The sequence below is a fragment of the Gordonia jacobaea genome (genome assembly GCF_965344965.1).
GTDB classification, from domain to species: domain Bacteria; phylum Actinomycetota; class Actinomycetes; order Mycobacteriales; family Mycobacteriaceae; genus Gordonia; species Gordonia jacobaea.
Genome location: NZ_CBDRLS010000002.1, coordinates 114,251 through 171,243, shown reverse-complemented (window position 1 = coordinate 171,243; position 56,993 = coordinate 114,251). Strand labels below are relative to the sequence as shown.

The following is a 56,993-nucleotide window of genomic DNA, read 5'->3' as shown; positions in this document are numbered from 1 at the left end:
TGGTCGCAGCTCGCCATGCGGGACTGGCTCATCGAGTGCGAGAGCCAGTTGCCGGCAGCGTCGGAACTCGTAGTACCCAGCCGCACAGTGCATCTGCCGTTGTCGTGGGACGACCCGGCCACGCGCGAAGCGATCGAGCGGTACATGCTCGGCGTGCGCTCCGACGCTCCCTGGTGTCCGTGGAACATCGAGTTCATCCGACGGATGAACGGACTCGACTCGGTCGACGACGTGCACCGGATCGTGTTCGACGCCGACTATCTCGTCCTCGGTCTTGGAGACGTGTATCTCGGTGCGCCCGTGGCAGTTCCGCTCGATCCGCGGCATCGACTGGTCACGACAAAGTACAACCCTGCACGCACCTGGACTCCCGAGAACGCCGTCGGCATCGGCGGCGCCTACCTCTGCATCTACGGGATGGAGGGGCCTGGCGGCTACCAGTTCGTCGGCCGCACCACGCAGGTCTGGAACCATCGCTATCCGCAGCAGGCTCCAGGGTTCGATCCCGAACATCCCTGGCTGCTCCGCTTCTTCGACCGCATCAAGTGGTACCCGGTCGGCGCCGACGAACTGCAGGACATGCGGGCCGACGTCGCGGCCGGCCGCGGCGACAGCGTGAAAATCACCGAGGGCACCTTCTCGCTGGCAGAACACGAGCGCTTCCTCGCCGACAACGCCGACGCCATTGCCGCATCCCGCACGACGATGGAGTACGCGCGCGCCGAAGAGCGTGAACGATGGTCCTTGGCCGGAGAGTTCACGACGACCGAGCAGAATGAGACCGACAGCTCCGATCCGAAGGGGAAGGTCGCATGACCAAGATCGACGACATCTACACCGCGATCCGCGACGCCGACCGGCCCGAGGTGTTCATCACCCTTCGCCCGAAGGCCGACGTCGCACGCGACTACCAGCAATCCGTGGCGAGCGATGGACCGCTGGCCGGAGTGATCCTCGCCGTGAAAGACAACGTCGACGTCGCAGGATTGCCCACGACCGCAGCGTGTCCCGGGTATGTCTACGTGCCCGACGCAGATGCGCCCACGGTTGCCGCGCTGCGCAAGGCCGGCGCGGTCGTCATCGGAAAGACCAACCTCGACCAGTTCGCCACCGGTCTCGTCGGAACCCGTAGTCCCTATGGCGCCGTGCGTGATTCACGGCGTACTGATCGAATCTCCGGCGGGTCGAGTTCCGGTTCTGCGGTTGCCGTCGCACTCGGTTTCGCCGACATCGCGATCGGTACCGACACCGCAGGGTCGGGCCGTGTTCCGGCAGGTCTGCAGGGGATCGTCGGCGTGAAGCCGACCGTTGGCGCGATCTCCACCGACGGGGTCGTGCCCGCGTGTGCCGACTACGACGTCCCGACGATCTTTGCCGCCGACCTCGAGCTTGCGAACCTGGCCACCGCAGCGATGGCGGAGGCAATGGGCGAGCGACCATTCGACAGCGAGAGTCGGTTTGCAGCGCCCGAGGCCCCGATCATTGCGGTGCCCGCCGACCTCCCCGAGCTCGACGACCGCTGGCGCGACGCCTTCCGTGAGGCTGTGGCCGCGGCCGAGGCTGCGGGCTTCACGATCAAGACCGTCGATCTGACGCCCTTCCTCGCCGCAGCACGACTGCTCTACGACGACGCCCTCGTCTCGCAACGTTACGACGCCGTCGGTGAGTTCATCGACAGCGCAGCGGACTCCGACGATGTCGGACTCGATCCCGTTGTGGCACAAATCGTGTCGAAGGCATCCGGCTACACCGCCGTCGATCTGCTCCGTGCGCGACGTCGACTCGCCGAGCTCAGGGCGTTGGCGATGGAGCAATGGGGTGACGCGACGGCACTGATGGTGCCGACCGCGCCGTTCCACCCACGGATCGACGAGGTCGCCGCCGACCCGATCAGCGTCAACAGCCGGATGGGCACGTACACGAACTTTTGCAATCTGTTCGACCTCTGCGGATTGGCGGTCCCGGCAGGCGTCGTCGACGAGGCCGACGGAACCCGATCCCAGTTCGGTATCACGCTCCTCGCGGGTGCACACGAGGACGCGGTCCTCATCGATCTTGCTCGGCGACTGCGGGTTTCGGCAGCCGATTCCCGGCACGGCGCGTCGGCACCCACGTGGCCCGAGCGGGTCGCGCCATCGGTCGAGCTCGCCGTGTTCGGCGCGCACATGGCTGGTGGCCCGCTGACGCACGAGCTCAGCGACCGCGGCGCGCGCTGGGGTAGGGAAGTACGCACAGCGCCGTCGTATCGTCTTGTGGCACTGGATACGACGCCGCCCAAGCCGGGTTTGATCCGCGACCTCGATGCGGGTCGTGTCATCGAAGGGGAGAGCTGGGTCCTGTCGCCCGCGGCGCTGGGAGAGTTCCTCGCCGCGCTGCCGCAACCGATGATGCTCGGCAAGGTCGAGCTCGCCGATGGCGACTGGGTGGTCGGATTCGGATGCGACGCGCGGGCCGGCGAGTCGGGGCGTCCGCTCGACCGCACGCGGTGGTGAGGCACTTTTCTTGAAACCGTCCGTTCTCGCCGAATCGTGGTGATTGAATCCTCCTAGCTCGGGGACGGTACTCGAGCCGATGTCTCGGAGGGGGCAAGCCACATGGCTCAATCGGCGGTGAACGGTGCGCGGCGCGGTGGAGTTCGTCGAGCGGAGAAGCAGGATCGACGCCGCAAGCGCAAGGCCGGTCAGCGAGCCGCCGCCGGTGCCGTGGCGGTGGCCGCCGCAACCACGCTGAGCTTCGGGCAGTCGGTCGGGGCGGGGCACGCTGAGGCCGGGGTCGCCGACGACATCGTCAATTCGATTGTCGATGGGGCCGGGACGGTCGCGGGCGTGTGGAACATCGACGTCTGCGCCACCGGCGAGACGAAAGGAAACGCCAACTGCGACGCCGCGACAAAGCTCGGGGTCGCGGTGGTCCTGCCGGACGAGATCTCCGTCATCCCGAGCGGCAACAACACGGCGCATGGATCGGCCGTCGTCAAGGGGTCGGGTTACGAGTTCGCTTTGGCGGGTCGCGAGGGCACGGCGACGGCGATCGCTTACCTGCCGGTGAGTCTCGCGACCGCGGGGGCGACGGATGGACGTACTGCCTGGTCGTTCGCCGTGCTCGGAATGGCGAACGCATGGACGACGGATGCCACAGATGTCACGGCCTGGCACGACGGACCGCGCTTGACCAGCGTGCCGGGCGTGAAGTCGGTTGGCTGCTACGGAGGGTTGACCGCAGGCTATGCCGAAGGCGTCGGCGCATGCAGCAATGTCCTGGGGACATTCGACTTTCGCTACTCCGAGCTCGACGAGACCAAGCACAACCTGACGATTCCGGAGGTTCAGTTCGCACTCACCGACCCGACCGCGGTGCTCTCGGATCCGGCGGGCGTTTTCGCGGACGTGATCAGCGACCTGCTGCAGGGTAGAACTCCTACTCTCAGCAAGGACTTCACCAGGCTCACCGTCGGAGGTGATCGGACGGATGCTTACGGTCTGCCCGTCTTGCTCACCCTCACAAGCGATTACGGCACGCAGGCGCCCATCGTGGTGCACTGGCTCGGCTCGTCGGTGACGTTCAATCCGACGGTGACGGTCAACGGCAAGGTCAAGCCGAATCATCTGGGACTTCCCGTGATCACCCTCGGCGACGTCGACACGGCACAGTTGTTGCCGACAGTCGACATCCCCGAGATCGCGTTCCCGTTCGGGGTGCCGTCGGTGGGCCCGTTCGGCGGGTCGAGCAGCGCCGCCAGCACGTCGAAGATCACCGCCCTGCGTGCCAGCAGCACGAGCGAGGCCACTGCTCCCACAGAGACCGACACCGAGACCCCGGCGGCGTCGAGCGCACCGATCGTCGCCAACGAAAAAAGCACGGCAACAAAGCAATTCGACGCTCCTTCGGTACCGGAATCGACAGCTGATGCCGCGCAGAGGGATTCGTCGGGTCTCGGCGCTTCGGGGTACGTGGGCAAGCATCGCTCGCTCGACGACTACGTGGGCAAACACCGTTCGACCGACGGCACAGGCGACCGGGCCGACGCGTCGTCGAACAGCTCCCCGAGTGCCGAAGCCACGACCGACTCTTCTGACACCAAGGCTCTCGACACCCAAGCCCCCGACGCGAAAGCCCCCGACGCGAATGCCTCCGAAGCCGCATCGGGGTCAGCGCACTCGGCCAGTAGCGCCGCGGGCGGACAGTAGCCTTCCACGCGATCTGACTGTTTGTTACAACGGAAGAGGCCGATCACTCGACACGAGGAGACGACGATGAGCGGACCGATCTCAGGCGAAGACCTGCCCGAAGGCGTCGTCGACCCCGAAGCGCCACTCGACGACGAGCCCGGCGAATCGCTTGCCGACGATGCGCCGCTCGACGAGTTCGTCGACCCCCTTGCGGGAGTCGAACCGCCACAAGCCGACGACGTTCCGAGCGCCGATTATGTCGAACAACACCTCGACGTCGACGAGGTGGAACCACCCCGGCGCGACGACTGACCGCAGAACCCCATTTGACCCTGAAACGTCGGCAGGCTCGAGAACCCCGTTGGCTACAGTGGAGCCACCGAAGCAGGTTCGGCCCCGATGTGTCGCCGACCGCTCGCTCAGCGGAGTCAAGCGGTCGACGGTGGCGCACGCTAGGAGGAAGTCATGGCGATCGATCCCGCAAAGAGCAAGGCAGTCTCGCAAGTGGTGCGCGAGCATCCCGGAATGAGCCTTGTGGCGATCTCACCCGGCATCGTGGTCTTTCTCCTGGTAGGAATCTTCGCCAATTGGTTCCTGGCGATCGTGCTCGGCGTCGCAATGGTCGCAGGCGGGTACTACGTGCTGACGCGACAGAAGTGAGCAGGGCATAACCGGTGCGAGTACGACCGCGGACGGGTGACGTGCACTCGTGGGCAACGAGGCCCCGACGGTGAGCGCACGCGTCGACGCCTACATCTGGGCCATCCGGCTCACAAAAACACGTTCGGCTGCAGGTGACGCATGCCGAGGTGGTCATGTCCGGGTCAACGGGGCGACCGCGAAGCCCGCGCAGCACGTCAGTATCGGCGACGAGGTGCGGCTCCGGCTGGGTGGTCGTGAGCGCATCGTCGAGGTGACCCAGGTGATCACCAAGCGAGTGTCGCCCGCGGCGGCGTCGGCCTGCTACATCGACAAGAGCCCACCCCCGCCTGCCAAGGAGATCCTGGCGAGTCAGCCACGACGCGATCGCGGTGCCGGCCGGCCGACGAAACGCGAGCGACGCGAGATCGACAAGCTGATGCGCGGTGGCTTCCTCGTGTCGTTGGCGGTACTGATCGCGCTGATCGGCAGTGCCTGCTCGTCCGACTCCGACGATTCGGGAGGCAACAGCAACGGCAACGCTGCGGCGCCGCCGGCGAAGGCGGGGTCGGGTCCGTTCTTCGGTGAATGCGGAGGCGTCACCACAGAGGAGGTCAACAACCTCACAAAACTCGGCACGCTGACCAACACGGTGAACAATCCGTCGGTGTGTGAGTGGTCGTCGAGCGCTGATCGCACAGGACCGGTGGCATCGTTCAACTGGTATCGCGGCTCACCGATCGGACGTGAGCGCGCCACCGAGCAACTCTCCCGCGAGTCGACCAAAGACATAGAAATCAACGGACACAAGGGATTCATCGCATCCGACACAGGCATCTGCGAGATCGGAATCGCCTTCGGTGCCGACTTCTTCGAGTGGTCGGTGAGCGCCGGTACCTCATCACTGAGCGCGCAGGCCCCCGACACCCAACAGATCTGCGACGCCACGCGTGAGCTCTCCGCGATGTCGATCGAGCGTGCGTCATGAGGCGCGTGAGACGCGTCGTCGTGCCGTTGCTTGTCGCTCTGGCCGTGCTTGTCGCCGCGCTTTCGGGCTGCACCGTCGACGGCCAGGCAGTCTCGTCCGAACAGGCCAACGCCGATCAGCCCGGCAACGTCGACACCGACCGATTCGACAAGTTGACCCTCGAATGCCAGGTGCTCTCGACAGCTCAGATCGCCAAAGCGGTCGGCGGAACGACGGCTCGGGGCACCTTCAACGGCGCGATCTGCCGATGGATCGTCGACGGGCCGGTCGCCGCGAACGTCACCTTCAACTGGTTCGAATGGGGCGACTTCAACGTCGAGAAGGACACCGCCAAGCGGCTCGGCTACACAACCGAAAACGTCCGGATCGTGAGTCAGGCTGCGTTCACGCAACGCGACCCCAAGCGCCCAGGGGTGTGCGGCGTGACCAGTCGCGCGCCCACGCGTGGCGTCTACACGTTCTGGGTCGAACCGATCGGCGGAGCAGCAGCTGCCGACCCGTGCGCCGCCCCGACGAAGCTGATGGAGCTACTCCTCAACGGTGGTCAATAGTCGCTGCCGCGACGGTGGTCAATGGTCGCTGCCGCGACGGGTGGTCAATGGTCGCTGCCGCGACGGCAGCCAGTACTGACCGACCGGCACCGCCGCGCTCGCCGAGGCATGATCTATGCCCATGGGAGACTCCGGGTTTCGATTTTTGCGTGCGCTACTCGTACCGGCGCTGGCGGCACTTGCGATCGTGAGCGTCGGATCGGTCGCCGACGCGGCCCCGGGCACCCGGTGTGCCGGCGCGACGGTCACCACCAGGACTGCCTCGCCGTCCGCGACGGGTTGGGCAGAGAACCTCACGTTCGATCCCTCGGGCAACCTGTGGGTCTCACGTCTCTACGGGAATTCGGTGGAACGCTACGACCGCTCCGGACGGCGCACCGCAACCGTCCCGGTGTGGGCGCCCGGCGCGTTGCGCGTCGGTCCAGGCGGTGATCTGTACGTGAACTCGGGCGACCAGTTGTCGTTCGGCGCGGAGCGCAACGGCGTCGTCGTAAAGCTTGATCCGCTTGCGGCTCAACCTAATCCGACGGTCTATGCACGCGGGTTCGCGATGCCCAACGGGCTGGCGTTCGACGCGGACGGGTTCGGATACGTCGTCGACAGTTCGCTCGGAGTTGTCCGGGTCGCGCCCGGTGGCGCCATCGACCGACGATGGACGGATACGGCGCGCGCGGCGTTCGCCACGTCGCCGGCCGTCAACGGGTTCAGCCCCAATGGCGCGACGCTCATCGGCAACGACCTCTACCTGACTTTCACGGCAAGCCGAACGGGACGGGTCGTCGCGGTACCGCTCGACGATCCCGGCTCGATGCGTGTCGTCGCCGACCTCACGGCTCCGCTGCCCGGCCTGTTCGACGACCTCACCGCGCTGGACCCGCACACCATCGCTGTCACGTCGACGCTCGGCTCGCTCATCCTCGTCGACGTACGCACGGGCGCACACTGCAGCATTCCACTCGGCCGACCGGCGACGGCCGTCGCCGTGCAACCCGCGGATTCGCGTGCCCTGGTGGTTGCGTCGGAGACCGGTGACCTGCTCGACGTACGGCTCGCCAAATGAACAAGAAGCAAACATATGTTCGACTAATACGCCGATCGTGATTAAGGTGAGTCCATGACTCTCTCGGTTGCCATGATCACTGTCGACACGCTCGAGCCGATTTCGCTCGCCACCTGGTGGGCCACCAATCTCGGCGGCACGATCGTCGCGGAAAATGACGGATTCTTCGTCGTCGTCGCGCTCCGTGACGGCGGACCCGCGATCGGCTTCCAGAAAGTCGACGACCCGACGCCGGGGAAGAACCGCATCCACCTCGACCTCGCGTCGCCGGACTATCCGGCCATCGTCGACACTCTCGTCGCGAACGGGGCCACCAAGCACGGCGACCGGGAGATCCCTGGTGGTGGCTTCGGATGGACCACGCTGACCGACCCCGCCGGCAACGAGTTCTGCGTGTCAGGCGGTCACTGACCGATCCGCCGCAGCCCGATCGCCGGCCTCCCGATCGACAGCCTCTTGATCAACGGTCTCCCGATCGCCGGCCGCCTGGTCGGCTGAGCGCTTCGTCACCGACACGGTGGCTGCGACCTGGTCCTCGCCGTCGTCGTCGGGAATGAGCATCCACAGGAGGAGCCGTTCGGGTTCCCGGACGCGCCGCAACGTGATCGGCGTGCCGGGGACGATCGGACGCAGGTACTCGATCACCAGCCGGTGCGGTCCGTCGATCAGGTCGAGATGATCGACGAGTTCGTCCTCGACCGCCTCGAGGTACGCGGCGTTGTTGAGGTGCTTGAACGGGTCGAAGTCGGTGCTGCGCAACACATGTTCGCGGTCGTCGGCCGACGCACCCTCGGCGTCGGGAGCCTTCTCCGGATTCAGCGACTTCCAGCGCAGGCGGTGCTCGTCGGTCATCGATGAGAGCAGCTCGAACGCGTCGTCGGAGATTCGCGACGGCATGCCCTGGTCGTTGACGTTGATCCAGAACGCCTCTGTCTCGATCAATCCGGACTCGCGTGGTTCGGGGTTGAACCGATTGGTCTCGTGCTCGGCTGTCAGCCGGACGCGCATGTTGGTCCACCGGGTCGAGAGCGACCCGCACCACCGCTGTGCGGTGACGGTCGCAGGCCAGGAGATGGGCTTGATGACGTCGACGACGGTCCGTCGCACAATCCAGAACGGATCCGAATCGCCGAGTTCGGTTGCCTCGATGTTGTCGTTGGCGACGTCCTGCAGATACCTGGCGACGGCGTCGAGCCGTACGCGCATGTCTTGGTCGACGTCGCCGGTCCGTACGCGGTACGTCGCCTCGAAGAAGCGCGCGCCGTCCTTGCGGTCGGGGAGTGCTGCGCCGGTGGCCTGGCTGTTGTCGCGGGTCAATAGATGTCCTCTGTCGGCTGTGTCGGCTGGCTCACACGCCACGGTTACGATCGGGTAGCTCACGGTGTGGTCGTTAAGATACAGTCACCACAAAAATAGAACACGTTCTACGTGTTGACTTCGAGGACAGCACAGATGGCCCATGTGATCACACGCCCCTGTTGTAACGATGCGAGCTGCGTCGCGGTGTGCCCGGTCAACTGTATCCACCCGACGCCGGATGAGCCCACATTCTTCACCGCGGAGAGCCTCTACATCGATCCGGACACCTGCATCGACTGTGGGGCATGTATCGACGAGTGCCCCGTCGAGGCGATCATTCCCGACGACCAGCTCGACGAGCGTGACGAGCCCTACCTGCAGATCAACGCCGACTACTACAAGGATCACGACGTCGACGGTGGCTTGGTTCCCCCGAAGAAGGCCCCCAAGCTCCCCGAGGGAGATGTCCGCGTCGCCATCGTCGGCGCCGGGCCTGCCGCGTTCTATGCCGCGGAGGAACTGGTCCGTAAACCGCAGATCTCTGTCGACATGTTCGACCGTCTACCCACGCCGTACGGGCTGGTGCGCGCGGGAGTCGCCCCCGACCACGCTGCCACCAAGGGCGTCGAGTCGACCTTCGCGGCGACCTCGGCCAAGCGCAATTTCCGCTACTTCCTCAACGTCGAGGTCGGTAAACACATCAGCCACGACGAACTCACCGCCCGCTACAACGCCGTCATCTATGCGGTCGGCGCCCCAACCGACAAGCGGCTCGGCATCGCCGGCGAGGACCTGTCGGGTTCGGTGTCGGCGACCGAGTTCGTCGCCTGGTACAACGGGCACCCCGATTTCGCCGACCTCACCTTCGATCTGTCCGGCGAGCGCGCGGTCGTCGTGGGCAACGGCAACGTCGCGCTCGACGTCGCACGCATTCTGGTCACCGATCCCGACGACCTCGCCAAGACCGATATCGCCGATCACGCCCTCGCCGCGCTCCGCGAGTCGAACATCCGCGAGGTGGTGCTCCTCGGCCGACGCGGAATCGCGCAGGCCGCCTACACCAACAGTGAGTTCCTTGCGCTGGGTGAGGTCGACGGTGTCGACGTGATCATCGATCCCGCCGAGCTCACACTCGACCCGGTGTCGGAGGCCGCGCACTCCGACGACCACCTGGATTCGACGATCGCGACCAAGCTGCGACTCGCGGAGGAGTTCGCGCAGCGCCCCACCACCGACGGAAACAAGCGAATCGTCTTCCGCTTCCTGACGTCGCCGACGGAACTGACGGGCGACGGCAAGGTCGGAGTACTTCACGCCGTGCGCAACGTCTACACCGAGGCCGGTGAGAACGTCGCGATCATGCCGACCGACAACAGCATCGACTTCGAGACCGGACTCGTGCTGCGCGCGATCGGCTATCGCGGCGTACCCATCAACGACGTCCCATTCGACGAGTTGCGCTGCGTGGTACCCAACGTCGAGGGCAGGGTGCAATCGAGCGTCGACGGCGAGGTCGTCCGAGGTCTGTACGTGACCGGATGGATCAAGCGCGGCGCCACCGGCGGTATCGGACGCAACCGCCTGTGCGGGCAGGAGACAGCGGAATCGGTGATCGCCGACTTTGTCGACGGCGTACTGCCGCAGGCGTCTACCTCGGCAGACGACGTCGCCGACCTGGTGGCCGACCACGGCGCCCATCGCATCGACCTCCCCGGTTGGAAGAACATCGACGCCACCGAACGCAGTGCTGGCAAGTCGGCGGGGCGGCGTCGTGTGAAACTGGTGCATATCGAAGAACTCGAGTCGGCGTCCCGAGAGGCAGCCGAATCGAGATCGTGACAGCGGCGTCGTCGAGCGAGCCGGGTCAGTCGTCGAATGGGCCGGCGAGCCGTAGCAGCGTCGGGCCGTAGACGGTCCGTGAATGGAGAGGTGGAAACACAAGGTGCGCGTGGCATTTCTGTCGTATCGCAGCAAGCCGCATTGCGGTGGGCAAGGCGTCTACGTACGCCACCTCAGCAGAGAATTGGCGCTGCTGGGGCATCAGGTCGAGATCTTTTCGGGACAGCCGTATCCCGAGCTCGACCAGTCGGCGATAGACGCGGGCGTCACGCTCACCAAGGTCCCGAGCCTCGGTCTCTACGATGAACCCGACCCGTTCCGTACTCCGCGGCCCAGTGAATTCCGTGATTGGATCGACGCCCTCGAGGTGGGTGCGATGTGGACGGCGAGCTTCGGCGAGCCGCTGACGTTCAGTCTTCGTGTCGCGCGGCTGCTCGCCGACCGTCGCGACGACTTCGACATCGTGCACGACAACCAGTGCCTCGGCTACGGCCTGCTGCAGATCCAGAAGCAGGGCTATCCGTTGATCGCGACGATCCACCACCCGATTACGCGTGATCGGTCGTTGGCGGTGAAGGCGGCCAAGGGGTGGCGCAAGGTCAGCGCGTGGCGGTGGCATTCGTTCCTGCGGATGCAGGGTCGGGTCTCGCGTCGCATTCCGGAGTTGTTGACGGTGTCGCGGAGCAGCGAGGTCGACATCCGCAAGGCCTTCGACATCGAGGCCGGTCGGATCACGACCATCCCGCTCGGCGTCGACACCGCAATCTTCCGCCCCGAGGCCGCTGCGGCGCGTGTGCCCGGTCGCGTGGTCTGCGTTGCCAGCGCCGACGCCCCTCTCAAGGGTGTGTCGTATCTGCTGGAGGCGATCGCCAAGTTGAGCGCCGAGCGCGACGTCGAACTGACGTTGGTCTCCAAGCTCGACCCCGACGGACCGTCGGCGAAGATGATCGACGACCTCGCCATCTCCTCGCGGGTGCGCGTGGTGTCCGGGCTCGAGGATTCGGAGATGGCGGAGCTACTCGCGTCGGCCGAGGTCGCCTGCGTGCCGTCGCTGTACGAGGGGTTCTCCCTGCCGGCAGTGGAGGCCATGAGCTGCGGCACACCACTTGTCGCCACGCACGCGGGCGCGATCCCCGAGGTCGTCGGCACCGACGGCCGGTCGGCTACGCTGGTGCCTCCGCGTGATTCCGAACGACTCGCGCAGGCGATCGGAACGCTGCTCGACGACGAATCCGCGCGTGCCGCAATGGGTGTGGCCGCGCGTGAGCGGGTAGAAGATCGCTATAGCTGGGCTGCTGTCGCAGCGAAGACGGCGGCACATTACGAGACGGTTCTCGCGCGAGTGCGCAGTGAGGACGCGAACTCGCAAGGGGTAACGATGGATTCGGAGAAGGGGAGTCATGCTCACAGTTGATTTCGACCGCTTGGGCGTCGGGTCGCACACGAAGGTGATCGACATCGGTGCGGGCCAGGGCAGGCACTCGTTCGAGATGTTCCGCCGCGGTGCTGATGTCATCGCGTTCGACCAGTCCGAGAGCGACATGGCCGACGTTGCCGAGATGTTCGACGCGATGATGGCCGAAGGTCAGGTCCCCGCCGACGCCAAGGCGCGCGCAGAGGTCGGCGATGCTCTGCGACTTCCGTACGCAGACAACAGCTTCGACGTCGTGCTGATGTCGGAGATCCTGGAGCACATCCCGTCCGACGAGGCTGCCATCGCCGAGATGGCGCGCATCCTCAAGCCCGGCGGCATCGGCGCTGTGACGGTGCCGCGGTACTGGCCCGAGAAGGTGTGCTGGGCGCTGTCGGACGCCTACCACGAGGTCGAGGGCGGCCACGTCCGGATCTACAAGGCGTCCGAGCTGGCGGACAAACTGCGTGCGGCGGGCCTCGAGGTGACCGGGACCGATCACGCGCATGCCCTGCACGCCCCCTACTGGTGGCTCAAATGTGCTGTGGGCGTTGAGAACAACAAGAACCCGTTGGTGCAGGCGTACCACAAGCTGTTGGTGTGGGACATGATGTCGGCACCGGCTCTCACCCGTGTGGGTGAGCAGGTGCTCAACCCCGTGATCGGCAAGTCGGTCGCGTTGTATCTGCGGAAGCCGGAGAGCGCGGCGTCGTGACCCCGACGTCGAGCGTCGTCGACCAGTCTCCCGGTCGATGACCGCACAGGCGCACGTCGGTGCGCTCGCCATTGCCGGTGTTGTGACCGGTGAGCAGATGCGTGCCACCGGCGCCGCCATCGCCGCCATGCAGGAGAATTCCGGCGCACTGCCGTGGTTCCCCGGCGGACGCACCGACCCCTGGGATCACATCGAATCGGCAATGGCGCTGAGCGTCACCGGCTTTCACGCAGAAGCGGAGGCCGCGTACGCTTGGAGTCTGCACACGCAACGCGACGACGGATCGTGGCCGCTGCGTTTCGACTCGGGTGTCGTGACCGACCACGGCACCGACTCCAACTTCTGTGCCTACATCGCCGTCGGCGTGTGGCATCACTATCAGATCACCGGCGACGTCGTGTTCCTCGAACGCATGTGGCCGGTGGTGTGGTCGGCGATCAACCTCGTCCTGCGTTTCCAGCGGCCCGACGGCGCCTTCCGCTGGGCGGGCGATCACGCGACCGGCACCATGTTCGACGAGGCGCTGATCACGGGGAATGCCAGCATCTTTCAGGCGCTCGACTGCGCCGTGCGCATCGCAGCGGAGGTGGAGCAACCCGACGACGAGTGGGTACGTGCCCGTGAGGCGTTGCGCGACGCGTTTCGTTGCAGGCCAGAGGTTTTCGAGAAGCCGTCCGAGCACTCGATGGACTGGTACTACCCGGTGCTCGGCGGGGCGGTCCGCGGTCGGGCCGGTCAGGAGATGATCGCTCGACGCTGGGACGAGTTCGTCGTACCCGGTCTCGGCGCGCGCTGCGTCGACCACCGGCCCTGGGTGACCGGTGCCGAAACCTGCGAACTGGCAATCGCACTCGATGCGCTGGGCGACACCGCGGACGCCGTGAAGCTCATCGCATCCATCCAACATCTGCGCGACCCCGACGGCTCGTACTGGACCGGACTCGTCTTCGACGACGGTAAACGCTGGCCGGTCGAGAAGAGTTGCTGGACGTCGGCGGCGGTTGTCCTCGCCGTCGACGCGGTCACGAGAAGCAGTGAGGCCAACGGGATCTTCCGCGACGCAGGGGTGTTCTGAGCGCTTGGGCTTGGGCGACGCAGAAATTAGAACATGTTCTAGACAGGTGTCCAGTGGTCTGCCTATTCTTGCGGTATGGATTTCGGGATCGTTCAGTTCACCAGTGATCGCGGGCTCAAGCCGCAGGTGCTCGCACCGCTCATCGAGGAGGCGGGGTTCGCGTCTTACTTCGTTCCCGAGCACGGTCACATCCCCACCCGACGCGACGCCGCGCACCCGCAGACCGGCGATTCGTCACTGCCCGACGACCGCTACATGCGCACCCTCGACCCGTGGACGACTCTCGCTGCTGCTGCGGCGGTCACGTCGCGTATCAAGCTCGCCACGGCCGTTGCGTTGCCCGTGCAGTCCGATCCCATCACGCTCGCGAAAACGCTTGCGACACTTGACCACATCTCCGACGGCCGGCTGACGCTCGGCGTCGGATTCGGGTGGAACCTCGACGAACTCGCCGATCACGGCGTTCCGTCGAAGCGTCGTCGAACGATGCTGCGGGAGTACCTCGAGGCGATGCGCGAGCTGTGGACGGTCGACGAGGCCGAATATCACGGCGAGTTCGTCGATTTCGGCACGAGCTGGGCGTGGCCCAAGCCGCCACAGGGAGCGATCCCGACGCTCGTCGGTGCCGCAGGCAACGAGAAGAACTTCACGTGGATCGCGCGCAGCGCCGACGGCTGGATCACGACGCCCGGCGAGGACGACATCGCCGGCTCCGTCGCGCTGCTCCGACGCATCTGGGCCGACGCCGGGCGCTCCGGCGAACCGCAGATCGTCGTCCTGGACTTCAAGCCCATCCCCGAACGTCTCGAAGAGTTTCGCGACCTGGGCGTCACCACGGTCCTCTACGGGCTGCCCGACGACAGCGTCGAACGTGCCACCGCCTACCTCGCCAAGCTAGCGGGCAAGGTAGGCCTCGCCCCCGCCGCGGCCCGCTGATCGGCCCGCGCCAGCCCGCCGGTCGAGCCAACCCGCTGATCGAGCCGCACCGCCGCCGATCGAGCTGCCCCTCGCTGATCGAGCTTGTCGAGATCACTTCCAGCAGCGGTGGGTGGTCTCGACTCGGGTGCTCGCTGCGCTCGCGCCCGCTCGACCAGCGGTGGGCGCCGCGCCCGCTCGACCAGCGGTGAGGCCCGCTGATCGAGCTGCCCCCGCTGATCGAGCCAATCCCCGTTGATCGAGCTTGTCGAGATCCACTCGCCCGGCGGTAGGTGGTCTCGACTCGGGTGCTCGCTGCGCTCGCGCCCGCTCGACCAGCGGTAGGAGTCACGCCCGCCCCCGCTCGAGCCAGCCCCTCGCTGATCGAGCCAGCCCACCGCTGATCGAGCTGCCCCCGCTGATCGAGCTTGTCGAGATCACTCGCCCCGCGGTGGGTGGTCTCGACTCGGGTGCTCGCTGCGCTCGCGCCCGCTCGACCAGCGGTAGGAGTCGCGCGCGCTCGACCAGCGGTGGGTTTCGAGATCACCTCAGCCGGCGGCGGGCCCTCGGTCGAGCGAGTGGTACTCGGCGTTCGGCACGATCCCGAGGGCCGAGGAGATCCGGTTGGTGAAGTTGTACATCGCGGTCAGCTCGACGACGTCCCAGATGTCGTCGGGACCCAAACCTGCGGCCGCGAGGGCGTCGACGTCGGAACGCTCGACGGTCGCGGGCGCGCTCGTCAGCTTCTCGACGAAGGCACAGATGGCGCGCTGCCGGTCGGTCAGATCGGCGTGACGCCAGTTGAACGTGATCCGGTCGGCGTTGGCTTCGTCGTGCAGCTCATGCCGTAGCGCCTGACCGTGCGAGACCAGGCAGTACGTGCATCGGTTGATCCCCGACGCCACCACCGCGATCATCTCCCGATCTGCGCCCGAGAGCGTCTCCGACGGCTCGGTGACCTGTCGAAAGTGGTTGAACCACGCGGAGAATCGCTCCGGGCGATGTGCATACGCCGTGAACACGTTGGGCACGAAGCCGAGTTGCTCGGATGCCTTGCCGAACAGTTTCTGTAACTGCGGCGACAGTTCGTCGACCTCGGCGTCGGGGAAATATGATCCGCTGCTCACGGGACACGCTCCTGAAAGGGGTAATGACGGCCGGCTGTCGGCCGCGTGGTCACTCGATCACGCACGCGGTTGTGCGCTGAGCCCCGGCATCACAAAATTGTGGATGTACACCGCGACGGATCGCGGGTCGTCGGGGTCGATCGTCGTGCCGGGTACGGTGCCCAGGCTGATGAGGATGCGCGCAATCCACTCCGATGTCGTATCGATGTCGTGGCCGGCGTCGACCTCGCCGGCGCGGATCGCGGCCTCCACGTAGGGCCGCCAGAAGTCGGCGAGGTCGGGGACGAGGCCCGCGACGCCCGCACCCGCGCAAGCCGCGAACTCGTCTGGCTCCGCAGTGCGTAGGCGGAGGAGCAAAGCGCCCGGATCGTCGTAAGCGCCACGCCCGATTCGCACACCCGCGATGAGTTGTTCGGCGAAACCGTCGATCGTGTCGAGTTCGGTGCGGGCGTTGGCCCAGAATGCCTCGTTGAGTCGGACGATGGTCGCGCCGACCATGGTCTGCTTGTCAGGGAAGTGTCGATACAGCCAGGCGCGAGACACGCCTGCGACATCCGCGACCTGTTGCATGGTGGTGGCGCGGATTCCCTTGTCCGCCAACAGGCTCTCGGCGGCATCGAGCATCCGGTCGGTTGCAGACGCAACCTCGACCGCGCGGGACGCTCCGGTGGTCTCTGTCTGCACGATGCCTCCCACTCCACGTCAATCGCGTTTCACGTCAACTCGATGCGGCCGCTGCGTACTCCGGCGACGACACCACCGTCGACCAGGATATCGGTCCCGGTGATGAAACCGGAGCGCACCGGGTCGAGGAGGAACTCGACGGCGGACGCGATGTCTTCGGCCGTGCCGAAGCGGCCCGCGGCGCACTTGTCGATCATGGCCTCGTAGCTCGAATGCGCGAACTCGGCATTGAACTCGCGCCATCCCATCTCGGTCGCGGTGACGCCGGGGCACACCGAGTTGATTCGCGCCCCGCGGTCGCCCCAGATCGGCGCAGCGGACTGTACTCGAAAAATGTTGCCACGCTTGCTGTATCCGTACGCGAGGCCGCACGCGAACTCGGGTTGCATGTCGGGAAAGGCGAACATCGGCAACCCGGCCAACTCGCTGGCCGGAAGCGTCGAGAGTGCTGTGCCCTGCTCGGCGGTGACCGCGTCGGCGAAGATGTGTGCCGCGACGCTGGCAATCACGACGCCGGCGCCGCCGTCGGCGATGACCCGTCCGAACTCCTCTATGACGTATGCGGTGCCGACCAGATTCACAGCGACGATCCGCTCGGGAGTCGCCTGCGCCGGCGACACGCCGGCGGTGTGTACCAGCGACGTGACCTCGCCGAGCGAAGCGGCACGGTCGGCGAGTGCGGCGACCTGGTCGCGATCGGCGACGTCGATCGTCTGTGCGGTCACGTCGAATCCGCAGCGATGCAACGAGGAAGCCACTTCGGCGAGGTGCTCGGCGTCGTAATCGGCGATCAGCAGCGGCCGACCAGATCCGAGGCGACGCGCGATGGCCTCACCCATTCCGCCGACACCGATGACCGTCAGCACTGATGGCATGGTTTCTCCGCTCGATCGTCGGAAAGCGCCGAGGCGCGGGCTCTGCGCCGAACTCTATCAACGAAAGTAGACATTTTTGCCAAAGTGTTCACCGAGTGTGACGGCGAGGAGTAGACACAATCATGAATCTGTCAACTAGACGGTCGTCGACGCGCTCTCCGCGCGTCGTCATCACTACCGAAAGGGCAATATGAGCGCACGTCCACCGCAGACGGCTGTGATCGGCGCGGGCATCAGCGGACTGACCGCGAGCAAGATGCTGGCCGACTACGGCGTGCCATTCGCCACGTTCGAGTCGTCGGATCGTGTCGGGGGCAACTGGGCCTTCGGCAATCCGAACGGCCACAGTAGCGCGTACCGGTCACTGCATATCGACACATCCAAGCACCAGCTGTCGTTTCGTGATTTCCCGATGCCCGACGACTACCCCGACTTCCCGCACCACACGTTGATCAAGCAGTATCTCGACGACTACACCGACGCCTTCGGCCTCCGCGAGAAGATCGAGTTCGGCAACGGAATCACTCACGCGCAGCGCCTCGACGGCGGCGGTTGGGAACTCTCGACGCAGCGGGGCGAGACTCGCTATGCCGACCTTCTCGTCGTCGCCAACGGACATCACTGGGATCCTCGATTGCCCGACTTCCCGGGCGAATTCGCGGGTGCCGAGATGCATGCGCACTTCTACATCGATCCGCGTACGCCGCTCGACCTGTACGGCAAGCGCATCCTGGTCGTGGGGCTGGGCAACAGCGCCGCCGACATCGCGGTCGAATTGTCTTCGCGCGCACTTGAAAACACGGTCACCATCTCCACGCGTTCGAGTGCGTGGATCGTCCCGAAGTACTTGGGCGGCAAGCCCGCCGACAAGTACTACCGCACCTCGCCGTACATTCCCTTCGCCTGGCAACGCAAAATCGCCCAGGTCTTCCAGCCGCTCACCGCAGGTCGTCCGGAGAACTACGGGCTCCCCGCGCCCAATCACAAGTTCTTCGAAGCGCATCCGACGCAATCGGTCGAGCTGCCGTTCCGTCTCGGCGCGGGCGACGTCACGGCGAAGGGCGACATCTCGCGTCTCGACGGCGACACCGTGCACTTCGTCGACGGGACGTCGGCCGACTTCGACGTGATCATCTACGCGACCGGCTACAACATCACGTTCCCGTTCTTCGATCCCGACTTCATCAGCGCCCCCGGCAATCAGATCGATCTCTACAAGCGGATGATCTACCCGGGCGTCGACGATGCGTTGTTCGTCGGCTTCGCGCAGGCGACACCGACGCTCTTCCCGTTCGTCGAATGTCAGGCGCGGCTGGTCGGTGCGTACGCGGTCGGCCAGTATCAGCCACCGCCCGTCGACGAGATGCGCCGAGTCATTGCCGAGGATCAGGAGTTCTACACCGGCCACATGGTGCACAGCGCACGGCACACCCAGCAGCTCGACTACTTTCTGTACGAACACGACATGCGCACCAAGGAATTACCCGCAGGCCGACGACGTGCCGCCGAGATCGGCGCACCGAGTTGGGCTGGTGTTGCGGAGCGTTCGACGCGCAATGTCGAAGCCGCAACGGAATCAGCCGAAGCCGCAACAGAATTGGTGTCCACTAGCGACGGGGGAGCACGATGAACCAGTGCATCAGAGAAGACGTCACCTTCGACAGCGACGGAACCGACTGCCACGCCTGGTTCTTTCCGCCCGCGGCACCGTCGCCGTTCGCGGCGACCGGCGGTGTTCCCGTCGTCGTGATGGCGCACGGTTTCGGTGGCACCAAGGATTCGGGACTGGAACCCTTCGCTCGACGCCTCGCCGACGCAGGTCTCGCGGTGTTCGCCTTCGACTACCGGGGCTTCGGGCTCTCGGGAGGCTCACCCCGCCAACGGGTGTCGATGGCCGGCCAGATCGCCGACTACCACGCCGCGGCCGACGCCGCGGCACGTCAACCCGGTGTGGATGCAGGCCGCGTCGTCCTGTGGGGGCTGTCCCAGTCGGGTGGTCACGTCCTGTTGGCCGCCGCGGACCGGACCGACGTGGCTGCGGTGATCTCGGCGGTGCCCATGGTCAGCGGCGTGGCCGCAGGACGTCATCACCTTCCGCACGTCGGCGTGTTCTCGATGCTGCGACAGACTATCGACGGCATCGCGAGCGCGGCGTCGTCGAAAGTCGGTGGGGCGCCACACATGCTGCCGATCGTCGGTCGGCCGGGTCAGCAGGCGGCTCTCACCAGCTCCGGCTTCTACGAGAGCTACAAGGCTATCGCCGGACCGTCGTGGCTCAATGAGGTCGACGCGTCGGTCTCGCTCGAACTCGGCTCCTACCGGGCAGACAAGCACGTCGATCGCATCGACGCGCCGAAGCTCGTGCAGATCGCCGACTTCGATCGGGGAGCACCTCCGCACGCCGCCGCGAAGGCCGCGTTCAAGGCGCGCGCGGAGGTACGGCACTACCCGTGCGATCACTTCGGCATCTTCGCCGAGGTCGACCCGGCGGCCTTCGAGAGGGTCGTCGAACATCAGATTGCCTTCTTGACAAGGCATCTGGCGACTCCGGTCGAGCTCCGCGAGGTCGTTGCCGCGGTGAGCTAAGCCAGCCGGGCGCTGTTGGCCCCCTCGGTAGCCTCGATCGTCAGCTCGACGCCGAACGGGTCGCCCGTCTCGAGAAGCGCGAGCAGTGCGTCGTCGGAGGTGAGTGCGGCTACGCGGGTGTGGTCGTCGTGTGTTGTCGCGACGACCACGCCCACGGGTCCACGCTTGCCGTGATCGACGGTGTAGGTATCGAGAGTTGCTGAGCCCGTGAAGAACTCAGCGACAGGTCGCGGCGCGGTGTCGTCGAGACCGGCCTGCAACGCGCGATCGGACCGAGGTGTCCAGGTGGCCGGCGTCGTCGAATAGACACCGACGGACGTCTTGCTCATGATGCCGCCGTTGGCAACGACGAGGCCGAATGCGTCGGGTTGGCGTCGCAAGCGCTCGACGGTCTCGACGATCGCGTGGCTCGAGTAGTTGTGTCCCGGTCCGCCGAAGAAGGGCAGTCCGCCGGTCACCGTCAGACCGATGGGTGCGTCGACATCGAATCCCAGTGCGTCGCAGACGTTGAAGACGGGGATGGGAAAGCAACTGTAGAGGTCGACGGTGGCAAGATCGTCGACGCCGATCCCCGCCATCTCGAGCGCTCCGGACGTCGCGACGGCGGCCGCAGGGCTCGTGCCGAGGTCGGCTCTGGCGAGCAGCGCGTGTTCACGAAGGTCGGTATGCCCGTGGAGGAATGCCCACTTCTCGCGTGGTACTCCCATCTTCGCGGCGTTGGCTGCCGAGGTGAGAATGATGGCCGAGCCGACGTTCACCAGATCCCGCGCCACGACCAAACGCGGATATGGCTGTGCGATAACGCGATTGGTGTCGGTGATCGTCGCCAGCTCGTCCGCGCTGCGGATCACGGGCGATGCCGCAAAGGGATTCGCCGCCGCTACCTCGGTGAACGGGGCGAACAGGCGGCCCATCGCACGTCGATGATCGTCGACGCTCACGCCGAGGCTGTTGCGTCGTGCGTTCTCGGCGAGCGCATACGCCACCGGCATCGACGTCAGCCGGTGCCGGACCATCGTCATGTCGATGAAGTTCTCGAAATGCGGTCCGCGATCGTCGAGTTGACCGTCGATCTCTTCGCCGAAGTCGGGTCGGTCGTCGCGGTCGGCGAAGTGCCGAGCGGTCGATGTGGCCTCAGCGCCGACGATGAGCACGCAGTCGGCGCTACCCCTCGCGATTGCCTCGGCATGTTCGGTTACCAGGGACTGCGGCGACTGTCCGCCGACGACCTCGACGAGTACCCGCTCGGGCGCCAAGCCCACGCGCCGTGCGACCGACCGCGGATAGTTGTTCGAACGCCCCAGCGGACTGGGCACGTGCGGCATGTTCTCCATCTCGCGAACCGCAGCGATCACATCGATCGCTTCGGCTACGGCAGAGGCAGCACCGGTGTCGGACAGTGCGTTTCGCGTTGCGGCGGCACCGAGTTCGATGCTCGACCACGCCTGGTAGTCGGGCGTATCGATGCGATCGCCGGACTGCCCGACGCCGATGACGACCGGCGTGGTGGGGTCGATGCGCATCAGCGCGGCAGCTTTTTCCCGACGATGCCGGTGTCGCGACGGAGCACGCGCAGCGAGCCCTCTACGCGCACCTCGGTGAACTGGCCCGTCGCGAGTGCCTGACAGTAGATCTCGTACGGGGGCCTCCCGCCGTCGGCGGGGTCGGGGAACACGTCGTGGATCAGCAGCGCTCCACCGATCCGAACCCAGGGCGCCCAACCGTCGAGATCGTTCTGCGCGGCCTCCATCGAATGACCGCCGTCGATGAACACGAAGTCGGCGGGCGAACCCCAGATGCGTGAGGCGACGGTCGACGGCGCGAGCACACCGATCACCGTTTTCTCCAGATCGGCGTCGAACATCGTGCGACGGAAGCGTGCCGAGGTGTCGAGGGTGCCGGTGTGCGGGTCGACGAGCGTCGTGTCGTGGTACTCCCAGCCGGGTTGGTGTTCTTCGGAACCGCGGTGGTGGTCGACAGTCACGATGGTCGCGCCGAGGGGTTCGGCTGCGGCGCCGAGGAAGACCGTCGACTTTCCGCAGTAGGTGCCGATCTCAATGCCGAGCTTCGTCGAATCCGGTTGGGAGAGATACTCTCCGGCGATCTCGAAGAGTGTCTGCGCCTCGTCGAGCGGCATGAAACCGGGCGCGTCGTCTGCGACCTTGCGTCGGATGGCCGAGGGGGCTGACGTCGGCTGCGAGGCCGAGGGTGCACTCATGTTCCAGATCCTAATAGTGCGAGCGTTCGCTCCGCGTAGGGTTGGCTGCATGAAAGCACAGGTGCTCACCGCAGAGTCCGGACCAGACGGTTTGCAGTTGACCGAGGTCGACGATCCGACGCCCGGCGCGGGCCAGGTACTGGTCGACATCAAGTCGTGCGGCGTGTGTTTCCCCGATCTCCTGATGAGCCAGGGCAAGTATCAATTGAGGACTCCAGTGCCGTACACCCCGGGGACTGAGGTCGCGGGTGTAGTGCGCGTGGCGCCCTCAGACTCCGGATTCAGCGCGGGCGACCGCGTGCTGGTCGCGTCGATCGTCGGCGGGTTCGCCGAACAGGTCACCGCGGCACCAGAACAGTTGCTGCGACTGCCCGACGAGCTTTCGTTCGACGAGGGCGCCGCCATGGGCATCAACTTCCAGACTGCGCTGTTCGCCCTGAAACTGCGCGCACAGACCGCGCCGGGCGAGATCGTCGGCGTCCTCGGCGCCGCCGGTGGTGTTGGCGTGGCGTCGATTCTGGTTGCCAAGGCGATGGGCGCGACGGTGGTCGCGATCGTGCATCGCACCGGCGCCGAGCAGATGCTGCGCGACCTGGGCGCCGACCACGTGGTGCAACTGACCGACGGCTGGGGAGACCGGCTCAAGGAGTTCGCGCCCGAGGGCGTCGACGTCATGATCGATCCCGTCGGCGGCGATGTCTTCGACGAGGCACTGCGCCAGGTGGCGCCCGACGGGCGTTATGTGGTGATCGGCTTCGCCGCGGGCGGCATCCCGACCGTCAAGCTGAACCGTGTGCTGTTCCGCAACATCGCCGTCGTCGGTGCCGCCTGGGGCGAGTACGTGCGTACCCATCCCGACGTGCCCGCGCTGCTGCACGACGAGCTGACCGAGATGATCGAGGCGGGACTCCGGCCCCCGGTGAACGTCCGCTACCCGCTCGCCGACCTCCCACAGGCGTTGACGGATCTCGCCCAGGGGCGGATCCTGGGCAAAGCGGTCGTGCACGTCGCAGACTGAGGTTGCCCCCGCTGGTCGAGCTGAGCCTCGCTGGTCGAGCGGACTCCGCTGGTCGAGCTGAGCCCGCGGGAGTGGTTTCGACTCGGGTGCTCGCTGCGCTCGCGCCCGCTCAACCAGCGGGAAGCTTGTCGAGACCACCGCTGGTCGAGCTGGGCCCGCGGGAGTGGTTTCGACTCGGGTGCTCGCTGCGCTCGCGCCCGCTCAACCAGCGGGAAGGCCTGGTCGAGTCTTGCCCACCGCTGGTCGAGCTTGTCGAGACCACCAACCGAAGAGGAGCCACTATGTGCCGCAACATCACCGAGCTGCGCGGGCTCGAGCCGCCCGCGACCGACGACGAGGTCGAGGCCGCCGCGCGGCAGTACGTCCGCAAGGTCAGCGGAGTCCGGCACCCGTCGGCCGCGAATGCCGAGGCGTTCGAGGCAGCGGTCGCGGCGGTGACGGCAGCAACCGAAACGCTGCTCGACGCGCTCCCTGAGCGTCGTCAACCACCCAAGACGGTGCCGCCGCTGCGGCGACCCGAGGTGCAGGCCCGCATCGCGGCGTCCCAGTCGCGTTGAGTAGGCCGGTCACCTCACGCGCCGACGCCGAAGAGTGACGCCGCGTTCTCGTAGAACACCCGACGCAACCAGTCGTCGCCGAGGTCGAGTCGCACGAGAGCGTCGAGCCCCTCGGCGTAGGGATACGGGATGTTGGGGTAGTCGCTGCCGAACAAGATCTTGTCGCCGAGGTCGAGCAGGCGTGGCCGGAGCTCGACCGGGAACGGCGCACCCTCCTCGGAAAAGTCGGTGAACGACATCGTCGTGTCGAGCCGAACGTTCTCGTAGGTGTCGGCCAGGTCGAGGAAGGCCTCGTACTCCGGCGTACCCATGTGCGCGACGATCAGCGGAAGCGAAGGGAACTGCCGCAGCAGCGCGGCAATCGGTTCGGGCCCGGTGAAACGACCGGGCGTCGGTCCGGAACCGCAGTGGATCACCACCGGCACCCCGACGTCGGCGATCTGTGCCCAGACACTCGTGAGGCTCGGGTCGAGCGGCGAGTAGTCACCGACCTGGATGTGCGACTTGAAGACTCGCGTCCCGCGCTCGATCGCCTTAGACACATACGACGCCGCGTCGGGCTCCGGATAGAACGTCGACGTGTGCAGGCAATCGGGGTGGTGCGCGGCGAAATCGGCGCCCCAGCCGTTGAGCCACTCGGCCATATCGGCTTTGTGAGGGTAGATCATCGACGAGTAGACACGAACTCCGAACGCCTGCAACGCCGAAACGCGCACATCCTCGTCGGCGCGATAGGTGATCGGCCATTCCCGACCGATCATCGGCCCGACCGAATCGAAATACGCCCACACCTTGTCCATCACCCGGCGCGGCATGAAGTGCGTGTGCACGTCGATGATTCCGGGTAGGCCGAGGTCGCGCCAGAACTTCCGCACCTGTGCGGCTTCTGCAGCCGTGAACGGTGCAGGCGGGGTGTCGTGGTCGTGGGCGGCCGTATCTGATGTTCCGGTTTCTGGGTCGGTCACAAAATCACCGTACGCCGCGAGCGTCGTCGCGAACTACAGCTCGGGCACGTCCTTCGGAACTATGAAGAGTCCCTCCGCCTCGACGGTGATCCCGCCGGCGTCCGACAACGTGCCGCGCACGGTCTTCTTGCGACCCGTTCGTTCGACGATCTCGGCGCGAGCGACCAACTGTCCCAAGGGAGTCGGTCGTAGGTAGCGGAACTCGATCGTGCCGGTGTAACTCGCCTGGTTGTCGGCGGCAGCGGCTTCGCCGAGGACCTGATCGAGGACCAGAGCGCAGACACCGCCGTGGACATGCCCAGGTGGACCCTCGTAGGCGGCGCCGAGGGTGAACTCTGCGCGTACGCCACCGCCGTCGGGCGTCGAATGTACGGGCGGCGCGATCGCATTGCGCATCCCCATCACCGCGTTGCCCCAGGCCATGCCGACCAGATTGCTGGTGTACCGCACGCCGTAGGCGCCGTCCATCTGCTGGGAACGCAGTGCGTCGACGACGCTCGACACCGTGCGCTGGGCGTCGAGAATCACCTCGTCGTCGACCTCGGTACGGATGACGGCGTCGACGAGTTCACGCACCGACGCGACCAGCGGCTCGAAAACCGCTCGGCGTCGGGCGATCTCGTCGTCGGAGATGTCTTCGAGGGTGAAGTCCACGGGCGGCTCTCTTCGATCGGAAACGACACAAGCAGGCACAGTCGGGTCAGGGCGACAGCGGTCCGGGACGGGCGTCGGCCAAGACCTCGTCCCTGTCGACAGGGCTGATCACTCCGCGCGCGATGGCGTCGTCGGTCGATGCCTCGTACGCGCGCAGATAGTCGGCGCGGGTCCGATAGCGCGCTGCGAGTTCGTCGTCGGATAGCGGTGTGGTGGAGCCGAAGAGCACGCAGATGCGCGGTACGTCGCCGGTGACGACGCCGCTGAGTACCTCGGTCGGTGCATCCACACACGGTGTGCGAACGCCCCCGCGGACATTCCCCACGTCGTCGCGCGCATAGTGCGGCGAAGCGGCGGTGACGTCGACGTCGAGCGGCGCGGCAGGCGGTGGTGGCGTTCCGTTTTCGATCCACTCGCGCAGATGCGCCACCGCTGCGCGCAGCACGAACACCTGCTGGCCGCGGTTGACCGGCTGCGGACAGCCGAGGAGATCTTCGTACTCGCCGATCTGTATGAGATCCGCGTGCGACGTCCCGGCGACCTCCCACGCGCGGAAGACGTCCGTATCCGGTTGTCGCGCTTCGATATAGCGAAAATCGGTGAGTACATCGGTCTCTGTCTGCACGACGAACACCGGGGTTGTGGTGTCGGAGCGGATCGGTTGCGGTGGCCCCACGTAGGCGGGGGAGATGTCGATCGGCTTGCCCGGCTCGCCGAGGGGGAGTTGTCCGAGTGGGCGTGAGTGGATGAGTGCTGCATCGATCGCGCCGTGTTTCTGCGCGATCCGATTCACGTAGGTGGTCAACGCCATTGCCGATTGCGATTCACCTGCCGCGATCACCCAGCGTACGTCGAGGCCGGCGAGTGGGTGGCGTTCGGAGTCGTTGTCGCGCAGGGCTTGTGCGATCGACCCGAACATGTCGTAGCTGTACCCGTCGCCCGGATGATGCAGCCCCGCATAGCGCTCCGGGTCCTTCGCCTCCAGCGAATCACCCTGGACTCCTGCGGTTCCCGCGCCCGTCGTTTCGAGGTCGACGGAGTCGCGGCCACCTGCGATACCCGTGTACTGCGCGGAGATCCCAACGTATGCCGTACCCGTACGCACCAATTCCTGTGCGACGTAGGTGTATTCGGGCGCGGAGTCGGCGCCGCTGCTGACGTTGAACCATTCGACGACGACGTGACCGTTGAACTGCGCCGCGTCGGGACGACGTACGAGAATGCGTGTGGTGAACGGCGCAGGGTCGACACCGTCGAGGTCACCGTCCGGTCTTTCGACGAATCGTCGGGCAATCCCGCTGGCGGCGAACTCGTGTTCGGAATATCCATGGCCGGCGAGGTCGGGGCCGGGGGACGCAGACATCACGCTGGTCTGTCCCGCCCCGCCGGTCAACTCGCGGAAAGCGATCGTCGCAGTCATCCCTCGAGGCTAGCCCTGCTTACTCTGCGACTTGCGATACTTGCTGATCACCTGGCCGAACATCATGTTCATCTTGGTGCCCAGCGGCCAACCGACGTAGTAGCAGAGGAACAACGCGATCTCTTCGAGTTGCTCTGGTGTCAGTTCTTCGTTGCCCAGGGCGGCGCCCGCTTGGATCTCCGCGACGTCGACCTGTCCGCTCGCGGCGAGTGCGCCGAGCAGGATGAGCCGTCGATCGCGGATACTCAGCGCCGGTCGTGACCAGACCTCGGCGAAGAGCTGATCGGCAGTGTGCGCGAAGTGCAGGCCGGGGCCGTCGGACATCTCCCACCCGTAGACCTGCGACATCAGATCCAGTCCGCGTTTGCGTTGCTCGGTCTGGGTGTCGGGGTCGGGGGTTGCGTCGTCGGTCATTTCTCTCCTTCGCTGTGTGGCACGCCGAGGCCTGTTGCCAGATCGGCGAGTGCCTCTGTCCCCAAGGGCAATTCGACGTCGAGAGTGTCACCGAGGGCCAGCGCGAGCGAGAGATCCTTCTCGCCCAGCTCGCGGACGTGAGTGAAAACGCCGTACCAGAAGTCGTCCGGTTCGATCGGTGCCGTGGTGTCGCGCAGCATGATTGCACCCGCGCCGCCGGTGATGGCGTCGGTGTGGCGGACCACCTTGCCCAGTTTGGCGATATCGATGCCTGCCGCCTGCGCCAACCGCGACGCCTCCGCGGTTGCCGCGAAGGAGATGAAGTGCAGCAGGTTGCGAGCGAGCTTCATCTTGGTGCCCGCGCCGACGTTATCTCCCGCGTGGACGAGCATGTCGGAGGTCAGCGCGAACGGTTCCTTCAGGCGTACGTAGGCGTCTCGCGGCCCGCCGACCATCACGGCGAGACGTCCCTGCTCAGCGCCAGGCGCACCACCGGAGATCGGAGCGTCGAGCAGCGTCACTCCGCGTTCGGCGCAGACGGCGGCGAGGTCGACGGCTGTTTCGGGGCTGATCGTCGAGTGGACCGTCACGAGTGTGCCGGGCGCTGCGCCTTCGAGCAGGCCCGTCACCACCGTGCGGACCTGCGCGTCGTCGCGCACGCAGATGCCGATGATGTCCGACGACGTCGCGAGCTCCGACAGCGACGACGCCGCGCGTGCGCCTTGATCGACGACCGTGGCGACAGCGTCGGAGGCGAGGTCGAAAACTGTCAGTCCGCCAGGCCATTTCGCCAATCGGCCGGCCATCGGGCCTCCGATGTTGCCGAGTCCGACATAGCCGAGGCGTGACGCGGAGTCGGAAGTCATGAGCGGATGACCTGTCCGCCGTCGACGTTGAAGATCTGTCCGGTGACCCAACTGGCCTCGTCGGAGAGCAGGAACAGGCACATGCCGACCAGGTCTTCTGGTTGGCCGAATCGCTTGAGCGGCAGACGGTTGACGATGTCGGCGACCATCTCCTTGGGCGTCGTCTCGCGTGTCGCCTCGGTGTCGATCGGGCCGGGAGCGATCGCGTTGACGCGGATGTTCTGGCCACCGAGTTCGGTGGCTAACTGCTGCGTCAGACCGTTGATCCCGACCTTGGCGAGGCCGTAGAAGCCGCTGTAGAGCCATGCGGCGGTGGAGGATTGGTTGACGATGGCACCGCCGTTGCGCATGTGTCCGTACACAGCGCGGGTGACGTTGAGCGCACCGTCGAGGTTGACGCTCATGAACTTCTTGTAGTAGTCCCACGGCACGGTGATGAGGAAGTCGAGCTTCATGCCGCCGTAGATGGCCGCGTTGTTGACCAGGCCGTCAATGGAGCCATAGGCGTCGACGGTTGCGGCGGCGAGGGCCCGCGCGGAGTCGGGGTCGGAGACGTCGGTGTGGACGTACCGTCCGCCGATGTCGGCGGCGACCTTCTCGCCCGCATCGTCGTTGAGGTCGGCGATCACGACATTCGCGCCCTCGGCGGCGAGGCCGCGGGCGTACGCCTCGCCGATGCCGCCCGCGGCTCCGGTGACGATGTAGGTGCGATCAGTGAATCGTGCGGAAGTCATTGCGCTGCTGTCTCCTTCGGGGTTGGGGTGGGGTGGGTGGTCTGTTCCCGCTGATCGAGCTTGTCGAGATCACGCTTCGGCTTGCGGTGGGGTGGTCTCGACTCGGGTGCTCGCTGCGCTCGCGCCCGCTCGACCATCGGTGGTGTCGTGCCCGCTCGGCGTGCGGTGGGACCCGCTGCGCGAGCTGTTTCCGCTGATCGAGCTTGTCGAGATCACGCTTCGGCCTGCGGTGGGTGGTCTCGACTCGGGTGCTCGCTGCGCTCGCGCCCGCTCGATCAGCGGTGGGCATGTCGAGATCACGCCGGCTCCGCGATGGCCTTGGTCTCGAGGTACTCCTCGAAGCCCGCGACGCCCATCTCGCGGCCGATGCCCGATTGTTTGTAGCCGCCGAACGGTACGTCGGCCGAGTACCAGATGCCGCCGTTGATCGACATCGTTCCGGTGCGGACGCCGTCGACCACTTTGTTGATGCGGTCGCGGTCGGTTCCCCAGACGGCTCCCGAGAGACCGTAGGGTGAGTCGTTGGCGATGCGGATGGCGTCGTCGTCGCCGTCGTGGCCGAGGATGACGAGCACTGGGCCGAAGATTTCCTCCTGGGCCGTGCGGGACGAGTTGTCGAGGCCGGAGATCAGGGTCGGGGATACGAAGAAGCCCTTGTCCTTGTCGGCGGGTCGCGCGCCGCCGATTTCGATTGTGCCGCCTTCGGTCTGGGCGAGCTCGATGTACGACTCCACACGCTCGCGCTGCGTCGCCGAGATGACGGGACCGCAGATGGTGCCGGGATCGGTGGGGTCGGCTGCCGCGAATCCCGCCAACGAATCCCGCGCCAATGCCGTTGCCTCCGCGAGCTTCTCACGCGGGACGACGAGTCGGGTGGTGATCGCGCAGCCCTGGCCCGCATGAGTCACGACGGCGAACGCGGCCATCGAGACCGCGGACGCAAGGTCGGCGTCGTCGAGCACGATGAACGCCGATTTGCCGCCCAGTTCGAGGAAGACCTTCTTGAGTGTTTCGGCCGCCGAGGCCATCACCTTCTTGCCGGTGGCCGTCGAGCCGGTGAACGAGACGATGTCGACGCGCGGATCGGTCGACAACTGTGCCCCGAGGGTGTGATCACTCGACGTCACGATGTTGACGACGCCCGGCGGGAAGTCTGTCTCTTCTGCGATCACCTTGCCCACCAGCGCTGCGCACCACGGTGTGTCGGGAGCCGGCTTCAGCACGACGGTGCAGCCCGCGGCCAGCGCCGGTCCGATCTTGGCGAAGTTGATCTGATGCGGGAAGTTCCACGGTGTGATTGCTCCGACGACGCCGACTGCCTCTTTGCGGATCTCGCGGGTGTTCTTGATTCCCATGGGCTTTGCCTCGCCGAGGTCATGGGTCCACTCGTAGCTCTCCGCGAGATCGGCGAAGTATCCGAGGTCGCGGATCGGCCCCTCCAACTGCGGTCCGTGAGTGAGGAACACCGGGCAACCGACCTCGGCGACGGTCAGCTCGCGCAGTTCGTCGGTGTGGGCGAGCAGTGCGTCGCGCAGCTGCCGCAGGCAGTGTGCGCGGAATGCGGCGTCGCGCGACCAGTTGGTGGTGTCGAAGGCGTGGCGGGCGGCGGCGATGGCCGCGTCCATATCGTCGAGGGTCGCGTCGGCCGCCTGGCCGATGACCTCCTCGGTTGCCGGATTCACGACGTCGAAGACGCCGCCGCTGCCGGGAATGAGCTTGCCGTCGATCAAGAGATCCGACGCTGATGCTGGACGAAGAGACATGAACTGGGCTCCAACGCTGACTGGAAGACTATCTGGACATGTGTCTGGACTCGAGTTCAAACCTAGTGTAGCGTCGGTCACATGTCCAGCCCCGTGTCGCAGGAATCCACGCGCCGCCGACTGACCGCCCAGCAGGCCGAGACGGTTGCGCGGCTGACAGATGCGGCGGTCGACGTACTCAATGCAGACGGTTTCGACGGCCTCACGGTGAGGGTGGTCGCCAAGCGTGCAGGGGTCGCGCCGGCGACCGCGTACACCTACTTCTCGTCGAAGAGTCACCTTGTGGCAGAAGTCTTTTGGCGTCGACTGGCCGAGGGGGTGCCGGAGGCCGACGCCTCGCTCTCGCGCGAGGATCGGGTCGCCGAGATCTTGCGCAACGTGTCACTCGTCGTCGCGGGCGAGGGGCAACTCGGCGGCGCGGTCACGGTCGCACTACTCGGTACCGACCCCGACGTCGAGCACCTGAGATTGCGGATCGGTGGCTTCATCCGGACCCGACTCGCGCATGCGCTCGAGGTCGACGTCGAACATCCCGGTCCGGTCGTCGACGCCCTGGAAATGCTCTACGCGGGTGGCCTCGTCCACGCAGGCATGGGGCATCTGACCTACGAACAGACATCCGAGCGGCTCGTCGCCGCGGCACGCCTGATCCTGTCGGCACAGCCCTAGATAGGCACTCCTGGTCAAGCGAGGATGCCCCGAAAGCGCGCGCACGACATGCACATACCGTCAATGGAGGTTCATCGATGACCGACACCGCAATGGTCGCGGGGATGCAGCAGCAGATTCCTTTCGACCCCTACGCCTACGATTTCCACGAGGACCCGTACCCGACGTACGCGCGACTTCGCGAGCAGGCGCCGGTGTATTACAACTCGGATTTGGATTTCTGGGCGCTCGCCGGTCACGACGATGTGCGAAACGCGTTCCGCGACAGTGCAAATCTGTCGAATGCGTGGGGTGTGTCGATGGACCCCTCGTCGTACGGACCCGACGCACACAAGTCGATGTCGTTTCTCGCCATGGACGATCCCAAGCACATGCGAATCCGCAAGCTCGTATCGAAGGGCTTCACTCCGCGCCGGGTCAACGACCTCGCCGGCCGGATCACCGCACTGACACACCATCATTGGAGCTCGTGCCTCGACAAGGGCGAGTTCGATTACGTCGCCGACTTCGCCGGATTGCTCCCGATGGACGTCGTATCGGAAATGCTCGGCGTTCCCGAATCCGACCGCGCGTATCTGCGGAAGCAGTCAGACCTGTTGCTCCACCGCGAGGAGGGCGTCCTCGACATCCCTGAGGCAGCCGTCTACGCCTACCTCGAACTGCACAAGTACTACTCCGCACTCATCGCCGAACGCCGTGGCAACCTCGGCGACGACCTCGTCTCCGCACTCATCACCGCGGAGATCGACGACGACGAGACCGGCGAGAAGACCACACTCACCGAGGACGAGATCGTCGGATTCATGGTGCTCATGGTGGTCGCAGGCAACGAGACGACCACCAAACTACTCGCCAACGCGCTGTATTGGGGCTGGCGCAACCCCGACGAACTCGCCAAGGTGCTTACCGATCCCGAAGCGGTGCCGCAGTGGACCGAAGAAACACTGCGCTACGACAATTCGACCCAGATGGTGCTACGCAGAGTGGCCGGAGACGTCACCTACGGCGAGCAGGTCATTCCGGAGGGACAGCGGGTACTTCTCCTCGTCGGCTCGGCAAACCGGGACGAGAATGTGTTCGACGACGCGTCGTCGTACCGCATCGGCCGCGACTGCAGCCAGGCGTTGATGAGTTTCGGTATGGGAGCACACTTCTGCCTCGGCGCGCATCTCGCGCGGCTCGAGGCGAACATCGGTCTCGCCGAGGTCGTTCGGTCGATTCGTTCCGTCGACATCGACATCGCCAAGGCCGAACGGGTGCACTCGGTGAACGTGCGCGGGTTCGCGTCGCTACCGGTGAAGGTGACGGTGCGCTGATGGCATACATACCTCATCCGGTACGTCGGCCCGTACTGGTTGCGGGAGCGTCGTCGGGAATCGGGGCTGCGACGGCCGAATACCTCGCCGCCGCAGGCTATCCCGTCGCACTGGCGGCCCGACGCGTCGACAAGCTTCAGGAGCTCGCCGACAAGATCGCGGGTGCCGGAGGCGAAGCGGTCGCCGTCCCACTCGATGTCACCGACGACGCGTCGGTGCGTGACTGCGTGGCGAAAGCCCAAGCCGCGCTGGGGCCAATCGAGATTGCGGTTGCCGGGGCAGGCGACCTCGACGTCGCGCTTTCCTACGAGATGAGCGAAGCCGATTTCGCGTCTCAGGTCGACATCCACCTCGTGGGCGCACATCGGCTCTACCGCAACATCGTCCCCGGGATGATCGACCGCGGCCGTGGCGATTTCGTGTTCATCGGGTCCGACGTCGCGGTTCGTCCACGGCCATGGTCGTCGGCCTATGTCGCGGCGAAGACGGGCGTCGACGGTTTGGTTGCCACAGCGCAACTCGAACTCGAGGGCACCGGGGTCCGCGCCAGCATCGTCCGCCCGGGCCAGACCATCACCGGCATGGGTTTCAACCTCGCGCCCGACGTGATGGAGAAGATGCTCAACTCGTGGATCACACACGGACTCGCCAGACACGGCAATTTCCTTGCACCAGAACACATTGCCCAGGCGATCTCGGCGATCGTCGGCATGCCGCGCGGTGCGCACATGCGCGTCGTCGAGGTCGAGGCCGAGGGCGCCATCCCCCGCGACAAGAGCGGTGGGGGAGCAGACATGACCGGAGACGAGACGACCGGAGGCACGAAATGAGCACGCTGACCACGCCGAAACGAGTGTCCGGTGGCGACGGAGAGCACGGACACCTCGACGAACTGGCAGCCGACCCGATCGGACTGTTCTGGCGTGTGCGCGACGAGTGTGGAGACGTCGGGCAGTTCCAGCTCGCCGACCGGGAGGTGGTGCTGGTATCGGGCGCCGCGGCCAACGAGGACTTCTTCCGCGCACCGGAAGAGGATCTCGACCAGGCAGCGGCATATCCCTTCATGACACCGGTTTTCGGTGAGGGAGTCGTCTTCGACGCGAGCCCGGAGGAGCGATCCAAGGCGATCCACAACGCCGCCCTCAAGGGCCCGCACATGAAGCAGCACGCGGTGACGATTCCCAACGAGGTCGAACGCATCATCGCCCGCTGGGGCGACGAAGGCGAAATCGACCTCCTCGAATTCTTCGGTGAACTGACGCTCTACACCTCGTCGGCGTGTCTGATCGGCCGCAAGTTCCGTGAACAACTCGACAAGCGGGTCTCCGAGTTGTTCCACGACCTCGAGAAGGGCACCGACCCGATCGCCTACGTCGACATGCACGCCGACATCGAGAGCTTCCGCAAGCGCGACTCTGCGCGGGCGGAGCTCGTCGACTTCATCCAGGGCGTCATGAACGAGCGCATTGCGCGCCGCGATGAAGGCACTTCCGATGAGGACAAGGACGATCGCGACCTCATGGACGTGCTCATCCAGGTGGGGTTCGACGCCAACACCATCACCGGGATGTTCATTTCGATGATGTTCGCGGGTCACCACACCACACAGGGCACCGCCGCCTGGACCCTGATCGAACTGCTGCGCAACCCCGACTACATGCAGCGCGTCTACGACGAACTCGACGAGATCTACGGCGACACACCGGCGGGCGAGCGACCGGAGTACACCTTTGCCCACACCAGGCAGATGCCGCAGCTCGAGAACGCACTCAAGGAGTCGCTACGCCTGCACCCGCCGCTGATCATTCTGATGCGCCTGGTGCAGCAGGACTTTCAGGTCGACGATTTCGAAGTGCGTGCGGGGCAGACGATTGCGGTATCGCCCGCGGTATCGAATCGGTTGCCCGACGATTTTCCCGAACCCGACGCCTTCGACCCCGACCGTTATGTGAAGCCGCGTCAGGAAGATCTCGCCAACCGCTGGACGTGGATTCCCTTCGGTGCCGGTCGACACCGTTGTGTGGGAGCGCAATTCGCGATCATGCAACTCAAGGCGATCTTCTCGGTGCTGTTTCAGAACTACGAGTTCGAGATGTCGCAGCCGTCGGATTCCTACCGCAATGACCACTCGAAGATGGTGGTGCAACTCGCACAGCCGTGCCGGGTGCGCTACCGCAGACGGCAGAAGTAGGAGGGCGACATGCGAATCGAGGTCGATCTCGACATCTGCCAGGGGCATGGCATGTGTCAGATGGAGGCACCGGACGTGTTCGAGGCCGAGGTCGATCATGTCGACATCCTCGAACCGCAGCCCGACGAGAGCAAACGCGCCGAGGTGGAAGCCGCCGTGCAGTACTGCCCCACCCAGGCCCTGCGGATCGTCGAAGACAGCAGGGCATGAGACGCCTGCAAGGCAAGAGAACACAGCAGTGCCTGAAGAACAGCGAACGAGAGGTGACGGCATGGCATTCGATCGTGCAGAGCTAGAAGAGATGAAGGAACGGTGGCTCGAGGCGAACATCGTCGCCGAGCAGGCCGGTGACTGGAAACCGCTTGCCGACTTCTACACCGAGGACGCCACCTACGGGTGGAATTACGGTCCGGACAAGGACTTCATGGCCGTCGGCCGCGACGAGATCCGTGAGATCGCGCTCGGTCAGGAGATGGAAGGTCTCGAAGGGTGGACCTATCCGTACCAGGAGTGGGTGATCGACGATCGCACCGGGTCGATGATCGGTCTGTGGAAGCAGGTCTACGACCGCAAGCGTGAGGACGGGACACCGTACGCACTCGAAGGTATCCAGGGAAGCTGGTTCAAATACGGCGGAAACTTCCAATTCCGTTGGCAGCGGGACTTCTTCGACTACGGCAACGTGTCGGCGCTGTTCATTGAACTGCTGAAGGAGAACGCGATGAGCGACGGAATGCTCAAACGGATCGAGAAGGCCACCGGCGACCAGCCCGGCTGGTATCCGTTCGGCAAGGCGCCCGTCGAGTTCTGGTGATTCACGAAATGCCCACAGCCCGGACGTACTCGGATCTCACCGCTCGACAACTCGCGACGATCGTGCCTGAACTCCTGCTGTCCGGTCAGTTGATCGACCGCAGCGGAATGGCCCATCTCATCAGTGCTTTCGGTCGGGAGACGATGGCGCAGATCGCCATTGAGGAGTGGATGGCCGCGAGCCCCGTCTACACCCATCGCATGCGGGACGCGCTCGGCGTCGACGGCGACGGTGTTGCCGACATGTTCAAATGCCTGCAACTCGACATCGGTGCGCCGCCGCAGTTCATGGACTTCCGCTACGAGATCGACGACGAGTACCACGGCTCCTTTGTGCTCAATCACTGTGGGGCACTGATGGATGTAGAGCCACTCGGCGACGACTACGTGACAGCGATGTGCCACGACATCGAGGACCCGACTTTCGACGCCACCGCCATCGCGACGAATCGTCGGGCGCGTATCAGGCCCATTCACCGGCCGCCTCGTAGGCCGACCGACCAACACCCGCACTGTGCATGGACCGTGACAATCGAACCAGAACGCGACGAGCTTCCACTGCCGCCCGACGCCGAGGAGATGTTCACCAGACGCGCGGCGTCGGTCGAGTTGAGCGCGATCGACACGACCGCGACGGACGGGCGCGTCGACTATCGCGGAGACCTGTGTGACGACCTCCAGTTCCGCGAATGGTCGCACACCGCGCTCGTCCGGATCGCGGAAGAGGTTGCGCTGCAGCATCAGTTGCTCGCCCTTGGCTTCCTCGTGTCATTGCGTCGCTATGCCGACAGCCCCGAACAGGTTGACGAGATCTATCGCAAACAGCTGACCGGTATCGCCGGGCTGGCGGCAGATCGACTGCGCAGCGCGTTGGCGCTCGCCCCCGACGCGCAGGGTTTGGCCACCGTGATCTCGCTGATCCCCGTGCTCGGACCCGTGCAGTACACCGGCGTGACGGCGCGGGTCGTCGGAGATGGTGTCGTACTGGCCATTCCGCATGAGTCCGACGCACGATCCGACGGCGGTTGGCTCACGCTGTTCGACGCCGAGCACCTCGAACCGCTGCAGGCGATCGCCACGGGTGTCGACGCGCACTGGAACGTCGAGGCCGTCACCGACACCGGCGACGCCCTCGAGGTCACGTTCGCGCTCACCGACGACGAACGGTCGGAGTCCGGCGAGGTGGCCATCGCACGATTCAGTTCCGGTGCCGCATGGGAGTTCGTCGATAGGGGTCGGTCACTACCTATCACTCCGATCGGCAGTCCGGTCTGATGGTCGCGTACTGCGCTATCGAGATCTGATGGCGGCCGACGTCCCGATCGACGCGCACCTGTCCGGGCGCGTCGCGATCATCGCGGGCTCGACGCGGGGGATTGGCCTCAACGTCGCGTATGCCCTTGCAGGGCGCGGGGTCTCGCTGGTGGTGAATGGCCGCGACGCGAGAGCCGTCGACGACACGGTCGCCGAGATCACGGGTGGCGGTGGCTACGCGGTGGGTGTCTGCGGGTCAGCGGGCGACGAGGGCGTCGCCGAGCGCATGGTTACGGCGGCACTCGATGCGTTCGGCGCACTCGACATCGCCGTCAACTGTGCCGGCATAGCCGAACCCGCGGGGTCGACGATTCTGACCATCACGCCCGCCGAGTTCCGCGAGCAGGTCGACGCACATCTGATGAGCGCCTTCTTCCTGGCTCAGTCTGCTGCACGGGTTTTCGTCGGACAGCGGTCGGGATCGATCGTGTTGACCGGCTCGGCCGCGTCGTTGGGAACGTTCGGTGGAAGTGGCTATCCCGCGGCGAAGGGCGGCGTGAACGCTCTCGCGCTCGCCGCGTCGGGCGATCTGATGAGTTCCGGAGTGCGCGTCAATGTCGTGATGCCCGGAGCGAAGTCGAGACTGTCGTCGGGACCGGACTACGTCAGACACATCGAAAGCCTGCATGCGAGAGGCATATTGGACGACTTCACCCGCGACGCGGCGCTCGATCCGGCACCGCCGGAATACGTTGCCCAGCTCTACACATTCCTCGCGAGCGATGCCGCCGCCAAGATCACCGGCCAGATCTTCACGGCGTCGGGCGGTTTCATCGGTCGATACGATCCGCACCAGCCGACGTTTGTCGCCTACCGCGACCATAAAGACACGGAGCCATACAGTTTGGCGGAGTTGGCCGGGCTGCTCTCCGAGTGAGTGTGTCGAGAAGATCGGTATGGGGTTTGCGCCCGATTGCGGCACAAACCCCATACCAACTCGGCATCTACGAGATCAGTTCGCGGAACCGACCAGCGGCGGTTCGGTTGCGGTGGGACCGTGCGATTGCGGATCGTCGTATGTCCTGCGCGGGCGACGTAGATAGACCACGGCCGCGAGGACGAGAAGAAGGAGTCCGACGATCCCCAGTGCGATCGGCGTCCAGAAGAACGTCGCGCGCAGAGTCTGACGCGCGTCCCTGGCGTCGTCGGCGAGCGCCGTCAGTGTGGCGTCGTCGAATCGTAGGTCGGCGTTGATCGCGTCGACCTTGAACGAATCATCGGCTGACCGTGCGTAATACGCGTGCGGGGTGGTGTGCGTGTCGACGGTGGTGCCGCTCGTCGGCTCGACCCACATGTCGCGGGTGTTGCTGTAGAAGAGCTTCATGGTGACCGGCTCCATGGCTCCGCCGGGGATGCCCCACTTGAATGCGGGCATGGTGATCTGAGTCTGCTGGTTGACGCCGTGCGTCTGTGTGGTGTCCACCCCTGTGACCTCGCCACGGAAGTGATAGGTCTTGACGCCGTTGATCTCTCGGCTGTCGTTGACGTACTTCATGGTGATCGGGGTGTGCCCGCGGAGCTCATAGAGCGTGTGATCCGACTTGTCCGTGCCGATGGGGAAGGTGAACAGTGTTCCGGCATAACTGGACTCGTTCGACGGTGTTGTCGCAGGCGCGGTGATCAGAGTCGGTTCGGGACTCGACGCGACCTTGTATGTCGTGCGATCGATCGTGCCCGCCAACGTATCGAGTCCGAACACTCCCGCCTGGCCTGCCACGTCGGACCGGCGACTGGTCACCGTGGTCGTGGTGGCCGCCGTGTCGTCGGTTGCACCGGGCGAGCTTTGATTACGCGTGATGATCTCGATGGGCACGTCGGCGGTGGTGGCGACCGGCGTTGCCGTGGTGAACGACGCCCTGTCGATGAGTGTGCCCTGACCGGCCAGTACCGCGGTGCGGTCGAGATCGGTGGGGAACAGCGCGGTGTTGCTGCGGATGACGGTCGGCAGAAGTGCCGCGACGACGAGACAAACGACGCCGAGCAGGCCGAGGATCGCGGTCAGGAGAGTCCGCTTCTTACTCATGTGATTTCCTCATCTCGAGGTGGGCTGAGCCGGCGGATCACCGCAGAAGGCTCAGGTGACTAACGAAGAGCAATGTGGCCGGGGTCACATTGAGCGAATAGTGTCATACAGGGCTCTATGAGGTGTGGCGATCCGGGAAAGACATAGATAGATCTATGTGATTGTGATTTCGTGGCCGAGGTGAGGCCGTCGAATTCGCTAGTATTCGAAAGATGGTTGTCAGTGCCAAAGGGACGCGGCTGAACAAGCGGGGTATCGAGACCCGCAGACAGGTGATCGACGCCGCGATCGACGCGCTCGCCGCAGCCCGTGGCGGAGACCCGGTGAGCGCGAATCTCGTTGCGAGACAGGCGGGTGTCACCTGGGGGACCATGCAGCACCAGTTCGGAGACGTCGACGGACTGTGGGCCGCGGTGCTCGACCACATCGTCGACGTCTGGCAGCCTGCACCCGATCCGCTCGACGCCACGATGTCGGCGCCCGAGCGGATCGAGATCATGGTCGAGCGATTCTGGCGCGCACTCGCGGCCAGGGAGGGACGCGCGGTGGAGAACCTGCGGCAGATGCTTCCGGGCGACCCCTCGGCTCTCGAAAGTTCCTATCCCGCAACGGCGGCGGCTATGGCGGCATGGGAGCAGCGGTGGGCGGCGGCATATGCGCGCTTCTTCGATGGACTCGACGTCGACGCGACCAAATCGCAACGGGTGCAGTCATTTCTGCCAGGTGCCCTGCGCGGGTTGTGGTCGGAATCGAATCTGACGACCTACACCGACGTCGAGGCGGGGCGTCGTGGACTTGTCGAGGCGATCGTCGCGTACCTGTGCTGATGCCCGAATTCCACGGAGCGGCGCTCATGCCGGTCGCTCGGTGGGCTCGTCGGCGCGGCGTCGACGCTGCGCTGCCCGCTCGACCCAGTACCGTGCGCCGTCAGCTATCGCCTCGGTGACCGGTCGCGGTTGCCATCCGAGTTCGCGAACCGCTCTGTCGTGGCTCATCTCTGGAATGCAGTGCATCAGACGCACCGTACCGATTCGCAACTTGCCCGGGGTACGGGTAAGTGTCGACTTCGCCGACCCGACCGCGCCGGCGGCATAGAGCGCGGCGCGGCCCAGCACAGGTCTGGGCGCGGCACGTCCAGCGGTTGTCGCCGCAACACGGATGACCTCGCCGAGATCGATCGACCGCTCCGAAACGATGTAGCGTTCGCCATTGCGTCCATGCGCCGCAGCGAGGACGAGCGCATCTGCTGCATCGTCGATACCGACTGACTCACACCGCATTCCGCGCACACCGAAAGGCAGCTTCCCGAGTGCGGCGCCCGCGACGAACGACCCGTGGGGGGTGGGTACGACATCGCCTGCGCCGTAGGTGTTCGAGACGCACATCGCGACGAGCGGTACGTCGTGCTCACGCGCATAGCTGAGTGCGAGTCGCTCAGCGGCGACCCGCGACCGCACATAGTCGGTTGCCCTGCGGTCCCAGTTGAACTCAGTGGCCTCGTCTGCAAGACCGGACTCGGGTATTCCGATCGTCGCCATCGTGCTGGTGAAGACAAAGCGGCGCAGCGGAATACGTGCAGCAACCTCGAGTACGAAGCGGAGGAGCTCGACGTTGGTCTCGTACAGCGGTGCGGGGTCGAGGAGCCATGCCCGGGTGTCCACGGCACAGTGATAGACGTCGGTACACCCCGACATCGCATCGGCGACTGAGTCCGCGTGATTCAATTCCCCGACATGTCGGTCGACGTCGAGGTCGTCGATCGTGCGTGTGTCGCTGCTGGGGCGCACCAGGATTCGTACGTCTTCGCCCGATTCGACCAACCGACGCGTCAGCGTCGAACCGAGGAATCCGCTCGCCCCGATTACCAGGCTGGTCATCTCAGACGCTCCGGGTCGAGATCGGCGACGGCTGCCGCCGTGCGTTCGAGCATGACACTGAACATCGCGTCACCTCTGTCGGTTGGTTGTGCCGCTGCGGCGCCGAAGACGATGATCAGCGGAGCCTGGATGAGGTTGTCGACGTAGTCGCGCCAGCAGTCGTCGAATGTGTAGTCGAGGACGCTCGACTGGTTGCCGGGTGTCGACAGCGCAGCGCCCCATGCGCGCAACGCGTGGTGGTAGTCGGTGACGATGCGTCGCTCATGCATCCTGCGGTCGTCCGGGGTGAGACTCGTCGCGAGAAGAAAAGCTATGTCGCGCAGCGGATTGCCTGTGGTGATCGTCTGCCAGTCGAGTATTGACAGCGACCCGTCACCACGGAGCATGACGTTGTCGGCGCGCAGGTCGCCGTGGATGAGCGCGAAGTGCTCAGCAGGTGTTCGTATCCACGGACCTGCGTCGCGGACCAACCAGTCGACGACGGACGACTGCGCAGCGCTCAAGGTGAAACGTGAACGGAAAACGTCGGCCATCGGGTCGAGCAGTGACTCCATCACGTCGCAATCGTCCGGCGTCGGGAGGGGAAAGTCGTCGAGCAGTGTTGCGTCGTCCCAGCGCGGACCGTGCAGGCCGGCCGCCGCAACGGCGACCGATCGGACCTCGTCTGCAGTGCACCCGGCGATCTGATCGCCTTGGCGACCGTCGGCGATGTCTTCGAGGAGCAAGACGAACTCACTTCCCGAATCGGAACAGATCGTTGCGAATACTGCGGGCGTCGGTACCCGGAAGGTCGAGACGAGTTCGCGATAGAAGCGGACCTCGTTTCGGAAAGCGCCGGAACCGAACTCGCGCTGGGCGGCTGGTCCCGTTGCCAGCTTGGCCACCATTGTGTCGGGAAGGCGGCACGGCGTTGCATAGCGCAGCGCGAGGCGAAACGAACTCGCCATCTGTCCGGTTCCGACGGGCGTCGCGTCGACTTCGACAACCTGTGCGTCGTCGTAGCCGCGTGCGCGGAGGAGAGCGGTCAGCCAGTCGGGGGTGACGTTGCTGATGTCCGTGGGTATTTCGGCGGGTAGGTGAGTGGTCACTGGCCTGCTCCCCGCGGTGTCATCCGTCCTGGATTCGCTGGCAGCTCGCGCATCGCAGGCGGGCGCTTCGCGCGGTAAGCGTCGATCACCGGCGCCAGCTCGATCGGGGTCGCACCGTGCAGGACGACAGAGTCGACGCCGAGGTCGAACTGCTTGGCTATCGCGGTGGCGCGGTCGGACGGCGATCCGACGGCGCTGTCGGCGACCCAATGTTGCGGAATCGCCTGCGCGAGTTCGTCGAGCTGTTCGGCCGTCGCGGTGGCGTCGATGGGTCCGGTGGCGTCAGAGAATGCCGACATCGCGCGAACACGATCGAAATCTGCTGTGCTCCAGCGGTTTGCGCGCATCAGTGCATCGGGGTAGCCCTGCAGGTAGGTGGCGAGACGGCCGTAGAGCCTGCGTAGCCGGTCCTCGTCCGCGAGCTCGTCGCCGACGGTTGCCAACACCGACCAGATCCGAATCGTGTCCGGATCGCGGCCCGCACGTCTGGCCGAATCGCGCACGGTGGCAACTGCGTTCGACGTCGCGGCGTCGTCGAGAAAGGTGTGCAGGACTACGCCGTCGGCGATACGTCCTGCCAACTCGAGAGTCCGTCGGCTCATGGTCACCAGCAGAATGGGCACGGACGCCACGGTGACACCGAGATTCAGCAGTGGATAGGAGCCTGCGGGGCCGTCGTGGCCGACGATCATCTCGCCGCGCCAGAGTCGACGCAGCACGTCGGCGATATCGGCCAACTGTGCACCGGTCACGTCGTCGATTCCGAGGATCTGCCATTGCGCGGCGATACCCCTCCCCAGGCCGAGTGCGAACCGGTTGTTGGTCAGCTCGGTGAGGGTTGCGGCCATCGTGGCGGTGATGATGGGATGCCTGGTGTTGTGATTGGTTGCGGCCGTGCCGATTCCCATGCGGGTCGTCGCTGCACCGAGTGCTCCGCTGAGGACGGCGGCATCCTTGATGTTGAATCGTTCGGACACGAACGCGGTGCCGAGCCCGATGCGCTCCGCCAACCTCGCCTCGTCGACGAGGTTGGCAGGGCTGACCGGATGCCTCGAGAGTGCATAGTAGCCGAGTTCGGAGAGCATGGACTTCTCCACAAGCATCGGTGTCACCGCCGAGATGTCACACGCTCGCGGGCGACGCCGCACGGTATTCCGTGCCGCGCGGTTCGCGTACCCACACGGTGTCGTCGCCCGCGCTCAAGCCTTCGTGTTTGAGCTGGCGTTTGACGATCTTGTTGGTTGCCGTCGTCGGCAGGTCATCGGCGATCCGGACGTACCGAGGCCATGCTTTGGGTGACAGATCAGGCTGTGCTGCAAGGAATTGCGCGAACTCGTCGGGGGCCAAAGAACTGCCGTCGGTGAGAATGACGGCAGCCATGACCGCATCGCCAACCTGATCGTCGGGAACCGCATACACGGCGACCTGACTGATGTCAGGCAGGCGGAGAAGGATTCGCTCGATGGGGCCCGCCGTCATGTTCTCGCCGTCGACACGCATCCAGTCGCCGGTTCGGCCCGCGAGGTAGAGCCATCCGTCGACGTCCTTGTAGGCGAGGTCGCCCGACCAGTACATGCCGTCGCGGAGTCGCTCCGACGTGGTCGCGGGGTCGTTGTAATAGCCGGTGAACATGCCTGCGCCGGAGGTGTTCACGATCTCGCCGATCGCGTCGTCGGCGTTGACGAGTGCGCCGGTGTCGTCGAATTGCGCTGGTGGGCATTCGGTTCCGGTTGCGGGGTTGTAGACGGCGACGCCTGGGAAACCCTTGCCGACGGAGCCGCGGGGAGTTCCGGGTTCGCGGGTGATGATGATCGCCAACTCGGTGGAGCCGAAACCGTCCCAGACCTGGCAGTCGAAACGTCGGGCGAAGTCGTCGATGTCGCGGTCGGTGGCCTCGTTGCCGAAGGCGGCGCGCAGTGTGTTGTCGGCGTCGTCGGATTGTTCGGGAGTCGCGAGGATGTAAGCCAGAGGTTTGCCGACGTAGTTCATGTACGTGACGCCATAACGTCGGACGTCGTCGAGGAATCGTGAAGCAGAGAATCTGGCGGGCACCATCGCCGCGCCGGATACCGCTGCGACGCAGTAGCCTCCGAGGAGTGCCGCGGAGTGAAAGAGCGGCATCGAGAGATAGCAGATGTCGTCGGAGGTGATGCCGAAGCGCTCGGCCAGCGGCGGCCCGGCGAAGGGAACGAGCATGTGCGCCAACTGAACCGGCTTCGGATTGCCGCTCGTGCCCGAGGTGAAGATCAGCATGAAGGGGTCGGTCGCGGTGGGTACCGAGTACGGCGTCAGCTCGCCCGCGTCGGCGAGAAGTCGGGGCCACTCGGCAGATGACGTGTCGATGACTTCGACGCCGGGGAGGTCGAGGCCGTCGAGGAGTGGGAGGTGCTCGGCGTCGGTGAGCAGGATCTGGCAGTCGCCGCGCGCGATGTCGTTGGCGAGAGCCTCGCCGCGCCGAGTGTTGTTGATCCCGACCGTCACGTACCCACCGAGCGCACCGGCGGCGAGGGCGATAAGCATCGCGGGACTGTTGTCGAGGAGCACTCCGATATGCATCGGGCGTTCGGTGTCGGCGCGGCCGAGGACGGTGGCCGCCGTGCGCCGCGCGTCGTCGAGGTATTCGCGCCACGTCCAGCGGCTGTCGTCGTAGAGGATCGCGAGGGAGTCGTCGTTGTCACGGTCGATCAGGAGTTCAGTCACGGTCTGCGCCATGCGCCAAATCTAGAACCTGTTCTACGAATAAGTGTACAGATTCGAGAAATTGTCTACTGACGCCTTACGACGTGGTGGGTCAGCGCGAGATGGTGCCGCTTCCGGGACTCAGGGTGAAGGTCGCGCCGCCGCGTCCGACGACGCTCGTGGTGAACGAGATCGGTCCCGGCCCGGTCCGTAGTGAGGGGCTGAGCGCGGGCTTGCCCTCCTTGCACGCCGGGAATGTGGTGGTCCCGGACTTCTTGGTGGCCGTGTTGTGCCACTCGAACCCGACGACAGCCGAGCGCAGGCCGGCGGTGCAGGCGTTGCCCGGCATCGGCTCGAGCCATACGTGCAGGGTGTCCGGGTCGGGCGACGCCGCCGCGATCGGGGCGACGAACGCCGCAAACGGGACGTCGCCGCTGGTCGCGATGCCCGCGTTCGGTGTCTGCGAGATCGACGACGCCGGGATCTGCGGATCGGCCGCCGGCGCCGCGTGCGCGGATCCGGCCGTGGCCAGGAGCGTCGACGCTGCCGCTAGTCCGACGGCGGTTGCGAGCGCAGCGCGATGAAGTGTTCGTCCCACTGGTATCACCAGCCCCTTCTGTCACATTTGGGGTCCACGGTACCAGCGCGCGGCCCGCCGCGGCAGGGGGCGCTTGGGGCGCCTTCGGGGGCCAGGCCGCCCGCGGTGCCTGCGTGCAGGAACTAGGGGAAGGAATCCTTCCGCGGGTCTCGTACCTTTTCTCGAGAAGTTGCGCGGGGAAACGTCGACAAGTCGGGGAAAGAACCCTTCCCCTATTTTCTGACTGACTTGCGGCCGCGCGCCCCGGGTCGACGCGATACGCGCATACGGCGCAGAAGTGTCGGATTCGCGGCATCTGCGGGTGAGATGGCTCACCGATCGTGGCAGAACGTCGATTCAGGGGAGAACAGTGGAGATGTATTACTTCGCATGTCTAATTATCGTCCATTGTTCGGAGGTTGTTGATGTCCACCCAGCTATCCACCGATCCTGCTGCCGCGGTGTCGGCGCAGACCCCCGACTCCGACGTCGCTGCCCGCCTCCTGGAGGCGATGTCGGTCGAGGGTGCGCTTCGCGTTCTCTATGAGGGGTACGCCGACCGTCCCGCGCTCGGATTCCACGACGCGGATCGCGAATCACGCTGGTCCACAGTAAGTTTCCGTGAGCTCGGTAGTCGGGTTTCGGTTGTCGCATCGCTCCTGTGTGACGCGGCCGGTGTCGAGTCCGGCGATCGGGTCGCCACGCTGGGGTTCACCAGCGCCGACTACACGGCGGTGAGTCTGGCAGTTCTCGGTCCACTCCACGCTGTCGAGGTGCCGTTGCAATCAGGGGCCGCAGATTCCGTGTTCGCCGACATCCTCGACGAGACCGAGGCCAAAGTCCTTGCGGTATCGACGAACTCGCTGTCCAGAGTCACCGCGCTGATCGAGAAGGGCTTGCGCGCCGACCTTGCGCATCTCGTCGTCTTCGACGTCTCCAAAGCTGCACTCGATGCCGTCGAGAGTGCGCGCGCTGTAGTGGAGCCGCTCGGAATCTCAGTGCACCTCGTGCAATTCGACGACGAGCCGTCGGCGGCATACGACGCCCAGGCGGCGCCGCAATCGAGCGTCGACGCACAACCCGACGACCTTGCCCTGCTGATCTACACCTCCGGCAGCACCGGCGCCCCGAAGGGTGCAATGTACACGCAGGACGCAGTGCTTCGGTTGGTTCGACAGGGATTCGGCCTCGAAACAGACCGTGCCACAGACGAGTACGCCGCGAGCGAAGACCACGCCTGGGTCACCCTGAACTTCCTGCCGATGAGTCACGTGATGGGCAGAGCGACGCTCATGCGAACGCTCGGCAACGGCGGAACAGCCTATTTCACCGCGCGGCCCGACCTGTCCGAGCTCCTCGACGACCTCGCGGCCGTCGCGCCGACCGAACTGCATTTCGTGCCGCGTATCTGGGAGATGCTGCACCAGCAGTATCTGTCCGAAATCGAGGGCGCCGAGACGGATTCGCACGCCGACGTCCTGACCGCGATGCGGCGCAGCTACTTCGAACGCGCACAACTCGCCGTGACCGGCTCGGCGCCGATCTCGCCCGAGGTCGTCGACTTCGTCGAAAGCATGCTCGACGCTCCGCTTGTCGAGGGCTACGGATCGACCGAGGCGGGTGGCGTCATCCGCAACGGGGCGGTGATCCGGCCGCCTGTTCTCGACTACAAACTCGTCGACGTTCCCGAACTCGGTTATCGCACAACCGATACCCCGCACCCGCGCGGCGAACTGCTCGTCAAGACCACCGACATCTTCGCCGGCTACTATCGTCGACCGGAACTCACCGCGGAGATGTTCGACGACGAGGGCTTTTACCGAACCGGCGACGTCATGGCAGAAACCGGACCCGATCAGCTCGTCTACCTCGACCGTCGGAACAACGTGTTGAAGTTGTCGCAGGGCGAGTTCGTCACTGTTGCGCGCGTCGAAAGTGCGCTGACCTCACCGCCGATCCGTCAGATCTACGTGTACGGCAATAGTTCACGCCCGTACCTGCTGGCCGTCGTCGTGCCAACCGATGACGCCGTCGACGCCGCTTCCGACGACGGGGAACTACACGCGACGCTGTTGCGGGCTGTCCGAGACATCGGGGAGCGCAACGGCCTTGCGTCGGTGGAGATCCCGCGCGACATCATCATCGAACGTACCGCGTTCTCTGAGGCCAACGGCTTGTTGACCGGGATTCGCAAGCTCGCGCGGCCACGCCTCAAGGAGGCGTACGGTCCCGCTCTCGAAGACCTGTACCTGCATCTCGCACATGCTCGCGCCGATCGGCTCCGCGATGCGCGGGCATCTGCGGCGGGCAGGCCGACGCTCGACGTGCTGATCGACATCGTCTCGGCCACACTCGATCTCGCCGAGAATGAGGTGACTGCGCACTCGAGGTTCACCGATCTCGGCGGTGACTCGCTGACCGCCGTCACCCTCGGGAACACACTTCGCGACATCTTCGACGCGCAGGTCTCGGTCGGTGTGCTGACCAGTCCGTCCTCCGACCTCTCGGCCATCGCCGACTACATCGACGGACGGGAGGGCGATGCGCGCCCCACGGCAGACACCGTGCACGCCGACCAGCGGCACCTGCGTGCCGACGAGCTCACCGTCGACGCCTTTCTCGACGAGGCCACACTGGCAGGAGCGTCGAGCGTGCCGGCCGCCGACGAGACCGTGCGCGAAGTATTACTCACCGGAGCAACCGGATTCCTCGGTCGATACCTCGCCGTCGAGTGGTTGCGGCGCGTTGCACGCGTCGACGGCCACGTGACCTGTCTGGTCCGTGCCTCCGACGACGAGACCGCCCGGCGACGCCTCGACGCGGTCTTCGATGTCGGCGACGGCCCGCTGCGCGCCGACTACTTGCGGTTGGCGCCAGACCACCTGACAGTTCTCGCGGGTGACAAGGATTCGCCGAATCTCGGACTCGACGACCAGGTGTGGAACCGGCTTGCCGCCGATGTCGACCTGATCGTCGACCCGGCCGCACTGGTCAATCATCTGCTGTCCTACCGGGAGTTGTTCGGCCCGAACGTTTCTGGAACAGCAGAGCTCATCCGCCTTGCGTTGACGACGACTCGCAAGCCTTACGTCTACATCTCGACCGTCGGGGTGGCTGACCAGGTCGGCTCCGCGGAGTTGGTGGAGGACAAAGACATTCGTGAACTCAGCGCGACGCGCGAGGTACACGACGGCTACGCGAACGGCTACGGCAACAGCAAGTGGGCGGGGGAGGTGCTGCTGGCAGACGCGCACGACCGTTTCGGGCTGCCCGTCAGCGTGTTCCGATGCGACATGATCGTGGCCGACGACAGCGACCTCGGCCAGCTCAACCTCCCGGACATGTTCACGCGCCTGCTGATGAGCGTCATGGCAACAGGCCTCGCACCACGGTCGTTCTACCGGCTCGACGCCGACGGCGGTCGGGGAGCAGCGCATTACGACGCACTGCCTGTCGACTTCCTGGCCGCGGCTATCTCGGCTCTCGCGGTCGGCGACGGTCATGTCACGTACAACGCCGTCAATCCGCACTCCGACGGCATCGACCTCGACACGTTTGTCGGCTGGCTCACCGAGTCCGGCGAAGAGATCGCACTCGTCGACGACTACGACCACTGGTACCGACTCTTCTCCGACGCCCTTGCCGATCTGCCGGAGAAGCAACGTCGACACTCATTGATCCCGCTGCTGCACAACTACACGCGCCCGATCGAACCCGTCGACGCCGGTGTCGTCAACGCGCCGCTTTTCGCCGCGGCGGTTCGTTCGGGACAGGTGACCACAGCGACGGCCGAGTACGCCGACATCCCGCACATCACGTCGCAAGTTGTCGCCAACTACGCGCGCGGGCTGCGAACACTCGGGGTCATCTGAGTGTGATCGGACTCCCTGCGGCCCGGGGCCGAAATCCGGCCCCGGGATGCGGGGTGATGAAGTGAACGCATGAACGACAACAAGCACGACGATGCTGTAGCCGTGCCGACGACAGGTGTGGTGCGCGATCCGGTCGCGGCGTTCGGCGTCGGGGCGATGCGAATCGACGACGGTGTGGTCGTTGCCGAGCAGCAACTCGGCCCACGTTTCGCCGACCATCGCGGACTCATCGACCTCCCCGCGTATGCGGTCCTTTTCGACCACATCGGTGGTATCCCATATCACCGCGCCACCGACTCGCCGTGCATGCAGGCTCGCCTGGCGTTGTCGACGGTCGGCCGGGCAGGACTTACCGACCACCTCACCGGCACCGCGCAGCTACTCATGCACGACGCCAAGGTCGGTGTCACCGAGATCCGCGTCGGCGACGGCACCGAGGACTTCTGTGTCGGCACCGCGCGCAACGTCGCCGTGGGCCGAGCCGTTCCGGACGATTTCGACAACGCCGAGCTGGCGCACGATATCCCGGACGCCGCATCGCTCGATGCTGTTCTTGCACAGCCGATTCCGGATGACCTGGATGGTGAGACCATCGTCGCGCAGATCGCTCGCGGTGAGCGTGGCCGTGGTCCGCTCGCCGAGTTGCTCAACGCCACCATCGATGTCGACGGCGCGCCGTCGAACACCCTGCGTCTCGTCGTCGACACGGAGGCATGGATGGGAAACATGTTCGGCACCATGCACGGTGGCGTGATCGGCACCATCGTCGGTGCGGCGTGCTCGCTCGCGGGGCAGCAGAAGGCCCATGCCGGACAGGAGTATCGCGTCGGCGATCTCTCGGTGGCGTACTTCCGCTCGCCCCCGGTCGACGGCAGTCGCGTGATCGTCGACGTCGAGCCGCTGAAGGTGGGGCGGCGTATCGCGACGTTTTCGACGCGCATGACGGGTGCCGACGGCACGCTGCTCGCCGAGGGAGCTGCGGACATCCACTTCCGCTGAGAAAGCGCTATTCGACGGCGACACCGAGATGTGCGGCGAACTGCTCGGCAAGGCCGACGGCCTGATGGGCGGTGATCGTCGCGCCCGCGAGCCCTCCGAGATTGCGCACGGTATTGACCCGAAGGTCGCGGAGGTCGACGTCGGTCAGCGTGGCGCGATGGACGTCGAGCGAGGTGACGGTGGTGTCGTCGAAGGCGACGCGCGTCAACGTGGCCTCCGAGACGTCGAGTTCGTCGATGACACACGACCGGAAGATCACGTCACGAGCCTCGTTGCCGCTGAGATTCACCAGACCGAGCTTGCAGTCGGAGATGATCACCGAGCGCATCTTGCCGCCGAAGAGGTCGAGCGCGCCGATCCGACTGTTCTCGATGCGCACGTTGTGCAGCATCGAGCGCGGCGCGAACACGCGTGCGCTGCTCACCTCGTCGAGTCTGCTGTCGACGATGCGGACGCCGGTGAGATCGGCGTCGTCGAGCGACGTGCGCACCACCGAGCACGTCGTGAGCGACACGTCGCCGAAGTCGACGCCCGCAAGGTCGGTATCGGCGATCAAGGCTGCCTCGATCGCGTCGCCGACGGCGACATCCTGCGCGTTGAACGGTTCGAGATGGGTAGTTGGTAGCCGACTGATGCGGGGCGGTCGAATACTCATCGCCGACGAGCCTACGCGGGGGATATGACAGGCCTCCGAGCTGGCTGTATCGGCAAAACAAGCAAGCGTGATTGCTTTTTACCGGCGACTATGTGACGCTGCTTACATGTCGATCGTGACCGATCTGGTGGCTGATCTCGCCGCTGCAGGAGACGAACTGGACGCGCTGGTGTCGTCGCTCGACGACGCCGCCTGGCACACCGAGACTCCGGCGCCGGGGTGGACGGTCGCGCACCAGATCGCGCATCTGTACTGGACGGACAAGGTGGCGCTCACCGCAGCCACCGACCCCGAAGCCTTCGCCGAGGTCGTCGCAGAAGCGATGCGCAACATCGACGGCTTCACCGATGTGACCGCCGAGGAAGGCGCCGCGCGTCCCAAGGCCGAGTTGCTCGAGGACTGGCGTGCTGCGCGGTCCGCACTGGGGCAGGCGCTCGTCGACGTTCCGGACGGTGCGAAGATCCCGTGGTTCGGGCCGCCGATGTCTGCGGCGTCTATGGCCACCGCACGGATGATGGAGACCTGGGCGCATGGACTCGACATCGCCGATGCGCTCGGCGTCGAACTCGCCGCGGCCGACAGCATCCGGCACGTCGCTCACATCGGTGTCCGCACACGTGATTTCGCGTACGCGGTCAACGGTATGACCCCGCCGCAGCGGCCCTTCCGGATCGAACTGGTCGCGCCGTCTGGCGAGTTGTGGACGTGGGGACCCGAAGACCCCGATGCCGTCGACGGCACGGTGCGCGGACCCGCCCTCGACTTCTGCCAACTCGTCACCCAGCGACGTGCCCTCGCCGACCTCGACCTGCAACTCGACGGTGAGCGCGCCCGCGAATGGGCCTCAATAGCACAGTGTTTCGCCGGTCCTCCGGGGGCGGGCCGAGCACCACGCGACGCCGCAACCTCCTGAAAGACCGAGCACGTGACCTGTCCGAACCGTCGACCTTTCGAATCGGAGTAGCGATGACTTCAACCACCCCCGGGCGTACGGGCAACCGATCGAACCGCCCCGTCCGGATCGGCAACGCCTCAGGCTTCTACGGCGATCGCTTCAGCGCGATGCGCGAGATGCTCGAGGGTGGTGAACTCGACTATCTGACAGGCGATTATCTCGCCGAGCTGACCATGCTGATCCTCGGCCGCGATCGATTGAAGGACCCGAAAACGGGTTACGCCAAGACATTTCTGCGTCAGATGGAGGAGTGCCTCGGGCTCGCCGTCGACAAGGGCGTGCGGATCGTGAGCAATGCGGGTGGCCTCAACCCGCACGGCCTCGCGGTTGCGCTGCGCGAACTGGCGGACAAGCTCGGAGTCGACGCATCGATCGCTTTCGTCGACGGTGACGACATCCTCGACCGCGCAGACGATCTCGAACTCGGCACACCGCTCACGGCAAACGCGTACCTCGGTGCGTTCGGCATCAAGTCGGCGCTCGACTCGGGCGCCGACGTCGTCGTCACCGGGCGCATCACCGATGCCTCGCTGACCGTCGGACCCGCCGCGAGCGCATTCGACTGGGAGTACAGCGATCTCGACGCCCTCGCTGGTGCCGTGGTCGCGGGTCACGTGATCGAATGCGGCGCGCAGGCGACGGGTGGCAACTACTCGTTCTTCACGGAGCTGCCCCGGATGGGACACCTCGGATTCCCGATCGCGGAGGTCGCGTCCGACGGTACGTCGGTGATCACCAAACATCCGAACACCGGCGGTGCCGTGACAGTGGGAACCGTGACGGCACAACTGCTGTACGAGGTCGGTGGTCCTCGCTACCTCGGACCGGACGTGACGACCCGGCTCGACACCATCACGCTGCGTTCCGACGGTGAGGATCGAGTCGCCATCAGTGGTGTCAAGGGCGAGGCGCCGCCCGAGACGGTCAAGGTCTCGCTCAACCATCTCGCAGGCATCCGCAACGAGATCACCGTCGCGATCACCGGACTCGACATCGAGGACAAGGCCGAACTGTTCCGCGAACAGTTCCGCGCAGAGCTCGCGTCGGTGCCCGAGCAGATGTCGTGGGAGTTGGCGCGACTCGACCGATCCGACGCGCAGACCGAGGAACAGGCGACGGCGCTGCTGCGCTGCGTTGCCCGCGACACCGATCCCGAGAAGGTCGGCAGAGCGTTCAGCAACACCGCAGTCGAACTGGCGCTGGCGACCTTTCCCGGGTTCACGATGCTCGCACCACCCGGAAAGGGTTCTCCGTTCGGCGTTTTCGAGCCCGGTTACGTCGACGCGAAGCTCGTCGACCATCGCGTGTCCTTCGCCGACGGCGTGAGCGAGAGCATCGAGCCAAGTCCACTGCGTACCCAGGTGCCCGCAGACGAACCCGAACCGCGCAGCGTGGTCGACGTCGACGATCCCGGGCCCACCGCGGCGTCGCCACTCGGTCTCGTGGCCGGAGCGCGCAGCGGCGACAAGGGCGGCAGCGCCAACATCGGTGTGTGGGTGCGCAACCCGGAACACTTCGACTGGCTCGACGCGACGCTCGACGTCGACCTGATCAAGAAGCTCCTCCCGGAGATCGCCGACCTCGAGGTCAAGCGCTTCCGGCTGCCGAACCTGTCAGCGCTGAACTTCGTCATCGAGGGTGTGCTCGGACGCGGTGTCGCCGACAATGTGCGTTTCGATCCGCAGGCCAAGGGAATGGGCGAATGGTTGCGTTCGCGACCAGTGCCCATTCCGCTGAGCTTCGTCGCCGAGACATCTTCTACCGCGCCATCATCCGAGTCTTCGGAAAGGAACTGAGCTGTGCCACTTGTAGATCCGCAGTGGGAGACGTCGGAACGACGCGCTCTGCGTGACGCGGTCCGCGGATTCGTCGAAAGGCACGTGCTGCCTCACCAGGATGAGTGGGAACGCGACGGCTTGCTTCCCCGCGAACTGCACTCCGAAGCAGCCAAACTCGGCCTCTTCGGACTGGGAATCGACGAATCGTTCGGTGGTAGTGGTGGCGATCTCATCGATGCGTCGATCCTGGGCGAAGAGTTCCACTATGCGGGTGGTGCCGCGGGCGTCTTTGCCTCCTTGTTCACGCACGGAATCGCGTTGCCACACCTGATCGCCGCCGGCGATCCCGACCAGATCGACCGATGGGTGCGGCCGACGCTCGCCGGCGAGAAGATCGGCAGCCTTGCGATCACCGAGCCGGGCGGCGGAAGCGACGTCGCACATCTGACGACGCGGGCACAGCGCGATGGCGACGAGTTCGTCGTCAACGGCGCCAAGACCTACATCACCTCCGCGGTGCGAGCCGACTTCGTGGTCACCGCGGTACGCACGGGCGGACCAGGCGCCTCGGGGGTCTCGCTTCTCGTGATCGAGAAGGACACACCGGGTTTCACCGTGACGCGCAAGCTCGACAAGATGGGTTGGCGCAGTTCGGATACCGCGGAGTTGGCCTTCGTCGACGTACGCGTTCCGGTGGCCAACCTCGTCGGCGCCGAGAACAGCGGCTTCGCCCAGATCGCAGCGGCTTTCGTGACCGAACGATCGGCACTCGCCGTGCAGGCGTACGCGAGTGCGCAACGTTGCCTCGACCTCACCCTCGACTGGACGCGCGAACGTGAGACCTTCGGCAAGCCGCTCGCTGCCCGACAGTCGGTGCAGGACACGCTGACCGAGATGGCACGCCGCATCGACGTCGCGCGGACCTACTCGCGCGGAGTCGTCAACCGGAAGGTTGCCTCCGACGACGACCTCATCGCCGAGGTGTGCTTTGCGAAGAACACGGCTGTGGAGACCGGGGAGTGGGTTGCCGACAAGGCAGTTCAGCTCTTCGGCGGCCTCGGCTATATGACGGGCACCGAAGTCGAGCGTCAATATCGCGACATGCGCATCCTGGGGATCGGTGGGGGAACCACCGAGATTCTGACCGGACTCGCGGCAAAACGACTCGGCTACATCGCACAGGGGAGCACACGATGACCGCATTGCGTTCGACGATCGACCCGACGAGTGACGACTTCACCGCCGCGCGCGACTCGATGATGGAGAAGCTCGACCAGATACACGGTGAACTCGACAAGGCGCTCGCGGGCGGCGGCGAGAAGTACGTCGAGCGGCATCGCAAGCGCGGCAAGATGACTGCCCGCGAGCGCATCGAGATGCTGCTCGATGAAGACTCGGACTTCCTCGAACTGTGTCCACTCGCGGCATACGGGTCGAACTTCCACGTCGGAGCGTCGGTCGTCGTGGGTATCGGCGTCGTCGAAGGAGTCGAATGTCTCGTCGTCGCCAGTGACCCTACGGTCAAGGGTGGGACATCGAATCCGTGGACGCTGCGTAAGACGCTGCGTGCCAACGATATCGCCATGCAGAACAGACTTCCGGTGATCTCGCTCGTCGAGTCGGGTGGTGCCGATCTGCCGACGCAGAAGGAGGTGTTCGTTCCCGGCGGTCGGATGTTCCGTGACCTGACACGGCTGTCGGCAGCGGGGATCCCGACGATCGCGTTGGTCTTCGGAAACTCCACGGCAGGCGGGGCATACGTCCCGGGCATGAGCGATCACGTCGTGATGATCGACGGCCGTTCCAAGGTGTTCCTCGGCGGACCGCCGCTGGTGAAGATGGCCACCGGCGAGGAAAGCGACGACGAGTCCCTCGGTGGCGCTCAGATGCATGCTCGTACTTCGGGTCTGGCCGACTACTACGCCGCAGACGAACAGGATGCGATCCGGATCGGGCGTCGGATCGTGTCGCGGCTCAACTGGACCAAGGCCGGTGGGCAACCGCGCGCGCAGGTGCGGGAACCGCGCTACGACCCCGAAGAACTCCTCGGTATCGTCCCACCCGATCTCAAGATCCCGTTCAACCCGCGCGACGTTATCGCGCGGGTCGTCGACGACAGTGATTTCGACGAGTTCAAGCCCGAATACGGCAACTCGTTGTGCACGGGATGGGCCGACATCCACGGATATCCCGTCGGCATCCTGGCCAACGCGCAGGGCGTGCTGTTCAGCCAGGAGGCGCAGAAGGCCACGCAGTTCATCGAACTCGCCAATCGCTCGAATACGCCACTGCTGTTCCTGCACAACACAACCGGCTACATGGTCGGTAAGGAGTACGAGCAGAACGGCATCATCAAGCACGGGGCGATGATGATCAACGCGGTGTCGAATTCGAAGGTGCCGCATTTGTCGGTGCTGATGGGCGCCAGTTACGGCGCGGGTCACTACGGAATGTGTGGGCGCGCATACGATCCGCGGTTCCTGTTCGCCTGGCCGAGCGCGAAGTCGGCGGTGATGGGTGCCGCGCAACTGGCAGGCGTCATCTCGATCGTCTCGCGCGCGGCGACCGAGGCTCGTGGCGGCACGGTCGACGAGGCCGCGGACGCAGGGATGCGGCAGATGATCGAGGCGCAGATCGAAGCCGAGTCGGTGCCTGCGTTCTTGTCGGGCATGCTCTACGACGACGGGGTGATCGATCCGCGTGACACGAGAACTGTTCTGGGGCTGTGCCTGTCGGCGATCCATAACGGTCCGGTCGAGGGGACGTCGAATTTCGGCGTCTTCCGGATGTGAGGTGTGAGATGACAGAACAACATTCACCGATCACCTCGGTACTCGTCGCCAATCGCGGCGAGATCGCGCGACGCGTGTTCGCGACCTGTCGTCAGATGGGCATCGGGACCGTCGCGGTCTACTCCGATCCGGACGCCGATGCGCCGCACGTTGCCGCAGCCGATGTCGCTGTGGCGCTTCCGGGATCGACGTCGGCAGAGACCTATCTGCGTGGCGACAAGATCATCGAGGCCGCCAAGCTCGCGGGCGCGGATGCGATTCATCCCGGCTACGGATTCCTCTCGGAGAACGCCGAGTTCGCGCAATCGGTGATCGACGCGGGACTGACCTGGATCGGGCCGCCGCCCGGCGCGATCGACGCGATGGGATCAAAGGTCAACGCCAAGAAGTTGATGGCCGACGCCGGCGTGCCGGTCCTCGGCGACATCGACCCTGCCGCCGTCACCGAGAGCGACCTGCCACTGCTGATCAAGGCGTCTGCGGGCGGCGGTGGACGCGGTATGCGGATCGTGCGGTCGGTCGACGAGTTGGCCGAGCAGGTTGCCGCCGCCGAACGCGAAGCGGCGTCGGCGTTCGGTGATCCGACGGTCTTCTGTGAGCCGTATGTCGAACGGGGACATCACATCGAGGTGCAGGTGCTCGCAGACGAGCACGGCGCGGTCTGGGCTGTCGGAGAGCGGGAGTGCTCGATTCAGCGCCGTCACCAGAAGGTGATCGAGGAGGCGCCCGCGCCTCTCGTCGAACGGATTGGCGGAGATCTCCGCGAACGCCTCTACGACGCCGCGAGGAAGGCCGTGTCGGCGATCGGCTACACGGGTGCGGGAACCGTCGAGTTCCTCGCCGACGAGACCGG

The 56,993-nt window shown here is 65.5% G+C and carries 54 protein-coding genes (2 of these 54 running past the window's edge); 34 read left to right on the top strand and 20 right to left on the bottom strand.

The window, feature by feature from the left end; all coding sequences use genetic code 11:
- From ACRVY7_RS06885 to ACRVY7_RS06845, 9 genes are all read left to right on the top strand, one after another.
- Window positions 1-816, top strand: partial view of a 5-oxoprolinase/urea amidolyase family protein gene (locus tag ACRVY7_RS06885; RefSeq protein ID WP_431816512.1) — the 3' end only. Its footprint begins 1,239 nt before the window's first position; the window shows 816 of its 2,055 coding nt (coding positions 1,240-2,055); its start codon lies beyond the left edge, outside the window; the stop codon is at window positions 814-816.
- Window positions 813-2,492: an allophanate hydrolase gene (gene atzF / locus ACRVY7_RS06880; protein ID WP_431816511.1), complete on the top strand. Its 1,680-nt coding sequence runs from the start codon at window positions 813-815 to the stop codon at window positions 2,490-2,492. Before ACRVY7_RS06885 ends, atzF begins: the two co-directional genes overlap by 4 nt.
- Before the next feature lie 102 nt (window positions 2,493-2,594).
- Entirely contained in the window at window positions 2,595-4,187 is a 1,593-nt protein-coding gene (locus ACRVY7_RS06875) for a hypothetical protein (RefSeq protein ID WP_431816510.1), read from the top strand.
- 66 nt (window positions 4,188-4,253) lie between these two features.
- Window positions 4,254-4,481 (top strand): hypothetical protein, encoded by a 228-nt coding sequence (locus ACRVY7_RS06870; RefSeq protein WP_049698729.1) that lies wholly within the window; start codon window positions 4,254-4,256, stop codon window positions 4,479-4,481.
- 153 nt (window positions 4,482-4,634) lie between these two features.
- Window positions 4,635-4,829 carry a hypothetical protein gene (locus tag ACRVY7_RS06865; RefSeq protein WP_064866441.1) on the top strand — a complete coding sequence of 65 codons (195 nt, stop codon included), beginning with the start codon at window positions 4,635-4,637 and terminating at the stop codon, window positions 4,827-4,829.
- Window positions 4,830-4,899: 70 nt separating this feature from the next.
- Window positions 4,900-5,796, top strand: a complete 897-nt coding sequence (locus ACRVY7_RS06860; RefSeq protein ID WP_431817049.1) for a DUF3558 family protein — start codon at window positions 4,900-4,902, stop codon at window positions 5,794-5,796.
- On the top strand, window positions 5,793-6,347 hold the full coding sequence (locus ACRVY7_RS06855; protein WP_431816509.1) for a DUF3558 domain-containing protein: 555 nt from the start codon (window positions 5,793-5,795) through the stop codon (window positions 6,345-6,347). Before ACRVY7_RS06860 ends, ACRVY7_RS06855 begins: the two co-directional genes overlap by 4 nt.
- A 115-nt stretch (window positions 6,348-6,462) precedes the next feature.
- Entirely contained in the window at window positions 6,463-7,407 is a 945-nt protein-coding gene (locus ACRVY7_RS06850; RefSeq protein ID WP_431816508.1) for an SMP-30/gluconolactonase/LRE family protein, read from the top strand.
- Between the two features lie 54 nt (window positions 7,408-7,461).
- Window positions 7,462-7,818 carry a VOC family protein gene (locus ACRVY7_RS06845; protein ID WP_431816507.1) on the top strand — a complete coding sequence of 119 codons (357 nt, stop codon included), beginning with the start codon at window positions 7,462-7,464 and terminating at the stop codon, window positions 7,816-7,818.
- Here the strand turns inward: ACRVY7_RS06845 and ACRVY7_RS06840 are convergent.
- The gene (locus tag ACRVY7_RS06840; RefSeq protein WP_431816506.1) at window positions 7,804-8,724 is read right to left on the bottom strand and encodes an acyl-[acyl-carrier-protein] thioesterase; all 921 of its coding nucleotides are present in this window, start codon (window positions 8,722-8,724) and stop codon (window positions 7,804-7,806) included. The genes ACRVY7_RS06845 and ACRVY7_RS06840 overlap by 15 nt on opposite strands.
- 135 nt (window positions 8,725-8,859) lie before the next feature.
- Between ACRVY7_RS06840 and ACRVY7_RS06835 the strand changes: the two genes are divergently transcribed.
- The 5 genes from ACRVY7_RS06835 (at window position 8,860) to ACRVY7_RS06815 (ending at window position 14,682) form a co-directional block, all read left to right on the top strand.
- Window positions 8,860-10,545, top strand: coding sequence for an FAD-dependent oxidoreductase (locus ACRVY7_RS06835; protein WP_431816505.1), 1,686 nt, complete (start codon window positions 8,860-8,862; stop codon window positions 10,543-10,545).
- A gap of 103 nt (window positions 10,546-10,648) precedes the next feature.
- Window positions 10,649-11,959, top strand: a complete 1,311-nt coding sequence (locus ACRVY7_RS06830) for a glycosyltransferase family 4 protein (protein WP_064866492.1) — start codon at window positions 10,649-10,651, stop codon at window positions 11,957-11,959.
- On the top strand, window positions 11,946-12,671 hold the full coding sequence (locus tag ACRVY7_RS06825) for a class I SAM-dependent methyltransferase (RefSeq protein ID WP_064866451.1): 726 nt from the start codon (window positions 11,946-11,948) through the stop codon (window positions 12,669-12,671). The genes ACRVY7_RS06830 and ACRVY7_RS06825 overlap by 14 nt, the downstream gene beginning before the upstream one ends.
- Before the next feature lie 37 nt (window positions 12,672-12,708).
- Window positions 12,709-13,746 (top strand): prenyltransferase/squalene oxidase repeat-containing protein, encoded by a 1,038-nt coding sequence (locus ACRVY7_RS06820; protein ID WP_064866453.1) that lies wholly within the window; start codon window positions 12,709-12,711, stop codon window positions 13,744-13,746.
- A gap of 75 nt (window positions 13,747-13,821) precedes the next feature.
- A complete protein-coding gene (locus ACRVY7_RS06815) occupies window positions 13,822-14,682 on the top strand; it encodes an LLM class F420-dependent oxidoreductase (RefSeq protein ID WP_064866455.1) in 861 nt (286 codons plus the stop codon).
- A 527-nt stretch (window positions 14,683-15,209) separates the two neighbouring features.
- On the opposite strand, the gene ACRVY7_RS06810 is transcribed toward ACRVY7_RS06815, so the two are convergent.
- The 3 genes from ACRVY7_RS06810 to ACRVY7_RS06800 form a co-directional block, all read right to left on the bottom strand.
- Window positions 15,210-15,788, bottom strand: coding sequence for a peroxidase-related enzyme (locus ACRVY7_RS06810; RefSeq protein ID WP_431816504.1), 579 nt, complete (start codon window positions 15,786-15,788; stop codon window positions 15,210-15,212).
- Window positions 15,789-15,845: 57 nt separating this feature from the next.
- The gene (locus tag ACRVY7_RS06805) at window positions 15,846-16,412 is read right to left on the bottom strand and encodes a TetR/AcrR family transcriptional regulator (RefSeq protein WP_431817048.1); all 567 of its coding nucleotides are present in this window, start codon (window positions 16,410-16,412) and stop codon (window positions 15,846-15,848) included.
- An 89-nt stretch (window positions 16,413-16,501) separates the two neighbouring features.
- Window positions 16,502-17,347: an SDR family oxidoreductase gene (locus tag ACRVY7_RS06800; RefSeq protein WP_431816503.1), complete on the bottom strand. Its 846-nt coding sequence runs from the start codon at window positions 17,345-17,347 to the stop codon at window positions 16,502-16,504.
- Window positions 17,348-17,537: 190 nt separating this feature from the next.
- On the opposite strand from ACRVY7_RS06800, the gene ACRVY7_RS06795 reads away from it, so the two are divergent.
- Window positions 17,538-18,977 (top strand): flavin-containing monooxygenase, encoded by a 1,440-nt coding sequence (locus ACRVY7_RS06795; protein ID WP_431816502.1) that lies wholly within the window; start codon window positions 17,538-17,540, stop codon window positions 18,975-18,977.
- Window positions 18,974-19,933: an alpha/beta hydrolase gene (locus ACRVY7_RS06790; protein ID WP_431816501.1), complete on the top strand. Its 960-nt coding sequence runs from the start codon at window positions 18,974-18,976 to the stop codon at window positions 19,931-19,933. The genes ACRVY7_RS06795 and ACRVY7_RS06790 overlap by 4 nt, the downstream gene beginning before the upstream one ends.
- Here the strand turns inward: ACRVY7_RS06790 and ACRVY7_RS06785 are convergent.
- A complete protein-coding gene (locus ACRVY7_RS06785; protein WP_431816500.1) occupies window positions 19,930-21,456 on the bottom strand; it encodes an acetyl-CoA acetyltransferase in 1,527 nt (508 codons plus the stop codon). The genes ACRVY7_RS06790 and ACRVY7_RS06785 overlap by 4 nt on opposite strands.
- The gene (locus tag ACRVY7_RS06780) at window positions 21,456-22,151 is read right to left on the bottom strand and encodes a class I SAM-dependent methyltransferase (RefSeq protein WP_431816499.1); all 696 of its coding nucleotides are present in this window, start codon (window positions 22,149-22,151) and stop codon (window positions 21,456-21,458) included. The genes ACRVY7_RS06785 and ACRVY7_RS06780 overlap by 1 nt, the downstream gene beginning before the upstream one ends.
- Before the next feature lie 49 nt (window positions 22,152-22,200).
- Between ACRVY7_RS06780 and ACRVY7_RS06775 the strand changes: the two genes are divergently transcribed.
- A complete protein-coding gene (locus ACRVY7_RS06775; protein WP_431816498.1) occupies window positions 22,201-23,169 on the top strand; it encodes an NADPH:quinone oxidoreductase family protein in 969 nt (322 codons plus the stop codon).
- A 281-nt stretch (window positions 23,170-23,450) separates the two neighbouring features.
- On the top strand, window positions 23,451-23,726 hold the full coding sequence (locus ACRVY7_RS06770; RefSeq protein ID WP_049698746.1) for a DUF2277 domain-containing protein: 276 nt from the start codon (window positions 23,451-23,453) through the stop codon (window positions 23,724-23,726).
- Between the two features lie 14 nt (window positions 23,727-23,740).
- Here the strand turns inward: ACRVY7_RS06770 and ACRVY7_RS06765 are convergent, their stop codons facing one another.
- The 7 genes from ACRVY7_RS06765 to ACRVY7_RS06735 all read right to left on the bottom strand — a co-directional run bounded on the left by ACRVY7_RS06765 (window position 23,741) and on the right by ACRVY7_RS06735 (window position 30,542).
- The gene (locus ACRVY7_RS06765) at window positions 23,741-24,691 is read right to left on the bottom strand and encodes an amidohydrolase family protein (RefSeq protein WP_431816497.1); all 951 of its coding nucleotides are present in this window, start codon (window positions 24,689-24,691) and stop codon (window positions 23,741-23,743) included.
- Window positions 24,692-24,724: 33 nt separating this feature from the next.
- Complete coding sequence (locus ACRVY7_RS06760; RefSeq protein ID WP_431816496.1) at window positions 24,725-25,345, bottom strand: PaaI family thioesterase; 621 nt, start codon at window positions 25,343-25,345, stop codon at window positions 24,725-24,727.
- A gap of 46 nt (window positions 25,346-25,391) precedes the next feature.
- Window positions 25,392-26,765 carry an alpha/beta hydrolase domain-containing protein gene (locus tag ACRVY7_RS06755; protein WP_431816495.1) on the bottom strand — a complete coding sequence of 458 codons (1,374 nt, stop codon included), beginning with the start codon at window positions 26,763-26,765 and terminating at the stop codon, window positions 25,392-25,394.
- Window positions 26,766-26,774: 9 nt separating this feature from the next.
- Window positions 26,775-27,179: a carboxymuconolactone decarboxylase family protein gene (locus ACRVY7_RS06750; protein WP_287001966.1), complete on the bottom strand. Its 405-nt coding sequence runs from the start codon at window positions 27,177-27,179 to the stop codon at window positions 26,775-26,777.
- A complete protein-coding gene (locus tag ACRVY7_RS06745; RefSeq protein WP_431816494.1) occupies window positions 27,176-28,045 on the bottom strand; it encodes an NAD(P)-dependent oxidoreductase in 870 nt (289 codons plus the stop codon). The genes ACRVY7_RS06750 and ACRVY7_RS06745 overlap by 4 nt, the downstream gene beginning before the upstream one ends.
- A complete protein-coding gene (locus ACRVY7_RS06740; RefSeq protein ID WP_431816493.1) occupies window positions 28,042-28,779 on the bottom strand; it encodes an SDR family oxidoreductase in 738 nt (245 codons plus the stop codon). The genes ACRVY7_RS06745 and ACRVY7_RS06740 overlap by 4 nt, the downstream gene beginning before the upstream one ends.
- 296 nt (window positions 28,780-29,075) lie before the next feature.
- Window positions 29,076-30,542 carry an aldehyde dehydrogenase gene (locus ACRVY7_RS06735; protein WP_431816492.1) on the bottom strand — a complete coding sequence of 489 codons (1,467 nt, stop codon included), beginning with the start codon at window positions 30,540-30,542 and terminating at the stop codon, window positions 29,076-29,078.
- Window positions 30,543-30,623: 81 nt separating this feature from the next.
- Between ACRVY7_RS06735 and ACRVY7_RS06730 the strand changes: the two genes are divergently transcribed.
- From ACRVY7_RS06730 to ACRVY7_RS06695, 8 genes are all read left to right on the top strand, one after another.
- A complete protein-coding gene (locus tag ACRVY7_RS06730) occupies window positions 30,624-31,211 on the top strand; it encodes a TetR/AcrR family transcriptional regulator (RefSeq protein ID WP_431816491.1) in 588 nt (195 codons plus the stop codon).
- Window positions 31,212-31,288: 77 nt separating this feature from the next.
- The gene (locus tag ACRVY7_RS06725) at window positions 31,289-32,527 is read left to right on the top strand and encodes a cytochrome P450 (protein WP_431816490.1); all 1,239 of its coding nucleotides are present in this window, start codon (window positions 31,289-31,291) and stop codon (window positions 32,525-32,527) included.
- Window positions 32,527-33,357: an SDR family oxidoreductase gene (locus tag ACRVY7_RS06720; protein ID WP_431816489.1), complete on the top strand. Its 831-nt coding sequence runs from the start codon at window positions 32,527-32,529 to the stop codon at window positions 33,355-33,357. Before ACRVY7_RS06725 ends, ACRVY7_RS06720 begins: the two co-directional genes overlap by 1 nt.
- A complete protein-coding gene (locus ACRVY7_RS06715; RefSeq protein WP_064868865.1) occupies window positions 33,354-34,718 on the top strand; it encodes a cytochrome P450 in 1,365 nt (454 codons plus the stop codon). The genes ACRVY7_RS06720 and ACRVY7_RS06715 overlap by 4 nt, the downstream gene beginning before the upstream one ends.
- 9 nt (window positions 34,719-34,727) lie before the next feature.
- Window positions 34,728-34,928, top strand: a complete 201-nt coding sequence (locus tag ACRVY7_RS06710) for a ferredoxin (protein WP_049698758.1) — start codon at window positions 34,728-34,730, stop codon at window positions 34,926-34,928.
- Window positions 34,929-34,989: 61 nt separating this feature from the next.
- Window positions 34,990-35,532, top strand: coding sequence for a Cif family virulence factor (locus ACRVY7_RS06705; RefSeq protein ID WP_049698759.1), 543 nt, complete (start codon window positions 34,990-34,992; stop codon window positions 35,530-35,532).
- Window positions 35,533-35,540: 8 nt separating this feature from the next.
- On the top strand, window positions 35,541-36,806 hold the full coding sequence (locus ACRVY7_RS06700; RefSeq protein ID WP_431816488.1) for a hypothetical protein: 1,266 nt from the start codon (window positions 35,541-35,543) through the stop codon (window positions 36,804-36,806).
- Window positions 36,807-36,834: 28 nt separating this feature from the next.
- Window positions 36,835-37,722, top strand: a complete 888-nt coding sequence (locus tag ACRVY7_RS06695; RefSeq protein ID WP_431816487.1) for an SDR family NAD(P)-dependent oxidoreductase — start codon at window positions 36,835-36,837, stop codon at window positions 37,720-37,722.
- Window positions 37,723-37,797: 75 nt separating this feature from the next.
- Here the strand turns inward: ACRVY7_RS06695 and pgfA are convergent, their stop codons facing one another.
- The gene (pgfA, locus tag ACRVY7_RS06690) at window positions 37,798-38,868 is read right to left on the bottom strand and encodes a cell envelope lipid trafficking protein PgfA (RefSeq protein ID WP_431816486.1); all 1,071 of its coding nucleotides are present in this window, start codon (window positions 38,866-38,868) and stop codon (window positions 37,798-37,800) included.
- A 212-nt stretch (window positions 38,869-39,080) separates the two neighbouring features.
- Here pgfA and ACRVY7_RS06685 point away from each other — a divergent pair, with 212 nt between their 5' ends.
- Complete coding sequence (locus tag ACRVY7_RS06685) at window positions 39,081-39,695, top strand: TetR/AcrR family transcriptional regulator (RefSeq protein WP_431816485.1); 615 nt, start codon at window positions 39,081-39,083, stop codon at window positions 39,693-39,695.
- A 24-nt stretch (window positions 39,696-39,719) separates the two neighbouring features.
- Here the strand turns inward: ACRVY7_RS06685 and ACRVY7_RS06680 are convergent, their stop codons facing one another.
- The 5 genes from ACRVY7_RS06680 to ACRVY7_RS06660 form a co-directional block, all read right to left on the bottom strand.
- On the bottom strand, window positions 39,720-40,745 hold the full coding sequence (locus tag ACRVY7_RS06680) for an NAD-dependent epimerase/dehydratase family protein (protein WP_431816484.1): 1,026 nt from the start codon (window positions 40,743-40,745) through the stop codon (window positions 39,720-39,722).
- The gene (locus tag ACRVY7_RS06675; protein ID WP_431816483.1) at window positions 40,742-41,833 is read right to left on the bottom strand and encodes a phosphotransferase family protein; all 1,092 of its coding nucleotides are present in this window, start codon (window positions 41,831-41,833) and stop codon (window positions 40,742-40,744) included. Before ACRVY7_RS06675 ends, ACRVY7_RS06680 begins: the two co-directional genes overlap by 4 nt.
- The gene (locus ACRVY7_RS06670) at window positions 41,830-42,936 is read right to left on the bottom strand and encodes a TIGR03857 family LLM class F420-dependent oxidoreductase (protein WP_431817047.1); all 1,107 of its coding nucleotides are present in this window, start codon (window positions 42,934-42,936) and stop codon (window positions 41,830-41,832) included. Before ACRVY7_RS06670 ends, ACRVY7_RS06675 begins: the two co-directional genes overlap by 4 nt.
- Before the next feature lie 19 nt (window positions 42,937-42,955).
- Entirely contained in the window at window positions 42,956-44,545 is a 1,590-nt protein-coding gene (fadD1, locus tag ACRVY7_RS06665; protein WP_431816482.1) for a fatty-acid--CoA ligase FadD1, read from the bottom strand.
- Between the two features lie 79 nt (window positions 44,546-44,624).
- Complete coding sequence (locus ACRVY7_RS06660; RefSeq protein WP_431816481.1) at window positions 44,625-45,110, bottom strand: hypothetical protein; 486 nt, start codon at window positions 45,108-45,110, stop codon at window positions 44,625-44,627.
- A gap of 404 nt (window positions 45,111-45,514) precedes the next feature.
- Here ACRVY7_RS06660 and car point away from each other — a divergent pair, with 404 nt between their 5' ends.
- Both car and ACRVY7_RS06650 read left to right on the top strand, forming a co-directional pair.
- A complete protein-coding gene (gene car / locus ACRVY7_RS06655) occupies window positions 45,515-48,961 on the top strand; it encodes a carboxylic acid reductase (RefSeq protein WP_431816480.1) in 3,447 nt (1,148 codons plus the stop codon).
- A 69-nt stretch (window positions 48,962-49,030) separates the two neighbouring features.
- Complete coding sequence (locus ACRVY7_RS06650; RefSeq protein ID WP_431816479.1) at window positions 49,031-49,960, top strand: PaaI family thioesterase; 930 nt, start codon at window positions 49,031-49,033, stop codon at window positions 49,958-49,960.
- 7 nt (window positions 49,961-49,967) lie between these two features.
- Here ACRVY7_RS06650 and ACRVY7_RS06645 read toward each other — a convergent pair whose 3' ends face one another.
- Entirely contained in the window at window positions 49,968-50,615 is a 648-nt protein-coding gene (locus tag ACRVY7_RS06645) for a pentapeptide repeat-containing protein (protein ID WP_431816478.1), read from the bottom strand.
- 106 nt (window positions 50,616-50,721) lie between these two features.
- On the opposite strand from ACRVY7_RS06645, the gene ACRVY7_RS06640 reads away from it, so the two are divergent.
- The 5 genes in view from ACRVY7_RS06640 to ACRVY7_RS06620 are tightly spaced (at most 53 nt apart) and all read left to right on the top strand, a layout consistent with a single transcriptional unit that may run on beyond the window.
- A complete protein-coding gene (locus ACRVY7_RS06640; protein WP_431816477.1) occupies window positions 50,722-51,528 on the top strand; it encodes a TIGR03084 family metal-binding protein in 807 nt (268 codons plus the stop codon).
- 53 nt (window positions 51,529-51,581) lie between these two features.
- The gene (locus ACRVY7_RS06635; protein WP_431816476.1) at window positions 51,582-53,366 is read left to right on the top strand and encodes an acyclic terpene utilization AtuA family protein; all 1,785 of its coding nucleotides are present in this window, start codon (window positions 51,582-51,584) and stop codon (window positions 53,364-53,366) included.
- A 3-nt stretch (window positions 53,367-53,369) separates the two neighbouring features.
- Window positions 53,370-54,545, top strand: coding sequence for an acyl-CoA dehydrogenase family protein (locus tag ACRVY7_RS06630; RefSeq protein ID WP_431816475.1), 1,176 nt, complete (start codon window positions 53,370-53,372; stop codon window positions 54,543-54,545).
- Window positions 54,542-56,140, top strand: coding sequence for an acyl-CoA carboxylase subunit beta (locus tag ACRVY7_RS06625; protein ID WP_049698773.1), 1,599 nt, complete (start codon window positions 54,542-54,544; stop codon window positions 56,138-56,140). Before ACRVY7_RS06630 ends, ACRVY7_RS06625 begins: the two co-directional genes overlap by 4 nt.
- A gap of 8 nt (window positions 56,141-56,148) precedes the next feature.
- A protein-coding gene (locus tag ACRVY7_RS06620; RefSeq protein ID WP_431816474.1) for an acetyl/propionyl/methylcrotonyl-CoA carboxylase subunit alpha crosses the window boundary here: on the top strand, window positions 56,149-56,993 show its beginning. 1,201 nt of this gene lie beyond the right edge of the window; 845 of the gene's 2,046 nt are visible here — the first part of the coding sequence; it begins with the start codon at window positions 56,149-56,151; its stop codon lies off the right edge, out of view.

Coding starts and splice junctions, on each gene's coding strand:
- atzF (WP_431816511.1), top strand. CDS start 813: ATGACCAAGATCGACGACATCTACACCGCGATCCGCGACGCCGACCGG.
- ACRVY7_RS06875 (WP_431816510.1), top strand. CDS start 2,595: ATGGCTCAATCGGCGGTGAACGGTGCGCGGCGCGGTGGAGTTCGTCGA.
- ACRVY7_RS06870 (WP_049698729.1), top strand. CDS start 4,254: ATGAGCGGACCGATCTCAGGCGAAGACCTGCCCGAAGGCGTCGTCGAC.
- ACRVY7_RS06865 (WP_064866441.1), top strand. CDS start 4,635: ATGGCGATCGATCCCGCAAAGAGCAAGGCAGTCTCGCAAGTGGTGCGC.
- ACRVY7_RS06855 (WP_431816509.1), top strand. CDS start 5,793: ATGAGGCGCGTGAGACGCGTCGTCGTGCCGTTGCTTGTCGCTCTGGCC.
- ACRVY7_RS06850 (WP_431816508.1), top strand. CDS start 6,463: ATGCCCATGGGAGACTCCGGGTTTCGATTTTTGCGTGCGCTACTCGTA.
- ACRVY7_RS06845 (WP_431816507.1), top strand. CDS start 7,462: ATGACTCTCTCGGTTGCCATGATCACTGTCGACACGCTCGAGCCGATT.
- ACRVY7_RS06835 (WP_431816505.1), top strand. CDS start 8,860: ATGGCCCATGTGATCACACGCCCCTGTTGTAACGATGCGAGCTGCGTC.
- ACRVY7_RS06825 (WP_064866451.1), top strand. CDS start 11,946: ATGCTCACAGTTGATTTCGACCGCTTGGGCGTCGGGTCGCACACGAAG.
- ACRVY7_RS06820 (WP_064866453.1), top strand. CDS start 12,709: ATGACCGCACAGGCGCACGTCGGTGCGCTCGCCATTGCCGGTGTTGTG.
- ACRVY7_RS06815 (WP_064866455.1), top strand. CDS start 13,822: ATGGATTTCGGGATCGTTCAGTTCACCAGTGATCGCGGGCTCAAGCCG.
- ACRVY7_RS06805 (WP_431817048.1), bottom strand. CDS start 16,412: ATGCTCGATGCCGCCGAGAGCCTGTTGGCGGACAAGGGAATCCGCGCC.
- ACRVY7_RS06800 (WP_431816503.1), bottom strand. CDS start 17,347: ATGCCATCAGTGCTGACGGTCATCGGTGTCGGCGGAATGGGTGAGGCC.
- ACRVY7_RS06795 (WP_431816502.1), top strand. CDS start 17,538: ATGAGCGCACGTCCACCGCAGACGGCTGTGATCGGCGCGGGCATCAGC.
- ACRVY7_RS06790 (WP_431816501.1), top strand. CDS start 18,974: ATGAACCAGTGCATCAGAGAAGACGTCACCTTCGACAGCGACGGAACC.
- ACRVY7_RS06785 (WP_431816500.1), bottom strand. CDS start 21,456: ATGCGCATCGACCCCACCACGCCGGTCGTCATCGGCGTCGGGCAGTCC.
- ACRVY7_RS06780 (WP_431816499.1), bottom strand. CDS start 22,151: ATGAGTGCACCCTCGGCCTCGCAGCCGACGTCAGCCCCCTCGGCCATC.
- ACRVY7_RS06775 (WP_431816498.1), top strand. CDS start 22,201: ATGAAAGCACAGGTGCTCACCGCAGAGTCCGGACCAGACGGTTTGCAG.
- ACRVY7_RS06770 (WP_049698746.1), top strand. CDS start 23,451: ATGTGCCGCAACATCACCGAGCTGCGCGGGCTCGAGCCGCCCGCGACC.
- ACRVY7_RS06755 (WP_431816495.1), bottom strand. CDS start 26,765: ATGACTGCGACGATCGCTTTCCGCGAGTTGACCGGCGGGGCGGGACAG.
- ACRVY7_RS06750 (WP_287001966.1), bottom strand. CDS start 27,179: ATGACCGACGACGCAACCCCCGACCCCGACACCCAGACCGAGCAACGC.
- ACRVY7_RS06745 (WP_431816494.1), bottom strand. CDS start 28,045: ATGACTTCCGACTCCGCGTCACGCCTCGGCTATGTCGGACTCGGCAAC.
- ACRVY7_RS06740 (WP_431816493.1), bottom strand. CDS start 28,779: ATGACTTCCGCACGATTCACTGATCGCACCTACATCGTCACCGGAGCC.
- ACRVY7_RS06735 (WP_431816492.1), bottom strand. CDS start 30,542: ATGTCTCTTCGTCCAGCATCAGCGTCGGATCTCTTGATCGACGGCAAG.
- ACRVY7_RS06730 (WP_431816491.1), top strand. CDS start 30,624: ATGTCCAGCCCCGTGTCGCAGGAATCCACGCGCCGCCGACTGACCGCC.
- ACRVY7_RS06725 (WP_431816490.1), top strand. CDS start 31,289: ATGACCGACACCGCAATGGTCGCGGGGATGCAGCAGCAGATTCCTTTC.
- ACRVY7_RS06720 (WP_431816489.1), top strand. CDS start 32,527: ATGGCATACATACCTCATCCGGTACGTCGGCCCGTACTGGTTGCGGGA.
- ACRVY7_RS06715 (WP_064868865.1), top strand. CDS start 33,354: ATGAGCACGCTGACCACGCCGAAACGAGTGTCCGGTGGCGACGGAGAG.
- ACRVY7_RS06710 (WP_049698758.1), top strand. CDS start 34,728: ATGCGAATCGAGGTCGATCTCGACATCTGCCAGGGGCATGGCATGTGT.
- ACRVY7_RS06705 (WP_049698759.1), top strand. CDS start 34,990: ATGGCATTCGATCGTGCAGAGCTAGAAGAGATGAAGGAACGGTGGCTC.
- ACRVY7_RS06700 (WP_431816488.1), top strand. CDS start 35,541: ATGCCCACAGCCCGGACGTACTCGGATCTCACCGCTCGACAACTCGCG.
- ACRVY7_RS06695 (WP_431816487.1), top strand. CDS start 36,835: ATGGCGGCCGACGTCCCGATCGACGCGCACCTGTCCGGGCGCGTCGCG.
- pgfA (WP_431816486.1), bottom strand. CDS start 38,868: ATGAGTAAGAAGCGGACTCTCCTGACCGCGATCCTCGGCCTGCTCGGC.
- ACRVY7_RS06685 (WP_431816485.1), top strand. CDS start 39,081: ATGGTTGTCAGTGCCAAAGGGACGCGGCTGAACAAGCGGGGTATCGAG.
- ACRVY7_RS06680 (WP_431816484.1), bottom strand. CDS start 40,745: ATGACCAGCCTGGTAATCGGGGCGAGCGGATTCCTCGGTTCGACGCTG.
- ACRVY7_RS06670 (WP_431817047.1), bottom strand. CDS start 42,936: ATGCTTGTGGAGAAGTCCATGCTCTCCGAACTCGGCTACTATGCACTC.
- fadD1 (WP_431816482.1), bottom strand. CDS start 44,545: ATGGCGCAGACCGTGACTGAACTCCTGATCGACCGTGACAACGACGAC.
- car (WP_431816480.1), top strand. CDS start 45,515: ATGTCCACCCAGCTATCCACCGATCCTGCTGCCGCGGTGTCGGCGCAG.
- ACRVY7_RS06650 (WP_431816479.1), top strand. CDS start 49,031: ATGAACGACAACAAGCACGACGATGCTGTAGCCGTGCCGACGACAGGT.
- ACRVY7_RS06645 (WP_431816478.1), bottom strand. CDS start 50,615: ATGAGTATTCGACCGCCCCGCATCAGTCGGCTACCAACTACCCATCTC.
- ACRVY7_RS06640 (WP_431816477.1), top strand. CDS start 50,722: ATGTCGATCGTGACCGATCTGGTGGCTGATCTCGCCGCTGCAGGAGAC.
- ACRVY7_RS06635 (WP_431816476.1), top strand. CDS start 51,582: ATGACTTCAACCACCCCCGGGCGTACGGGCAACCGATCGAACCGCCCC.
- ACRVY7_RS06625 (WP_049698773.1), top strand. CDS start 54,542: ATGACCGCATTGCGTTCGACGATCGACCCGACGAGTGACGACTTCACC.